Genomic DNA, 49,347 nt, shown 5'->3' with positions numbered 1-49,347 from the left:
TGTTTTGCATCACGAAATAAAAATTCAATTTGGAAGCGAGCTTTGTAATACTGGATAATTTTCATTGCATCTAAATGAACATCCGTTGAAAACAGCAATGCCTTACCCTTTTTTCCATTGACGTCCCAACGCAACATCACCAATTTAATGGGCCGTTTTAACGTTTTGCTGTGGACAATTTCACTATAAACCTCTTCACCATTCTCTAATATTCCATCATGATGAAAACGCAGTAATTCATGATCGAAATTCACCTTTCCATCATATTTTTGAGGCCTCCCTTTACCTCGATAATTACCTTGATACAGCCATTGTAGGTCAGCATCGATTCGCAATTTTCCAACCACATTCAATCCTGACTTCACGACCGGCGAGACAAATTTACTTTTGCTGTAATACGCATCCGCAACCAAGTAATGAATACCTCTCTTTTTCAGTCGCGGCCTTTGTGCAACCGCCTGTTCGGCATACAAATCCACCCGAGATTTACCCTTGTGCTCCAAGGTTTGTTGTGCTTCTAGCGCATAAGCAGTGTTCGATTTTAGATGAACAATACGGTGAGGCCAGTTGTAACGGCGGTATTTTGGCATGGTAGTCTCCTTTGGGTGGAGACAGTAGGTTATTGGTTTGGAAGGTGGGGTTGTAGGAGGTTGTTGGTTTGGCGTTTACGGTGATGTTGCGTTGGGACGTCAATGGAAAAAAGAGTAAGGCATTACTGTTTTCAACGGATATTCGTTTAGATGCAATGAAGATTATCCAGTATTACAAAGCTCGCTTTCAAATTGAATTTTTATTTCATGATGCAAAACAGCATACCGGTTTGGTTGATTGCCAGTCTAGAAAAAAGAAGCAATTCACACTCAGACAAATGCTGCTTTATCGGCATCGAATATCCTCAAGATTGAGAATCGATTGGGTAAAGAAACCAATGAGGAAAGTGTCATTTCAATTGCCAGCTGGAAGCGTAAAAAGTTCAATAACACATGATGGATAGGGTTTTTGATGACTTAGAATTAAGCAGAAATTGTAAAAAAGTGGCAGCGATTTACCAACATTATAGTGAATATGGGGTAATCGCTGCTTAAAAGTGTCTACAGTATTGTTAAGTGAACAGCATTGCGATAAAAATCGCGGCTTTTTAGAAGCAACAAGTCCATCAAGCTACTCAATATCAGCCAATGAATTCAATAAAGCTTCCATATTAGACATATCTTCTCTGGAAGCACTTTGCTTCAGCTGCGCTTGTACCGAGCGTAATTCTTGAGGCGACATATCCTCTGACGAGCCCATTGAAACCGACGCTAACTTAACAATGGCCACATCACCATTAGACAGCTCTAGGCTTTCAATCACCGCTTCATCATTCAAAGGTTTAGGCAGAGAAAACACCTTTGAAACCAGACCTATTGCCAGACCTGGAGTTTGACGAGTCGTGTCTTTACTCTCTTTAAACTCCAATTCTTTTTCTTTAGCCAAGTCAGAAACAGAGGCGCCCTTCTGTAATTCGGCAATCAGCGTTTGTGCTTCAGAGTTTAACTTTTCTAAGGATTTATCCGCTTTAAGTTTCGTCAAAATTTCATCAGACACTTCCTCTAAAGGTTTAACCGCTTCAGGAAAGTGCTCTTTCACACGAACGACCACTGCGGTTCGCTCGTCTAACTCAACAACATCACTGGTGTAACCATTAGCCAACACATCTTCACTAAAAGCCACTTCCACTACCGCTGGATTACGAGCCAACCCTACACCACCTTTACGATCAAAGCGCTCAGACACCCAAAGTTCAACACCCAGTGATTTTGCCACTTCATCTAAGCTTTCTGCGTTATATGAAAGCTCTTTCAAACGCTCCAAATCCTGAATGAAACGCTCTTCCGCTTCACTGTTTTTTAAATCCTGAGCAATACGTAAACGAGCTTCTTCAAAAGTGGGTGGCGTCGTTTCTTCGACTTCCAAGACCTTGATAATATGTGTACCAAATTCCGTTTCTACCGGATCAGATACTTCACCTTCAGCCATCGACGCCACTTGCGCTTCAAATTCATCCGCAAAGGCATCCCCTGTGGTATAACCAAGATCACCACCGTTGTCTTTACTGCCAAAATCATCCGATAAGCTCTTCGCCACTTCCTCAAAGGCTTCGCCATCGGCTAATTTCTGTTGAATCTCGGTGATACGCTGCTCTGCGTTTTCACTATCTGCCTCAACCAGAATATGAGCAACACGTCTACGAGTAGACTGTTCAAACACTTCAACTTCTTGTTCGTATTGCTCTCGAATTTGCTCATCATCAATCTCAATAGATTGAGCAATGGCTTCCGTGCTCAATTCAACGGCCTCGATAACAACAGACTCTTCACGGACAAATTGAGATTGGTTTTCTCCGTAATAGCCTTGGATTTCTGACTCATCCACTTCAATGGATGCTTCTACTTTATCTTTGGTCAGCATGACATATTCAAAATCACGCTTTTGTTTACTCAACTCCGTGACCATTTTTTCTTCTAATGCCGTAACAAAGCCAGATGCCGAAATACCATTAGAAAATTGACCTAACACCACTTCTTCCGCCAGTAATTTTTTATAACTCGCCGGTGTGTAACCCATATTTCGTAAACTTTGAAGGAAAATATTTTGATCGAATTTTCCTTCAACATTAAACTGGCCACTTTGTAAAATAATCTCATCTAAAGCGCTGTTACTCACTCCCATTCCATTGTCCATGGCGGCCTGTTTAAGAAGCGCTTGCTCTACAAGAGACTTTAAAACAGGCTCACGTAAACGCTCGTCGCTAAACATATCAGCTGGAAGGTTTTCACCAAACTGAGCCATTAACTGGCGACGTTGTACTAAAATTGCGCGATCAAGCTCTATTTGTGTAATTTCTTCTCCGTTCACTACCGCTACAGGTTGAGTACTTGGGTTACTCGTAAACAGAGAGTCCACACCAAATAGAACAAACGGTATACAAATCAAACCGACTAAGATGGTAGCAACCGTTCCCTTCAGGTTATCGCGAAAGCTTTGCAGCATGACCTACCCCAATAAAAGTGTTTCGGTAAGATAATGACTTACCCGTATGTTTTAATTTTAATCAATCGTTACAAATTCCAACGCGAATTCTACTCTAATGTGTTTACAGTAGTGAATGAGAAATGCGGAATTTCTTCGCCAGCGTATCGCTTAGATAGAAGAAAGGCGTATCGAGTGACACGCCTTTTTAGATTGACACGTTTTACGGACGGAGATTAGCCGTTCACTGCGTCCTTCAATGCCTTACCTGCTTTAAAGCTTGGAATTTTAGCTGCTGCAATTTCGATTGGGTCTCCAGTTTGAGGGTTGCGGCCTGTTCTTGCCGCACGATCCTTAACGCTAAAGGTACCAAAACCAACCAATACCACCTGATCTCCATCTTTCAGAGCACCTGTAACGGTGTCTACCATTGCGTCAAGCGCTCTTCCCGCTGCTGCCTTTGGAATGTCTGCAGACGCCGCAATGGCTTCGATTAGCTCTGATTTATTCACACTGAACCCCTCATTATTTGATTCGTTTTTTTGAATTACTTTCCTGATCAGCCTTTGGCTTTCTCTATTCCCCGCAGACCAGTAAATACGGGGCCTACAAGCGAATAGAGATTTATACCAACAGTCTGTTGGCGGGTCAAGGAACTGTATATTTAAAACTTTGTATAAAGTGGCCCGCTGGCCAACAAACCATCAAAGTGTTGCATCAGTGATGCTTGGCTTGCTCAATTTTCAACCCCTGACTCGCTGCACGCTCTTCAAGTGCTCGATATTCTTCATCCGATAATGGCTCAGGCATATGCTGCAACGCAATTTCTAATACTTGATCAATCCATTTCACCGGGCGAACATCTAAATCCGCTTTAATATTGTCAGGGATTTCTTTGAGATCCCGTTCGTTATCCGCAGGAATAAGCACTGTTTTAATTCCGCCTCGATGAGCCGCTAAAAGCTTCTCTTTTAATCCACCGATTTTCAGCACTTCCCCACGAAGAGTGATTTCACCGGTCATCGCCACATCTGCCCGAACTGGAATATTTGTAAGAACACTCACTAATGCTGTACACATCGCAATGCCCGCACTAGGCCCATCTTTTGGTGTTGCGCCTTCAGGAACATGAATATGTAAATCGGTCTCTTCAGGGTAGTTTGGAGCAATACCTAATACTTGAGCACGAGAGCGAACTACGGTCATTGCAGCTTGAATAGACTCCTGCATCACATCACCGAGGGAGCCTGTTTTTACCAAGCGCCCTTTGCCTTTAATAGCAGCAGATTCAATGGTCAATAATTCACCACCAACCTGTGTCCAAGCCAACCCGGTCACTTGGCCAATTTGGTTTTCTTCTTCCGCTACACCATAATCAAAACGCTTAACGCCCAAGTACTCTTCCAGCTTCTCGATACCTACAGCTGCACACGTCGACGACTTCTGTTTAACGTGCTCTGTCACGACTTTACGACAAATTTTTGCTATTTCACGATCCAGGCCACGAACACCAGCTTCTCGAGTGTAATAACGAATAATGTCTCGAATGGCTTCTTCGGAGACACTGATTTCGTTAGCCTTCAAGCCATTACGAGATATTTGTTTTGGAATGAGGTAACGAGTAGAAATATTGACTTTTTCATCTTCGGTATAGCCAGGGATGCGAATCACTTCCATCCGGTCCAAAAGAGGACCTGGAATATTCATGGAGTTAGATGTGCAAATGAACATTACATCGGACAAGTCATAATCCACTTCCAAATAATGGTCATTAAAGCTGGTGTTTTGCTCCGGATCCAATACCTCAAGTAAGGCTGAAGCGGGATCGCCACGGTGATCCATACCCATTTTGTCAATTTCATCCAATAAGAACAGTGGGTTTTTCACTCCTGCTTTGGACATTTTCTGGATCAACTTACCCGGCAATGATCCTATGTAAGTGCGTCGATGACCTCGAATTTCAGCTTCATCTCTTACCCCACCCAACGCCATACGAACAAACTTACGATTGGTCGCACGAGCAATGGATTCACCTAATGAGGTTTTACCCACACCTGGAGGTCCAACCAAGCATAACACCGGGCCTTTGATTTTTTTGACGCGCTTTTGTACCGCCAAATACTCCAGAATGCGCTTCTTTACTTCCTCTAGGCCATAATGGTCTTGCTCCAGAATTTCTTCTGCTCGGTTTAACTCATTACGAACCTTACTGCGTTTCTTCCAGGGTACATTCAACATCCACTCCACATAGGAACGAACAACAGAGGCCTCCGCAGACATAGGAGACATCATTTTCAATTTGGCCAATTCCGCTCTGGCTTTCTCCTCCGCCTCTTTGGGCATACCAGATTCGGCAATTTTGCGTTCTAAATCTTCCGGCTCACCTTGCTCGTCACCCATATCCCCCAATTCACGCTGAATTGCCTTCATTTGCTCATTGAGGTAGTACTCGCGCTGGCTTTTCTCCATCTGCTTTTTCACGCGACCACGGATACGTTTTTCCACTTGAAACAAATCAATTTCTGCCTCAATGAGACCGAGAATGTGCTCTAAGCGTTGACGCACATCCACCATTTCTAGAATTTCTTGCTTTTGAGGTAAATCGAGCGACATGTGAGCCACAATGGTATCGGCCAAGCGTCCTGGCTCATCAATACCTGAAAGTGATGTCATTACCTCTGCCGGGACTTTCTTACTGAGGTTAACGTATTGCTCAAACAGCCCCATTGCCGTTCTAACAAGCACCTCAGCCTCTCTCTCAGGGATTTCATCTGGAGCCAACACATTAACGTTAGCCTTGTAGTAGGCACCTTCGTCAGAAATTCCTACAATGTTAGCGCGATCACCACCTTCAACGAGCACCTTGACGGTTCCATCAGGGAGCTTCAAAAGCTGTAAAACCGTAGAAACCGTACCAACATCAAAGAGTTTATCGGGGCCAGGATCATCATCGGCGGCATTTTTTTGTGCTAGCAGCAATACTTGCTTGTCTGCAGCCATTGCTTGCTCTAGAGCTTCAATAGACTTTTCGCGACCAACAAACAGTGGTATTACCATGTGTGGATAAACCACAACATCACGCAAAGGCAACAGTGGCAAGTCAGTTGTAGTGACACTGGAATCTTCGGAAACCATAATTCTTATCTGCCTCTTAACAGTCAGTGCTTGAAAGGCCGCTTAACATCCTGGCAGCCTTATAAGGGCTTACGCCCTGTGGGCTTTATAGAAGAGTGGGGCTAGATTTAAAGAATTACAAGCTAAGCCACTCTTTTTTTCCAATCATGAAAATACAAAAGGCCCATAATGGGCCTTTTGAACAGTTTAGTTCGAAAATCGAATTAGTCTTCAGAACTAGCTTTTTGGGTTTCAGAACTTTCATAAACCAAAAGCGGGTCTGATTCACCTTTGATTACACTCTCATCAACAACCACTTTAGACACATTTTCTGCCGATGGGATTTCATACATCGTATCCAAAAGGACATTCTCCATAATAGAACGTAATCCCCGAGCACCTGTGCGTCTTTCCATTGCTCGCTCTGCCACTGCATCGAGAGCTTCTGGGCGAAAGTCAATCTCTACACCTTCCAGCTCAAATAGCTTACCGTATTGCTTAGTGAGAGCATTTTTGGGTTCCGTCAAGATTTGTACAAGGGCTTCCTTATTTAGCTCTTCCAATGTTGCAATGACAGGTAAGCGACCGACAAACTCTGGAATCAATCCATATTTCACTAGATCTTCCGCCTCTAGCTCTTTTAGGGCCTCACCAAAGTTCTTATCATCATCTTTACTTTTTACTTCCGCACCAAAGCCAATACCGCCCTTCTCAGAACGATCCCGAATCACTTTGTCTAGGCCTGCAAAGGCACCACCACAGATGAACAATATGTTAGAGGTATCTACCTGTAAGAATTCTTGCTGCGGATGTTTTCGGCCCCCTTGAGGAGGAACGGAAGCAACAGTCCCCTCTATCAACTTAAGTAGCGCCTGCTGAACACCTTCGCCGGATACATCACGTGTAATGGACGGATTGTCTGATTTGCGAGAAATTTTATCAATTTCATCAATATAGACGATACCTTGTTGAGCTCGATCCACATCATAATCACACTTCTGCAGAAGCTTTTGAATGATGTTTTCAACATCTTCACCCACATAACCTGCTTCAGTTAATGTTGTTGCATCAGCAATCGTAAAAGGGACATTCAATAGTCGAGCTAGTGTCTCGGCCAGTAATGTCTTACCGCTACCCGTAGGACCCACAAGCAATATGTTACTTTTGCTTAACTCAATATCGTTCTTATCTTTTTTGCCTTCACCAAATCTCAAACGCTTATAGTGGTTATATACCGCTACCGCTAAAACTCGTTTAGCACGTTTTTGACCGATTACATATTGATCAAGGGTTTTAGCAATTTCTTCCGGTGTCGGTAGACGATCACTACTGCCTTCAGTGGTATTTTCTTGTATTTCTTCACGAATAATGTCGTTACACAAATCGACACACTCGTCACAGATAAACACGGAAGGACCCGCAATGAGCTTTCTTACCTCATGCTGACTCTTGCCACAAAAAGAGCAATACAAGAGTTTTCCGTTGTCGTCGGTTTTATCGTTACCGTGATCGGACATTAAACCACTCCATTTCTCAAGCTAGATTGCCATTCTAATATAATCTTATTAAAACGACTTTGTAAAAGGTGAATCAAATCATCATTAAGAATCAAAAGTAAGCGCTTACACTAAACAATAATCGCTAAAAATAATAGTCACTGATTCATCAGATAATGCTGTTTTGCTAAGACCAATTCACCTTCGCTATAGTATCAATTTAAGCTGGCATTGAGCGACGTTCAACAACCTTATCAACCAACCCATATTCTGCCGATTCCGCAGCACTCATAAAGTTGTCTCGCTCTGTATCTTTTTCAATGGTCTCGATACTTTGACCTGTATGTTCGGCCATTAATTCATTCAGCCTCGAGCGAATTTTCAAAATCTCTTGCGCTTGGATATGAATATCAGACGCCTGCCCTTGTGCACCGCCACTGGGTTGATGAATCATAGTACGAGCATTAGGCAAACAATAACGCTTCCCCTTTGCACCTGCGGTAAGTAAAAAGGCACCCATACTGCATGCTTGACCAATACACATTGTGCTGACATCAGGCTTAATAAACTGCATGGTATCGTAAATAGAGAGTCCAGCCGTCACCGAACCACCCGGTGAATTAATATACAAATGGATATCTTTATCCGGGTTTTCTGCTTCCAGAAAGAGAAGTTGGGCAACGACAAGATTCGCCATATGATCCTCGACTTGCCCAACTAGGAAGATAATCCGCTCTTTTAGCAATCTGGAATAAATATCAAAAGATCGCTCACCACGGGCGGTTTGCTCAATAACCATCGGCACTAAACCAGTGGCGTAAATATCACTGGCTCTATTGTTGTTGTGAAATTCGGACATGAGACCTTTGCTTTCCTTACTCGTTTCGTGGATCTTTCAAGATTAACTACGTTAAGTCAGCTTAACTCGACTACATTAGTTATTCCAGTTTCATCGTACCAACAAAAACGCCGCGATAAACGCGGCGTTTTCTTCTACGAAAGCAACAATACTTATTGTTCCTGTTGAGGCTTGATAACATCCTCGTAGGTACTTTGCTCTTCGTTAACGGTCGCTACTGATAATATATGGTCGACAACCTGATCTTCCAACACTACCGACTCAACACTAGCCAATAATTGTTGGTTACTGAAATAATAATCAATGACTTCTGATGGCTCTTGGTAAGTTGAAGCAATTTCTTCCACCATCGACTTAACACGATCTTGATCAACTTTGATGTCTTGTTTTTTCACAATTTCACCAACAATCAAACCAAGGGCCACTCTACGCTTACCTTGCTCTTCGAACATGCTGTCTGGAAGAATGGAACGCAAATCCATTTTTTGAGCACTTTCACCAAATTGTTGCGCCATCTGCGCTCTAAGGCCATCGATCTCAGCATCGATTAATGCCTTTGGCATTTCCACTTCATTAGCATCGACTAGCTTATCCATCACTTGAGTTTTAAGCTTATTCTTTGCCGCATTCTTAAGCTCACGCTCCATGTTGCTCTTTACTTCGGTACGAAAGACTGTTTCGTCATCTGTTTCAATACCAAACTTATTGAACAACTCTTCATTAAGCTCAGGGAGGGTTTGCTCTGAAACCTCTTTAACGGTTACCTCAAACGTCACCGCTGCGCCTTTTAGGTCTTCTGCGTGATAATCATCAGGGAAGGTCAAATCAAGAGATTTTTTATCCCCAGCTTTGGCGCCCTCAAGGCCTGACTCAAAGCCAGGAATCATTTGGCCAGAGCCCAATATCAACTTCTGATCTTCACCTTTACCGCCAGCGAACTCTTCGCCATCTTTGGTGCCAACGAAATCGATGAGCACTTGGTCACCATCATTGGCAGCACGCTCAACAACATCCCAAGTACCTTGCTGCTTACGAAGAATGTCGATCATTTTCTCGACGTCTTCATCACCAACCTCAGCGATCAATTTGGTGATTTCAAAGGCACTCATGTCAGCAACATCCACTTCTGGATACACTTCGAACGTTGCTACATACTCAAAATCTTTGCCTTCGGCCGTCTCAGTAGGCTCGATAGAAGGCTGACCAGCTGGTTTAACGTCTTTTTCTTTTACGGCATCGTAAAAAGAACGATTGATAAGTTCGCCCATTACTTCCTGACGAACACTGGCACCAAAGCGTTGCTTAACAACTTTCAATGGCACTTTACCTTTTCGGAACCCGTTGAGACGCACGGTTTTTGCGGCCTCTTTCAGGCGCTTTTCCACCTCGCCGTCGAACTGTTCAGCGGGGATACCTACGGTTAAACGACGCTCAAGGCCGGAAGTCGCTTCAATTGAGACCTGCATGTTATTCCTCTGAATGACTATTGATGAGAGGCTTTCTCTATATTATTCACTGTTGAATCTATTCCACAGATTCTCTATCGAGTTAGTGGTAATCGACTCTAATTTTCAGCCTCTTAAATACACGAAAAGCTGGACACCCGAAGGGGCCCAGCTTCCTGAAATATGGTGCGGACGGAGAGACTCGAACTCTCACACCTTGCGGCACCAGAACCTAAACCTGGCGTGTATACCAATTTCACCACGTCCGCATACTTTAGGACGGTACAACCTAGCACTTTTAAATGCAAGGGTTGCACCTAACCTGTTGATTAACAACGACTTTCATTTTCAACAGGACTGCCCCTGAAAAAGCGGAGCTGATTCTGCCACAGCTGATATTACGGTTCAACAAAAGATTAAGTAGATTTCCATAAAAACTTAATGTCCGGGCTTCAAATAGCCAATTTATCTTTATTTGAGCCCTTGGATTACTCAAATGTAACCGTGCCAAACCTATATCGCCTGTGACGTGTAATCAAGCCAATGTGCAAGCTAAAGTCGCTCTACTAGCGTCGCAATACCCTGCCCCAGCCCAATACACATGGTGGAAATACCAAATTTGCCGCCCCTTTCAGACATCACCGATAACAAAGTGCCCGTAATTCTCACCCCAGAACAACCGAATGGGTGCCCCAATGCAATGGCACCGCCATATAAGTTAACTTTATCTTCCATGACATCGAGTAAATCTAGATCTTTAAGTACGGGCAATGCTTGACCTGCAAACGCTTCATTCAGCTCAACAAAATCAATATCGGAGATAGACATATCTTGCTGAGCAAGAAGTTTCTTCACAGCGGGCACAGGACCATACCCCATAATGGAAGGGTCTACACCTGCCAAAGTCAGATCACGAATGACCGCTACGGGCTTCAACCCCAGCTTATCAGCCTGCTCTGCTGACATCACCAGCATGACAGACGCCCCATCACTCACCTGAGACGAAGTACCAGCCGTAATTTTCCCACCCTTTGGATTGAAGACCGGACGCAAGCCCGATAACCCCTCGACGGTCGTCTCTGGCCGGATAGTTTGATCTTTATCAATCATCATAGGCGCACCATGCTCATCATGCCCTGGCGTTGGAATAATCTCTTGGCGAAACAAACCCGACTCAGTTGCATTAGCCGCCAATTGGTGGGAGCGACATGCGAATTCATCCATTTGCTCTCGAGTGATGCCATGCAAAGTGGATAAATACTCGGCCGTCAATCCCATTGAACCCGCCGCTTTAGCCACTGACAAGCCCATCAATGGGTTAGGATTTAAACTTTCATTCATATCCACATGACCCATATGTTCTACACCACCAACGACATACACATCACCAATACCAGCACGAATATTCGCCGTTGCCATATGCAAGGCGGACATAGAAGAACCACAAAGTCGGTTCACAGTTTGACCGGGTATCGTATGTGGTAATTGAGCACGTAAAATAATATTTCGAGCTATGTTAAAACCTTGCTCTTCGCGCTGCATTACACAACCCCAGATGACATCATCAATCGATTCAGGGCTCACCACCTCATTTCTTCCCAACAAAGCATTGATGATGTGAGCACTTAGATCGTCCGCTCGCTGATGACGAAAACAACCATTTTTAGAGCGACCCATCGGCGTTCGCCCGTAGTCAATTATCACAGCATCTCTTGGTGATACACTCATTTTTATCTTCTCCAGTTACTCGCCACACTAAGGCTCTAATAGTAAGACTCGTTCTTCTCGGCCTTATCCAACATTCCCGCCGTCGACTGATAAAGAGGGCTCAAGTTTTCGAAAGACGACGCCATCTCGCAAATTTTGTCGACACCCAAGTCATCCATCCAGCGGAACACACCTCCGCGAAATGGAGGGAACCCTAACCCATACAGAAGGGCCATATCCGCCTCAGCCGGGCTGGCGACAATACCCTCCTCTAAACAACGCGCAATTTCCGTTGCCATCGGTAGCATCATGCGCGCAACAATATCGTCTGGGCCAAGTTCTGTGGCAGAAGAAACATGAGGCGCTAGCAGTGATAAAGCTTCCTCACTCACTACTTTCTTTGGTTTTCCACGCTTATCTTTTTGATAATCGTAAAACCCTTTTCCATTTTTCTGCCCTAAGCGTTCGTTTTCGTACATAACATCCATAGCAGCTTTAAAGGTTTTTCCCATACGATCTGGGAAACCTTCCGATAAGACAGTTTCACAATGTACAGCGGTATCCATTCCAATCACGTCCAGCAAATAGGCTGGCCCCATAGGCCACCCCCAATTCTCCATGGCTTTATCAATGGCCTGATAAGACACCCCGTCTCGAACCAACATTGAAAAACCAGCAAAGTAGGGAAACAAAACACGATTAATCAAAAAACCAGGGCAATCATTCACCACAATCGCCTTTTTACCCATGGCCTGTGCACAAGCAACGGTGCGAGCTACTGTGGACTCTGAGGTTTTTGCACCACGTATCACCTCAACCAACGGCATCGCATGTACCGGGTTGAAGAAATGCATACCACAGAAGTTTTCCGGGCGATTCAATGACTCGGCAAGATAATCAATTGAAATGGTAGAGGTATTAGAAGCCACCACACAGCCATCACTGACCCGACTTTCTACATCCGCCAGAACGGCATGCTTCACCTTGGGATTTTCAACAACGGCTTCAATCACGATGTCAGAACCTATCTCAGCATCCAAAGTCAAAGTGGGTGTAATACGATTGAGCACACCCGCCATACCGTCTGCTTTCATCTTTCCACGATTAACTCTCTTAGTCAGCAGCTTGGCCGCTTCACTCATGCCCAAATCCAGTCCAGACTGAGCAATGTCTTTCATTGACACATTCAGCCCCTTCAGCGCCGCCTGGTAGGCAATACCCCCTCCCATAATCCCAGCACCCAAGACCAGCGTGTCGGAAACTGACTGATCAGACTGCTTCGCCATGTCTTTTGCTTTCTTAACGATGTATTGGTCACTCAGAAAAACGCCCACCAGCGCTTGCGCGGCACTTGTTAAGGCCATTTTGGTGAAACCATCGGTTTCCAAAGGCAACGCCTCATCACGACCTAATTTTGCCGAGCGCTCAATAACCTTAATTGCCTCCATGGGGGCGGGATAATGCTTCCCCGCTTGCGCCCCAACAAAACCCTTCGAGGTTTCAAACGCCATCATGGATTCAATATCATTGAAAGACAGAGGCTGAAGCTTTCTCTCCCGACGAGTTTTGTAGTCCAACTCACCGGACATACAACGACGCAACGTGATTAATGCCGACTCTCTTAATGATTCAACCGCGACCACGCCATCCACAACACCGGCCGTCAACGCATCATTCGCCCTGTTATCACTGCCCGAGCAAATCCACTCCACTGCCGTCGGAACACCTGCAATTCGGGGTAAGCGACATGTTCCGCCCCACCCAGGAATCAACCCTAACTTTGTTTCAGGTAAACCAACCCGGGCATCCTCTGCGGCAATACGAAAATCACACGAGAGAGCAAACTCCAACCCACCACCGAGCGCAAACCCAGAGATAGCAACCACCGTAGGCACGGGTAAATCTTCCAAGCGGTTAAAATTATCGAGGTTTTTCTTAAGGTGAGCCTTGATCGCCAGAGCCCCACCCTTGAATACGGATGTGAATTCGGTAATGTCAGCACCGACGATAAAGGCCGACTTGCCACTGGTAACAAGCACACCTTTCAAACCAGGGTGAGCCTCTATCTTAGACAGTGCTGAGCCCAGCTCAGATACCGTTGTATCATCAAATTTATTGACCGATCCCTCGGCATTAAAAAGCAGTTCTACAACACCTGACTCGATTTCTTGAACTTGTAACGCTTTACCCTCAAAAATCATAAAGCCCTCACTTTTGTAATTGTCATTTTTTCTCATAGAGGTAGGCCTAAGCATGCATCACCATTATTCTAAAACAAATTTAAAACAATCGTTTGAATTTAAACAGTCATTGCCCCTGGCTGCAACACTGGCTGCAACAACTGAACACCGGGCAAACACATCCCACTAAAAAACCAAAGCGGGAAATCATTCGCCTGTTACAGAGGTATCCACTGCTCGACTTTGAAGATAATAGCTCAATGCAATAATGCATGGCTCTTCACTCAGATTACGTATGCGATACGGTCTTAGCGCACACAAATAAAACCCATCGCCGGGGCCCATTAACGAAGAGTCGACCCCCACCGTTAATTCGATCGCCCCAGAAAAAACAACGCCAGCGCGATCTTCATCCGCAGTAATCAAGCTACTTCCCGTATCTGACCCAGGTGGCAATGATTGCCACTCCATCGATAAACCTCTATTAGGCTTATCAAACCCCACAAGCTTTGAAATAACCCCTTGAACACCAGAATTTGGCATGGAATTGTGAGGGTAAAAACACCGAGCCTGAGCTTTAAGGTCGAGACTGAAGAAATCAGCCAATGAAATAGGAATGCCATCGAGCACCTTTTTCAAAGACGCCACAGAGGGGCTTATGCGACCTTGCTCCATTTGAGAAATTGCACTATTTGTGACACCTGCACGACGCGCCAATTGACGTTGCGACCAACCCCTCACATCACGGATAAAGCGCAGGCGCTCACCAATATCTTTAGACATACTTTCCTCTTGTCGATTTTCCCAGCGACTCAAACCATAAAACGAACCACTCACGCACACTCAAAAGCGTGAACCCTTTGACAACTCGCGCACTGGCGCCACAAAAAGAGGTGACCGCATGTTCACAACATGGCTAAAATGCCCTAATTACCAGATGTAAGGATTTGCCGGATGCAAAGGATAACTTTTGTTCTATGCGACAACATGCTCGCAACCAGTACAACATTACCCATAGAGATGCTAAGAGCCGCAGAGACGTTTGCTCGGGTGAACTCCCCCCAAAGAGAGTCTTTGCATATTCAAACGGCCGCAGTCTCCCTAGAGCCAGTCACGACCCGTGCGGGCATCAAACTCTACCCTGACAAGACCTTAGATGAAGTCATTGAAACCGACTTAATTTTCTTACCGGCCCTTTGGCGCAACCCCAGGCCCATCATCAAACGCAGCCACACTCTATGCAACTGGCTCAAGCGTGCCTACGAAGATGGATGTACGATTAGCAGTGTTGGAACAGGGGTTTGTTTTTTAGCCGAAGCGGGATTGTTACATGATAAACCCGCCACTACACACTGGCATTATTTTGACCAATTTCAAACAAGCTACCCAAATATACAATTAAAGCGTCAATATTTTATAACGCAAGCCGGTAATTTGTACTGTTCGGCCAGCGTCAATGCCCTTGCGGACTTAACCGTTCATTTCATTCAGAGAATCTATAACCGAACGGTTGCCAACCATGTGGAACGCCATTTCTCCCACGAAATTCGTCAATCCTATGAAAGTACCGGCTATTTCGAAGGAAAAACTAACTCTCACCCAGATGAAGACATCGTACAAGCACAAATCTGGATGCAAGATAATTACGGCAAGGAGATTCGACTCAGCGATGTGGCCGAACGATTTGAAATGAGTGTACGAACCTTTAATCGACGGTTTAAAAACGCCACTGGTAAATCCCCCCTCCAATATTTACAAGAAGTGAGGATGGAAACCGCACGAGATTTGTTGAAAACCAGCAATTTATCCATCAGTGAAATTGCCTATAAAGTAGGCTATTCCGACATGGGCCACTTTACGGGATTATTTAAAAAGCTCATGGCAACAACGCCAAGCGAATACCGCACAACCGTTCGTGCCAAATTATTCAGCGCCGAGCCTTTCTAAAATATTTATTCTAAAACGTTTCGCTTAAAGCACGAAAAAGCCACCTCAAATGGGTGGCTTTTCTAGACAGTGAAACGATAAATTCAAACTGAATTAGTCATACATTCATTCAGCGAACTACGTATTAAGCAGCACTTTCTGACGACTCTTCTCCGACAGAAACCTGTTCTAAATGTGCTTTTCGATCACCAGTGTTAATCGCAATACTGCGTGGTTTCATCGCCTCTGGAATTTCACGGACCAAATCAACGTTTAGAAGGCCGTTTTCCAAAGATGCTCCCACGACGCGGACATGATCTGCAAGCTGAAAGCGGCGCTCGAAATTTCGCGCGGCAATACCTTGATGTAAAAATTGCTTGCCTTCGCTCTGTTCACGCTTTCCAGTGACAGTCAATGTATTTTGAGCGGCTTCTATTTGCAGGTCGCCTTCAGCAAACCCGGCAACCGCCATCGTGATTCGATACTGGTCTTCACCCAGTAATTCAATATTATAAGGAGGGTAACTTGGTTGGCTTTTCTCAGTTGCCGCTAAGCTATCAAGTAAAGACGCCATACGGTCAAAGCCAATGGAAGTGCGGTACAATGGACTAAAATCAAAATTGCGCATAATCATATCCTCTTTTGAGCAATATAGTATTTAGAAATGTTCTATTTGGAACCATTTCCGATGATTCTGATATCCGTCTGCTGCCTTTTACAAAGCCCAACAAACTTCATCATGCAATGAGAGAAAAACCGCTGTTAGTGTTCGATAACCCCTAACTTCATTTTCTCTCCACACTCATAAAGGTATGGGTCAATCTTACAAATTCAACACTTGTTTCTAATATTTTTTGGTCTACTTTTTTGGGGGTCGCATTCACTGACATTTTGAGTGCTCTTTAAGCCATTACTTTGCTCCATCATTGTTTGTCTATTATTGTTTGTCTTCATTACTGCTTACTCTCTTCCTCCTGAGGCTGTTCATTTTGAGCAGAGGGCTTGCCAGCAAAGCTGAGTTGCGATGGGTTAGCAGACACCGTACTTTCGGAGGATGAATCAAGCGCTTGTCTCTGGGCTGAAATGCGCTCCCTTACCATATCCAAAGTACTTAATGCATCAGCCACCACCGCTTTTGCACGCAAGTGTTGCTGGGAGAGCACAGACGCTGCAGCCGTTACTTCGCCATAATGCTGCTCTAACTCAGTCACACGTTGTTGCAAGGGGGGTAGGGCTTTCGTATTGGCTTCCGTGGGTTCTCGCCTCACTTTTACTTTCGCCTGACGATAAGCGTCTTTTGCCTTCAATAACTCTGTTTGAAGGCCTGCACTTTCCAATTGCTTCTGTTCAAGCTCCGCCGCCAAACGCTCAACGCGAGCTTTCATGTCGGGCAAAGAGGCTTCCCTTGCCGTCAATATCGCTTCCAACTCCTGCCGCGCATCAATAGGCTTTTTGCTCGGATCAGCCTGCAATGTTGATGTGCTCAAAGTACATAAAAAAACACAAAAAAGGGGGTTTCGTATTAATGTCCCAAAACGAAAGCGTGCAAAGTACCGTGTGAATGCCATTTTATGTCTCCTAAATTGGGCAAAACCCATACTGCAATGACAAATTGATTCAATGGTAATGACGAGGACAACCAGATAGGATAAAGATTAGTCAAGCCAACCAGCTAGGCGCTAGAGTGACATGCCGCAGTGTCAATAAGCGATGAAAAATTAACCTTAAATTGAACTAAATCACACAAAAACCATGCAGCAATCACCCTATTGATGGCTTAGAAAGCAATAACCATTCGGGACGGCCAATATTGTGCGATTTGCGACAGTATCGACTGTTAACTTCACCAAAGAATTTAAGTTCATTGCATGAATTTGGCGGGCAAATTGCGTATATTTCTGTCAATGACTTGCATGGAGTATGACCCCATTATGCTCAACCGCTTTCCACTTTCCTTTCACAAACCCACTCTTCCAGCGGCGATTAAAAAGCCACGTTTCTCTCCACTGAAGAAACGCCCTAGTCCACTGAAGAAACGCCCTGGAAAAAACGCTCTACCCATAGTGCTTTTTGCCTGTTTACTTTCCTTCAGTCTCGGCACCCTAGGCCAAAGCCTGAAGGCACAATACGAGATAGATCGCCTGATTTTTTCAGCGGAAGACTCAATTCAAGATGGCAGCTTTGGTGATGCTTCCCGATACTTGTCGCAAGCACTCGGGATAGGCGAGCCACTACCGCCGCTCTACTACTACTTACAGGGCCAGATTTATCTTCATAATGGCCAGTCGACAAAAGCCATCTCCGCACTGGAAAGCTATATCAACCGAGCAGGAAGAAGCGCTAAAAACTATGAAAAAACATTACGACAAATTACTCAGTTGCAGCGTAAAAACGATAGCAGTGCCAGAAAAAAACAACGCCAAGGACAAAACATCGCCAATCTAAACTGGTCAGAAGAGAAACCCGCCGTTCAAGATTACAATCATTATCTACAGTCTCTCTATCAAACCGAATCAGAAACCTCCGCCCTGTTACAACACATCAACAATCTGCTTAAGTTTTACGGATACGGAGACCCAGACATCAAAGCCGCCACTCGAATTGAAGGGGCTGTGAGACACAACATTTCGGTGAAACCGCCAGCAACCTTAGTCACAACCACCAAGCACCTGAGTGTAGGAGCAGGAGCTCAGCAAGAGACCACCAGCGATCGATTCTCCGTTTATGGCATCAACCCTTATCTGACCTATCAATGCAGCACACCTCGAGCCAGTTGCGACATCAGCAATCCTGCAACTGGAGAGCACTGGCTGTACATATTGGATAATGAGTCAGCTGCCAGTGAACTGGCCAAAGCAATCTCCGCACTTATCCGCTTACTTCAAAAGTCCGGTTGATCCATACCAAATTCAGTGCGACGATCCACCTAAAAGTAATCTTCGTGGTGGATTACTGCGTAATGATCGCAACAATCACCATCTTATCCTAAAAAATCCCTTAAAATACGGCCCTAGATCTTGGATGAAATACATCAATACCCCTCATTATGACCACTCTTCCCAAGCCAAAGTGGGAGTCCTCATTACCAATCTTGGTACACCGGATGAAGCAACAAAACCTGCATTAAGACGCTACCTAAAAGAGTTTCTTGCAGACCCTCGCGTTGTTGAAGTACCAAGACTCATTTGGTGGATGGTGTTAAATCTCGTCATTCTCAATATTCGCCCCGCCCGTTCTGCCAAAGCGTATCAGACTGTTTGGACAGATGAGGGTTCACCACTCATGATTCATACACAGCATCAGGCTCAAGCACTCAGCGATCATCTAAAGGAACTCGGCCACAATGTGATCGTCAAATACGCCATGCGATACGGCAATCCGAGCATTACGAATACACTCGATGAAATGGCAGCCGAAGGCGTTCAGCGTTTGCTAGTATTACCGCTCTACCCCCAATATTGCGGCGCCACCTCTGCAAGCACCTTTGATGCCATTGCATCAGATTTCACCCAACGACGCTGGATACCCGAGCTACGCTTTGTAACCCATTATCATGACGATGCCGCCTACATCGACGCTTGCGCCGAGAAAATCAAAGCGCACTGGGAAGACCACGGAAAAGCCAACAAGCTATTGTTTTCTTACCACGGCATTCCTAAACGCTACCTCACTAATGGCGACCCATACCACTGTGAATGTTATAAAACCAGTCGCCTCATCGCTGAGCAACTCAACCTAGACGAAGACGAGTACATGACAACCTTTCAGTCTCGATTCGGGCGTGAGGAATGGCTCAAACCCTATACCGATGAAACCTTAAAGTCTTTTCCAAGCGCAGGGGTTCACAGCGTACAAGTGTTTTGCCCTGGCTTTTCAGCCGACTGCCTAGAAACCATCGAAGAAATTGGCGAAGAAAACCGAGAATACTTCATGGAAGCAGGGGGTAAGCGCTACGAATACATAACGGCACTCAATGCAGAAGTGGGCCATATTCATGCACTGAGCCAGCTTATCGAACGTAATTTATCCGGCTGGAATACGAAAACTACCGCAACGGAAAACGCACAACAGCTGACTCAACAACGGGCCAAGGCAATGGGAGCCGCACAATAATGATCCGCGATAACGAGAACAACGCACCCAAGGCACTACTGTTGATGGCCCACGGCAGTCGAGCAGAGGTGGCTAACAATGAATTTCTAGCTACAGTAGAAAAAGTGAAAATCGTGACACCCGGATATGACTATATTGGAGGCATCTTCCTAGAGCTTTCCGCCCCTTTACTTGTGGATGAAAGCGCAAAGCTCTATGAAAAAGGCTTTCGGTCCATCGACTTGTACCCAGTCTTTTTTAACCAAGGGAGGCACGTAAGCAGAGACATTCCCAATCAAATCGAAAAAGCCGTTAAAGCTTGCGATGGATTAACCATACAGCTATTGCCCTATTTTGGCTCCAACGACGAATTGCCAACATTGATCAGCCAGCATATCCAAAACTCAAGCCGACGTTAGTATCAATTTACACTTCCGACTTGAGCTTTTGGTAATTCGACACGATAGAAATCAAAACACGACAGACACCAAATAAACAGACTCTAAATGAAAGGTATGCATCAGAGCAGTTAAAGTACCGCCTCAATGGCCTCTTTTAGAGATTCATCATCGGGGGATGTTTTGCTGGAAAAGCGCTTTACAACGTTACCCTCACGATCCAACACATACTTGAAGAAATTCCATTTTGGTGAACCAACTTTGTCAGACATGGCTTGGAAAAGTGGGTTCGCTTTATTACCACGAACATGGCTTTCTGCCATCATAGGAAAGGTTACACCATAATTGACATAGCAAATCTCCGCCGTTTTCTCGGAGTCTTCATCTTCTTGAAAAAAATCATCACTGGGAAACCCAAGAACCACCAACCCTTTCTCTTTGTACTGCTGATACAACGCCTCCAAACCCTTAAATTGCGGAGTAAAACCACAATGGCTGGCGGTATTCACCACCAATAACGCCTTACCAGGAAAAGCTTCGCAAGGATTTAGCGTTTTGCTTGAACGAAGCGTTTTAAAGTCGTGATCCAGATAAGATGGACATGCGGCCTGAGCCTGACCTGTAAAACACGCCAAACCCAAGACCAAGCCAGAAAAACAGACACCTAAAGAGTATTTACGTTGCATATTGATCCCCAAAACCGTTTTTATTCATGCGTATTGTTAGAACTCGAAATAATCGAAGCCTTTACGCAAAACAGAGGCAACGAGTTTTCTTTACACTCGCTATGTATTCAAACATGAATATTCATTCAAAGGTGAATATTCAACCAAGAGCAAATAGTCAAAAACTAACGCATATCGGAGTATGGATTATCCACCTCAAGATCAATCGCGTGCTCAAATCCCGGCACTTTTATTTTTTCAGGGCTGATCTCAATCTGAGACTCATCGACCATATTTTCACCAAATCGATAAATCACATTCAAATCACCCCGGCTGGCTTTTACATCATAATCTTGTGCCTGCAATTGATACTGCTCACGACGTGACTGATACGACATAAACTGCGCCTTACCATAACGCTGTTCAAGCATACTTTCTGTAATACGAGGGGATAGCACAACCCCCGTTGCATTATTACCCCCAAATCCTTTACTGTTCAAAAAGGCAACATCCAAACCCTGTTCACGACAATCCAAATCTTGCAATGGAAAATGAAGATGCTGTTGATGAACATCTTCAGCAATATGATCAATCGTCTTAATGCCCGGCACAATACCATGCTCAAAAACCCCCAAGCTGGTAGAAAGTTGATCACCGCTAGCGGGGCCCAATGAATGCCCTAAATAGGACTTCACAGCGGCCACAGGCCAATTTTCGATACCAAAGGCTCCCGCAACACGGTCAAAAATTTCCGACTCAGACACACGATTCAGAGGTGTACTGGACCCATGAGCCTGTACAAAGCTTCGGTGTCGAACAATATCCTCACCCAAAATATTTCGGGCAGACGCCACCGCTTTGGCAAAGGTCAGAAAATTCCCCGCACCAGGAGCAGAAATCGATTTTTTAAACCCATCGGCATTCACAAAAACATCGGTCGCGGCCCCATAGATTTGGGCTCCTAACTCCATCGCCAATGCGTCGTCCATTAACACGATGTACTGTGACGACTCTGCAATGGTAAAACCACAATTACCGCTAAAAGGGCGGCTGGCTCGGCGATAATCCGGCTCGCTGACTCCATCAAGCTTGCACAGCGCCTCATCGGTTCCCAGTGCTCCCATGGTAGAGTAACCATCAATGATTTCGCTGGTGATGGGAGCTTCGCTGTTCCCCACCACTACCACTCTTCGACGACCACTGCGTATATCGTCAATACCCACTCGCAAATTGTAGAGGAAGCTAGCACACGCTCCGGCCACACTGCTTGTCATACCAACGTTACCCAGTACGTAAGCATTCACAAAGTCCGCAGGCATGGTATTCAAACCCAAAGCCAACTGCTTCGTACTCACCCGCCCGCCTTGCAACCGAGACTTCAACATGCCACCCAACCCAAGATCATCCAGCTGGCTCATCACCGAGCTGGCATACATGGCGATTGAGTCGGGTGATACCGAAGAAAGCACTTTTTCCCAACTTATTCCCATAGAACGAATCGCATCCGATGCCCCCAATACAGCAAGTTGAAGCCCCCGAGGATGAAAACGAGAGGGATAATGAGCAGATGGATCGAACCCTTCTGGCAACTGCCCTGCTGCCTTCACGGGAAGATCTCGATGCGTTTCTAATAACACTCGATCCAGTGATTGAGTACTCACCAACACTTTCTTATCATCACCGTCTACTGAAGACAAATGCCAATCTTCCGGCACTGGATTCGGGAGCTGGCGCTTTCGCAACGTAAAGGAGAGAGACTCACCGGCTGAGCCAGACAAACGAGCATGGTGTGCTGACAACACACGAGCTGGATCAAAGAAATCTCGCTCACCAATTCGACGCACCAAAGTACCTTGTTGTACTCTCGCGCCAAACAATTTAGATAACTCTGAACGAGAAACTGATCCGCCGTTTGCACACAGGTAATTGCCGTCATCCTGCACAGAAGCCAACGACATCATTACGGCCAAATTGGCGATCTCGGTGTCATACTCTATTGACGACAAGCTCTCAAGAATCATTCTTCGATAAGCATGATGAAATGAACTGCGGCCTGCCGCATTGTACCCACCAAAACCCACAATAAGAGGCAATGGAGTGCCAGTTTGGGAAGACATATCAAATACCTCTGTAACGCTATTGCATCGCTGACCATAGACTAAGCGGTCAGTGTAGGCCCGAGCCAAACTGTGCTAAATCGCTATTACAGACAAAAATAGTGCCTCATTAGCCAAGTTGGCAACAAAGGGCCGACAAATAAAAAAGTATGGCGCATCAGAAAACAAAAATCAGACTGACGAATTAAAATGGCGCTTGATAAGCGGGTACAAGAAAAGACCAAAGGTAGAATGATCAACATTCAAAATAGCGAAAAGAGAAGCAAGGTGCTCGGAAATTAAGAGAGCTAAAGGTTGAAAATATAGAATTGGTACGACCGAGTGGACTCGAACCACCGACCCCCACCATGTCAAGGTGGTGCTCTAACCAACTGAGCTACGGTCGTACAAAAAGAAGTGGTTGCATCTGTGCAACGGGCGCGAACTTTAACAAGTTCACCGAACCATATCAAGCACTAAAACTCGTTCAAAATGAATCGTTTAAGTGGCAAAATAAGGGCAACAAGCGAAGTAGTCGCTGCGCAATGATCTTTTATCGTTTTAACTAGGCATTAAGAATCGATACCCCTCACTGGAATAATCAACATTGACTCCCATCAACCTTCCGCAGCCTAAACGATTCGCCGTTACCGGAGCGACTGGCTTTATCGGCAACGAGCTTTGCGATTACCTTTATGAGCAAGGGGACGAAGTATTGCGGCTAAGTCGTCATGATGCGCCTGGATTAATAAAGGTAGACTACACAAGCCCCCAACTTTTCGAGTATCTTACAACCACTGACACCGTCATTCATCTCGCAGGAGTGGCACATAACCCCAATGCAAGCGGCGCGGATTATTACCATGGCAATGTCACACTCACCCAGAGATTGATCACCGCCTGTTTAAAGGCCAACGTAAAACGAATCGTTTACATCAGCAGCATTAAAGCCATGGGCGAGCAAACCAGAAAAAACCAGCCTTTCACTGAAACCAGCCCATGTCACCCAGAAGATGATTACGGAAAAACCAAACTGGCGGCAGAGCGGCTGATACAACAAACGGGAAAATTAATTGAATGGGTTATTGTTCGACCACCACTGGTGCTGGGTGACAAACCTTCGGGAAACTTAAAAAGCTTAGAGAAATTGATTCAAATGGGCGTTCCACTCCCGCTGGGCAATATTCGAAATCGCCGCTCCATGGTATCAATCAAAGCATTAATCCAGTTACTGGGATGGGCTGCCAAATCTCCTTGTGCAGCACAACAAGTCTTACTACCAACGGATCAACCCACCACCTCCACCACAGAGTTAATTCAATCACTATCCACACACTTAAATACCCATGACCGGCTGTTTAACCTGCCCCAATACCTCCAACTGTGGCTAGGTAATAGTAAAAAGCTCAATGGCATGTTTAGGAAACTTTTCGGAAACCTAGAGATTGACAACACTCGAACACAAACGTTGATCCAAACCTCATCACCCATCGATCACCAACCAACCTAAGTTCATGACTTTTTCTCTGTTTATCTGCATTTCCATTGCCCTTTTCTGCTCGACTCTCCTTTTAACCGGGTGGTATCGCCAAAAAGCGATTCAAACAGGGTTAATCGATAATCCCGATCACCGAAGCTCACACACCGTTCCCACCCCAACGGGCGGAGGCATTATTGCGGCTTTTTTCATTATCACGATATGGATATTAGGCTGGGAATTGAAGATACTGACATCATACGAAACCATCGCTCTCGTACTGCCAGGACTCTTACTCACCATCACAGGACTACTGGACGACAAATTCAATCTCCCAAGGCGGTGGCGACTTCTTGTACAAATTATTGCAGCCATTATCCCAGTCTACTTACTCGCCCCACTTCCACCACTACCACTTTGGGGCGAATGGGCTATCCCACTCACAGGGGTTGGATCAATATTGGTTGTATTAGGGCTAATCTGGCTCACCAACCTCTACAACTTTATGGATGGAATCGACGGAATTGCAGCAGGAGAAGCCATCAGCGTGTTGCTTGGTGCAGGGTTAATTCTCTTTTTAAAAGGCGAGACCAATACAGCATTACTTACCTGGCTTGCCATCTTTCCTGTTGCAGGCTTCTTATACTGGAATTGGCCCCCAGCGAAGCTGTTTATGGGGGATAGTTGCAGTACATTTTTAGGGTTAACGTTCGGTATTCTGGCCTTAATTACGGCCACTCAAGGCAAGATGAGTATTTGGACTTGGGTAATTCTTCTTGGAGCCTTTATTGTGGATGCTACTTGGACATTAGTGACTCGAATTGTGACCGGGCAAGATTGGCGCGCACCGCATCGTAGTCATGTTTATCAGAAATTATCGCCCAGTAAAGCACAGCATAAAAAAACTTCAATTCTATACGCTTCAACCACTACACTTTGGCTTCTACCTATTGGGTTTTATGTCGAAATGACAGAATCAACTCCTTTCTTTTACTTACTTACATTTATTCCATTGACAATAGTGGCCTATAAATTAAGAGCGGGGCAAAACGCGCAGTAAAGCCTGTATTACGGAAGTTACCCATTTTTTCTGTTGGCACGTTACAAGGCCAAGACGATTGCACACTTTTAGCCCTTCGAATTAAGCAAATTGTATAAATAAAGCCAAAGGGGAAAAGAATGAGATAAATACCATCCCCCAAATACTGTTGCTTAAAGACGTTACAGTCAGAGCTCTCTGACAATAGACACCCAAAGCAATCAAACCTTAACTCATATGAGTGCTTTTTGACTTAATTTTAAGTTCAAAAAGATATATTTGGGGTTTCAAGTAGTTTGCCTCCGACAAACCCAGGGCGATTCAATTGCTAGGGAGCCCTGCCATTTAAGGCTGCTTTTTCTTACCTTGTCTTGGCAGCTAGAAAGTAATATATTACGCCGCTCTCGTTTAGGCCCGTATTTTGTATTTCTACATTGATGTTAATGTCTGCCTGTCTACCGAGATTGACTCTAAGGTCTGACTGGTTTGATGTTGTTTGTTTTCGTTGTAGAAAGCTGTTATGGAAGATAAGTTAGAAAAACATAGAGTGATTGAAATGGTCTTAGTCCCACTATTCTCTGTGGCGGTTCGAGTTAACGATTATGGCCATCAAGTTGGGGTCCCTTTAGTATTCAGCCTGCTGCGCCGAAAACCGGTTACGGCCATGTAGAATCCAATGCATTCGTCTTGTCGAAGAACCTTCTCTAGACAAAGCTAGAAAGTAGATTACTTCCGGTAATTTTTATTGGAACTCAGCATAGAGAGCTTCGAATCTGTTCCCGATAACTCCATCGATTACGCCGCGATGGAAAAGACTCGCAATGCTACTGCGCTGGCTTTTGATATCGACTGCTGGCAGGCGCTGGGTCACTTGAAAGAGTCTGACAGTTGCAATAATCGTATTCAGGGTGACACAGTAATGATGATTGATGGTCATAACTGCACCATCAATAGCGAAAATCGGCTGGTGGGTGTTGTCGGTGTCGATAGCCTCGAAATAGTCGATACTTCCTATGCGCTATTGGTTGCTGATAAGCAGCGAACTTAGAGTGTGAAATAGATCGTTTCTTGTCTCAAGGTCCAAGGACATAAGGCTCACAAGCTACATAACACGGTTCATCATCATTGAGGTACTTAACACCATTTTGGAAGAAGGCCTTGGTTTCAAGACTAAACGCATCGAAGTGAAGCCGGGCGCCAGTTTGAGTTTGCAGATGCATCTCCGCAATAGCGAAAATTGGGTGATGGTTAGTGGTACCGCCAAGGTGGTCAATGATGAACAAGTCCTCGTTCTGAATACCAACGAATCCACCTTTATTCCGGCCGAACACAGACACCGTTTAGAAAATGTTGGCACTGAAACTCTTGTGATTATTGAAGTACAAACGGACTGTTACCTTGTTGAGGGCGACATTATTCGCTTTGAAGACATCTATGAGAGGGTTAAATGTTCAGGCTAAGTGGCTCCATGGCTGTTGATTAAGATTAAAATGCCAACTGTTGTTTGTTTTGAATTAATTTATACGCATGCCCCTCACTTTTCCTCCTTGTGGGTTGTTCTGGGTTATTGAGAGTGTTGGGCTATTCAGATATGTTAGGAGAATTAAGTGGAAAACAAGGTTGCCTTAATTACGGGTATTACAGGTCAAGATGGATCCTATCTGGCCGAGTTTTTGTTGGGAAAGGGGTATGAAGTCCACGGTATTAAACGGAGAGCATCGTCATTTAACACCGACCGTATTGATCACATCTACCAAGATCAGCATGAAGAAAACCCCAAGTTTTTCCTTCACTACGGTGACCTGACCGACACCTCAAACCTGACTCGCCTGCTGCAAGAGATTCAGCCAGACGAAGTCTATAATCTGGGGGCACAATCCCATGTAGCAGTTTCATTCGAGTCACCCGAATACACTGCTGATGTGGATGCTATTGGCGCACTCCGCCTCCTCGAGGCCATCCGCTTTCTGGGTTTAGAGAAGAAAACCCGCTTCTATCAGGCTTCTACTTCAGAGCTATACGGTTTGGTGCAAGAAGTTCCGCAAAAAGAATCTACCCCTTTCTATCCTCGTTCGCCATATGCCGTAGCGAAAATGTATGCCTACTGGATCACGGTTAACTACCGAGAGGCCTACGGCATTTATGCCTGTAATGGCATTTTATTTAATCATGAGTCTCCTCGTCGTGGTGAAACCTTTGTAACCCGCAAAATCACCCGTGCCCTGGCCAATATCAGCCAAGGCTTAGAAAACTGCCTGTACCTCGGTAATATGGACGCACTGCGTGACTGGGGCCACGCCAAAGACTATGTGCGCATGCAATGGATGATGCTCCAGCAAGAGCAGCCTGAAGATTTTGTGATTGCTACCGGCAAGCAAATATCGGTGCGTGAATTTGTACGCCTGTCTGCCGCTGAACTGGGTATTGAGCTGGAGTTTTCCGGAGAGGGTGTCAATGAAATTGCCACCATTAAAGCGATCAACGGTGATAATGTGCTAGCCGTAAAAGTTGGAGATGTAATTGCGAAGGTCGATCCACGTTACTTCCGCCCTGCTGAAGTAGAGACCCTTCTGGGAGACCCATCCAAAGCCAAGCAAAAGTTGGGTTGGGAGCCTGAGATTACCGTTGAAGAAATGTGTGCTGAAATGGTCAAAAGTGATCTTCAGTCAGCCAAAGCCCTAGCCCTGTTAAAAGCCCATGGCCATGACGTTGCTGTGGCAGTAGAGAATTAATCGATGGATAAAACAGCAAATATCTATGTGGCCGGCCATAGAGGTATGGTCGGCTCCGCTATCGTCAGAAAACTGCAGACAGATGGTTATCACAAGATCATTACCCGCAGTCATGATGAGCTGGACCTATGCAGACAGGCCGATGTCAGGGCCTTTTTTTCTGCCGAATCGGTAGACTATGTCGTCCTTGCAGCAGCAAAAGTCGGAGGTATCCATGCCAACAACAGTTACCCCGCAGAGTTTATCTACCAGAACCTGATGATGGAGAGCAACGTGATACACGAAGCTTATACATCAGGTGTAAAAAACCTTTTGTTCTTGGGCAGCTCCTGCATCTATCCCAAACTGGCTGATCAGCCCATGATCGAAGCAGCCCTGCTTACCGGTGTACTGGAGCCTACAAACGAACCCTATGCTATTGCCAAGATCGCCGGCATAAAGCTTTGCGAATCCTATAACCGTCAATATGGCACCAATTACCGCAGTGTGATGCCCACAAACCTGTATGGCCCCAACGATAACTTCCACCCGGAAAATTCACATGTCATCCCCGCTATGATGCGCCGCTTCCACGAAGCTAAATTAGCTGGTGATAGTGAAGTGGTAGTGTGGGGCAGCGGTAAACCCATGCGTGAATTCCTGCATGTGGATGATATGGCAGCTGCATCCATTCATGTCATGGAGTTGGATGACGAAAGTTATCAGGCTAATACTGAGCCCATGTTAAGTCATATTAATGTTGGCACTGGCGTGGATTGCACCATACGAGAACTGGCCGAAACCATGAAAAAAGTAGTGGGTTTTGAAGGCGAGCTGGTATTTGATACCACTAGGCCAGATGGTACTCCTCGAAAGCTCATGGATGTCTCGCGCCTGAAAAGCCTTGGCTGGCAAGCAAGTATTAGTCTTGAGGGGGGGCTGGAAGACACCTATCAATGGTTTTTGAACAACCAAAGTGTTGAAGGGTTGCGTTTATGATTCAGTGTTTTAAAGCCTTTGTCGGTAAATTGCTGTGGTGTCAGTCACTAATGTCGTACCATTGTAAGAACAATAAATGAATTTATAAAATAGGTTTTTTAAATTGAATATATTAGATGATTTCATCATGTACTTTCTTTTGTTGGGTTTTGCTGGGAGTTTTTATTTTATATGGTCATTAAAGGCTCAGCTGAATAATAGCATACAACAATTGCAGCGTGAGATTGAGTCCACAGGAGAAGTTTCGAATAAAAAAAGTAAAGAGTTTGAATGTGAGATTGGGGTTATAAGGAAAATTTCAGATGAAAAAAGTAAAGAGTTTGAGTGTGAGGTTGAGGCTTTAAGAGAGATTTTGAATGAAAAAGGTAAAGAGTTTGAATGTGAGATTGAGTCCATAAGAAAAAATTCAGATGAAACGAGTAAAGAGTTTGAATGTGAAATTGAGTCCATAAGAAAAATTTCAGATGAAAAGAGTAAAGAGCTTGAATGTGAGATTGAGTCCATAAGAAAAATTTCAGATGAAAATAGTAAAGAGTTTGAATGTGAAATTGAGTCCATAAGGAAATGTTTGAATGAAAAAAGTAAAGAGTTTGAGTGTGAATTGGCTGTCGGTAGAGTGGCAGATGTTGAGCAACTTTCAATGATGCTGGCAATAACAACGGCGGCTAAATATGATTTAAATCAAGGCTTTCAAATGCTCAATAGAACACTTCATGGTCATTCAGCACTTATTCTTGTCTTGCTGTGTGACATATTAAAAGGAGTTAAAAGAGAGAAAGGTAATGGTTTTCATGTAATAGAGATAGGTTCCACGAGAGAAAAATTTTGGACCCAAGGATCTTCAGGGAGAATATCAGCAGTATGTCGTGCATTTGGCATGACTTTCAAGAGTGTGGATATTGACCCTAAAAATACAGAGAATGTTATTGATATAAAGAAGTTTTACGGGAATTCACTTGAAGCTGAAACGATGGCAGGTGAAAGTTTTTTAGAAGAATACAAAGGGTCTCTTCCGCCATACATATATATTGACGCTTATGATTACGATCACGGAAAGCATTCCAAGGAACGCCAAGAGCGTTATGAAGTATTACAGGGCGGTAAAATTTCCGATGAAGCCTGTTGGAAAATGCATTATGACTGCGCAGTGCAGTTTGTAGAAAAGTGCCCTAATGAGGGCGTTGTTGTGTTCGATGATGTTTTTTATGAAAACAATGAATGGTTAGGCAAGGGCAAAACTGCTGTTCCGTATATGTTAGATAATGGGTTTGAGTTAGAGGCTAGAACAGGGAATACTCTCGTTTTACGAAAAGTGGCACAAGTGACTGCTTGAGTATCTAATTATGAGATTGGCGTTCTATAAACAGCAGGCACTGAACTACTGTCATAAGCAAAAAGAGCAAGGCGGCATATGGTGGTTTTGGTTTTTTGTAATCCCAATATCTTCGCTACTTGCCTATATGCTTTTAGGGTATTTAAAAATCCTACCAGAGCAGGAGGGCATACCAAGACATCTGTATATTATTACCGGCGTAACGTTGTGGTTGTTATTCTCGGACTCAGTGTTGATGCCATATAAAAGTATCAATCAGTATAAAAGTTATTTTACAAGGAGGGAGATACCGCTAGGTGGTTTGCTGACAGCATGGATCCCTGAAAGGCTTATAACGCTAGGTATACAGTTGTTATTTTGTCTTTTTATTGTCCTTGGGGCTTGGCCTATAGAACTTTACTCCTTGCTGATTTTTTCACTTATCACAATAGCAGGCTTCCTGTTTTTTAATGCAGTTGGCTCGCTGTTGGCAGTGTTTGGCTTATTGTTTCCAAGCTTGTCAAAATTAATTGAAACACTGAATCGATTTATGATTTTTATGAGCGCAGCAATCTTCCCTTTGCCAGATGCTGAGGAAGTAGAGCTTTTAAAAATTATTAACCCTTATTATGTATTTCTTGATAATGGCAGGTCAGCCTTGTTTGGCTTTGATGTAAACATGTTGCATGTGGCTGCCTGGTTTGGTCTGGCACTTTTTTTTATGATGTTTCTATATCTCCGTTTACCTAAAATAGAGTCAAGTGTAAGAGAGTTTTTACAATGACAAGGGTTGCACTCAAAGGCGTTACAAAACGGTATCCGGTTAATACTGTTTCTAAAAGAGCAAAGTTAAAAAAGGCTGTGCTAAACGAGTGGTTTGGCATTAAGCGAAAAGAACAAAATGTAAAAAGTCGTGAGGCAATTGCTGGAGTTACATTTAGCTTGTCAAAAGGAGAGTCACTTGCGCTTATAGGAAGGAATGGAGCAGGTAAGTCAACTTTGTTAAAAGTTATCTCGGGTACTCTTTCTCAAGATGAAGGCAAGGTTGATGTCGTAGGTCGCGTTGGCGGTTTGATTGAGCTTGGTGCGGGATTGGATAAAACGAAAACTGGGCGCGCCAATGTAGTTGAACGTGCTGCGGTATTAGGTATTCCTAATGAGAAAGTAGTATTGTTTCAAGAAGAAATAGAACAATTTTCAGAATTGGGTGAGCAGTTTGATGAGCCGGTTTCAACCTATTCAAGTGGAATGAAGGCCCGATTGGGCTTTGCAATATCAGTGACGTTACCATTCGATATTATGATTTGCGATGAGGCATTGAGCGTTGGTGATGCAAAATTTTCTGCCAAGTGCCTTGCTAAGGTGAGTGAGCTAAAGAAAGAGAGGATTTTTTTATTTGTATCTCATTCAATGACTATGGTGCAGCGTTTTTGTGAAAAGGGCATCGTTTTGGATAAAGGCCATGTAGCTTTTATGGGTGTGGCAAGGGATGCTGTCGCCTACTATGAGAATAACATTCTTTATTTAAAGAATAGTGTGCATAGTGAAGAGAAAAAGGGCTCTAGTTCAGAGCAAGATAAGGAAGGAAACCCCAGTTTAGTGCGGAGCAAAGAAAAAAGCTCTAGCTCAGTGCGGCATAAGGGAGACGATAAAGTTGTAAAATCTTTTTTGGATCCCTTAATAGTAAACAATGAAAAAGTTGTAAATTGGGATGTTGGCTTAAAAAAAAGCGGTGGTGGATTGGTTTTTGACTGGGATATAGTCTTTGCAGATGCTTTTTATGATCATAGTCAGTTAAGAATGGGATTTCCTATATTTTCTGATGATGGACAGATGATGTTTAGTTGTACAAAAGAGAGGTTTAAGCCACAAGAAGTATTGGGCAGTGATTTTTCAGGTAAGTTAATAATACCTAGCCATGGATTGCACCCTGGGAATTATTATTGTGTGGTTGCCCTGTATGATGGTATTGAGCCAATATTAAGGCAATTGATTTGCGAATTTAAAGTGGGTTCAGATGGAGTGCCAAAGTTTGGTTTGTATAATGTCGATTCAAAATGGATCTTGAATTGAGTGTGAAAAGTTTATAAGCATCTTTTGAAAATGATAGCTTTTTGGTTTTACTATTTAGAGTGGTTGCGAGGTGTTGGTAAAAATAAAAAGCTAGAATGATTTTAGATTCGTGGTTTTTACGCGTGACTGTTTCTACAATAGATTTGAATTTATATGTGGAGGCGTATAAGGTTTTTAATGGCAATTTACTATTTTCCTCATTTTAATAGTGCTTCTGATTTTAATGATCAGGCCAGCCGTGCAGTTTGGTACTTTGGTTCCCTTAGTGGAGAAGCAATAAATTTTTACAGCGATATTGATGTTCGATATGAGGTTAAGCCTCATTTTTCGCCAGATATTCAAGCTTTGTTTGATTGTATGTATGGTAGTGGTCAGCTGAAAGTAAAACAAGCTGATAAGTTAAATTCAATTCTTTTAGGGGCAGATGATTACGTAATATTGTGGAAAGCTGAAGAAAAGCTTGATGAGTCGGAGCTTGCATGGCTTGCAAAATGTAAAAAAAGTGGTGCAAGGCTCTATGATGTTAATAAAAGCCGTAGAATGGAAGGGTCAATATATATTGAAGTAAGCCGAAATTACTTTAATGCCGATATTGAATTTCTTCCAGAAAATCAGCTTAAATTTGATAGGTTGCTATCCAAATATAGCGATAAAAATAGCGCATTCCTATTCTGTACTGGTCCTTCTATAAGTGAGTATACTAACTACTGCTATGATTCAGGCCTAAAAATAGTCTGCAATAGTGTTATTAATGACGAAGAGTTTATGGCTACAGTAAGGCCTGATATCTTGGTCTTTGCTGATCCAATATTCCATTTTGGTTGCTCAAGCTATACTCATGTGTTTCGTGAGAAGTTAAGAGATTCCGCTGCTAGATACAATTTTGATATTGCAATTCCTATTAAATATTATCCCTTGTTTTGTTATGCAATGCCTGATTTGGCTGATCGGGTTGTTGGTTTGCCATATGCAGAAAGTGATGAATTTAATCTTGATCTTGGAAAAGAGTTTTCATTGAAAACGACCGATAACATATTGACATTTTTGATGTTGCCGCTTGGAACCACTTTGGCAGATACAGTATATGTTATGGGTTGTGACGGAAGGCCGTTAGATGAAGATGATTACTTTTGGTCTCATAATAAAAAGGCTCAGTTTACAGGTGAGATGAAAAGTATTCAAAAGGCGCATCCGTCATTTTTTAAATTGGAATATAATGAGTATTATTTAAGGCATTGTGATAATGTCGAGAGATTTTTTCAGCAGGGTGAAAAAGTTGGCAAGAAGTTTGTTTCGTTAGGCTTTACTCATATTCTAGCACTTAAATCTCGAGAATTTAAATATCGATCTCTTGCCACTAATACAGCAGGTGCATTGTTTGTAAGTATTAACCCTGACTTAAAAGACAAGTTTGGACATTACTATCACTATGATGAAAGGGTCGCTGAGACACTACATGATGATGAAGACCTGCTCATTCTTGCGAATAAAAATTCTGAAGTGGCAGATGAGATATGTCGTGTTGAGCCTCTCTTTAGTAGAAATACATGGGTTTTAAGATGGAATCAAAACCCTGAGCTGATTCATGAATGGTGTAAAGAGCTGGCTACTGCTTTAGATGGCCTGTTTGTGTTAAAGAGAACTAAACATGTATATATGTATATGGGCGCAATTCGATTTTATGAGGGTGTTCTTGCCCTTTTGACGCGCCATAAGGCTGCTAAGGATATTGATTTTAAAATCAACCTATTTTATTCTCATATGGATTTTGCGTCTGATGGCTTTTTGGCTTCAAATAAATTCGAAGAAAGTAAGAGAATGCTTGAGTACTATTCACACTCAAATTTATTCCCAGTAAAACTATATTCAGATTCAGAAAGATTAAAGAGAAATATTGTAGATAATTTTGGCTGCGATCTTGATTTATGGCCAATGATTGGCGTTACTAGCCCGGATTTGATTGAGTCCTTTAAAAATCAGATGTCTGAGGATGAGCTTGGTTCTGAAGAGATTGTAGTTCTTTTTCCCGGGAATGGTCAGATTGCCAAAGGGTTTGATTTTGCCTGTGATTTTATTAGGTCTTACGAGTCTCGACCAGTTTACAAGGGTAAACAGATACGGTTTCTTATTCGTGACCAGTTGAGGGACACTGAAATAAGTAATAATTTACTTGAGAAGAAGCTAAAATCTATACGCGATTTTTCTTGGGTGGATGTTATTGGCGGTCACTTAACAGAGGAGGAATATCTTGCTTTATATAAAAGAGCAGATATTGTTATTTTGCCTTACAGGCAGAGTGCTTTTTATTCTCGGACGTCAGGCTGCCTAATTGATGCATTGAACTTCGAGAAGCCTATTTTGTCCTTCAACAATACATGGCTGGGCGATTGGGTTCAGCGCTTACAAGTTGGAAAGACAGTTGATGAGGGAGATATAGTTGAGCTCAAAAAGGCGTTAATAGAATCTTTGTCAGATGCTTTCACTTACCCTCTCGATTTACAAAAAAAGTTTGGCGCACAGAATTTAACTGATCTGCTTAGATCCGATATAAGCAATGACATCAATTATACACACTCGATTATGTCAGCTAGTTTAAGACGGTTGTTTAATCAGTTTCAGAGTCTTTTTAATTTGGATAAGCCATTAACTGGTTCCTTAAGCATTAAAAGTGAACATGAGAATTCTGTGTTAAGTGAAAATAGGAATGTCGGTTCGATAGCTAGAAATTATGGTCGAATTGAGCGTATAGCGTATCGGCTTGAGGCATACCCTTTTATCTATAAGTGCTCAAGGCATGCATGGCAACTCATGAAAAGATTTCGATAACTGGTTTCTTACGTGGTCCAATTAGCGTGACATGGTGATTCAGATTGAATTTAGAAATATTATTTTATGGTCAAGTTGGCTTTTTTTTTAAAAGCCGAGGTGCGAATTTCCTTATTGATCCCTATTTTTCACACTCAGTCGAAGAAAAAGAGGATCGAAGTATAAAGCGTTTGCTGCCAGTTTTCATCAAACCGGAAAGTTTGACTGATATCGATTTTGTACTTATTACCCATGCACATCGTGACCACTGTGATCCAGATACGTTGCTACCCCTTGCCAAGTCCTCGCCGCAATGCCACTTCTATGGTCCAGCGCCCGTGTTTAAGACTCTTAAAAACGCTGGAATAGATAGTGAGCGACTTCATATCGTAGGCTCAGATTCAATTTGTATTAAAGGTGTAAATATACACCCCGTACCCTCAGCTCATCCATTAGTAAATCCTGATGAGCACGGAGGTTGGTGCGCAACAGGTTATGTTTTTGAGGTTGGGGGGGGGCGTTATTACCATCCCGGTGATACGGCCGTAGCACCCGAGGTGATTGAGGCGGTTAAAGCTACGGGGCCGATCGACGTAGGCATGATCCCTGTTAATGAGATAAACTATTACCGTAACCGCGAAAACATCATTGGTAATATGTCGTTACGCGAGGCCTTCCAATTTGCCGAAGATATTGGCGTGACGACTTTTATACCCACTCACTGGGATATGTTTGCCAAAAACCAGGTTTACAGGGAAGAAATCGAACTACTTTATACTAAAATCACCCCCTCATTTGAATTAAAGATTATGGAAGCAGGAAGTAGCATTGTTAGTTAGTATAGTCATTAGGACTCTCAATGAAGAAAAGCACCTCGATGAGTTGCTTTTTGCGATCAACGCACAGGTCAGTGATATTTTCTCTGTAGAGTCCGTAATTGTAGACTCCGGCTCTACGGATAGGACACTTGAGATTGCTAATGCTCATGGGGCTCGTGTTACTCATATTAAAAAAGAAGAATTCTCTTTCGGACGCTCGCTTAATGTTGGCTGTAATTTTGCTGGAGGTAATATTTTAGTTTTTGTCAGTGGCCACTGTGTGCCAGCTTCTAAACATTGGCTACATGAACTTTGTTTTCCTATCTACGAAAACAAAGTCCAATATACTTATGGCCGTCAAATTGGTCGAGATACAACTAAATACAGCGAGCAACGGGTTTTTGAAAAATATTTTCCTGATCACTGTATGCTGCCACAGGAAGGCTTTTTCTGTAACAACGCTAACTCAGCACTGTTAAGGAAAAGTTGGGAAAAGCACTCTTTTGATGAGGATTTGACTGGCCTTGAAGATATGCAATTGGCGCGAAAGTTGGTTGAATCAGGTGGCTTAGTGGGCTATGTCAGCAAGGCGCCTGTTTACCATATTCATGATGAAAGCTGGGCACAAGTAGAGCGACGATACGAAAGGGAGGCGATTGCTTTGCGCAACATCAAACCCGAAATTCATATGACTTTGGGTGATTTCCTCAGATGTTATATGTCAAGTATGCTGTCTGACTTTGGTGATGCTGTAAAGCAAAAAGTTTTTTTCCGTGAATTTCGGAGTATTGTGATATTTCGCTTTTTGCAATATTGGGGTGGATACAAGGGTAATCATATCCACCGTAAATTATCAAAAGAAGCAAAGCGTAAATACTTTTACCCCAAAGAACGCGTAACAAGAGAGTTAAAAGTAGATAATAATGAGCAAAATCATAGCCTTAATGCCCCTAAAAGCGAATAGTTCACGGGTTCCAGGTAAAAACTTTAAATCTTTACATGGAAAACCATTGTTCAGATGGATGCTTGACAAGTTACTGATCTGTGAAGAAATTGCACAGGTAATTATTAATACCGATGCTCAAAAGGAACTAGAAGAAGCTGGCTTGCCGGATTCCTCTAAATTACTGATACGAGATCGTAAGCAAGAGCTCTGTGGAGATGAGGTCAGCATGAATCTTGTGATCCAGGATGATGTTAATAATTCTGATGCTGATATTTACCTAATGACTCATACTACTAACCCGTTTATCAGTTTGAAAACCCTGCAAGATGCAATTTCCACATTTCGTAGTTCTGATAATGCAGACTCACTGTTTACGGTAAATCGCCACCAAACTCGCTTTTATGATAAAGATTGTGGGGCAATAAACCATGACCCAGATAACCTGATTCCCACTCAGGAGTTGGAGCCGTGGCTTGAAGAGAATTCCTGCATGTATATCTTTTCCAGGGATTCTTTTAATTCTACCAATGCCCGTATCGGATCAGCGCCATTAATGTATGAAACCAATAAACTTGAATCTGTCGATATTGATGAACCCCAGGACTGGCAGCTGGCCGAGGCACTGGCTCCGGTGTTTTCTGCAGAATAATAAAAAAGTAGGTAAATTTAATGAAAGTTTTGGTTACATGCCCACCAATGCTGGGCCTTAGAGAACAATTTTTACCGATTTTTGAACAACATGGTATTGAAGTTGGCATGCCTGATTTTGTGCAAACATTATCTGAGCAAGAGTTGATTGAAATATTGCCCGAGTATGATGGGTGGATAATTGGTGACGACCCTGCCACAGCACAGGTGCTGGAAGCAGGTGCTGCGGGACAATTGAAAGCAGCGGTTAAATGGGGAATCGGTGTCGACAATGTTGATTTTGATGCCTGTAAACGTCTGGGGATTCCGATTACCAATACTCCCAATATGTTTGGTCGAGAGGTTGCGGATATTGCGCTGGGCTATGTTATTGGGTTGGCTAGGGAGACTTTTGCGATAGACCGATCTGTAAGATCAGGGAACTGGTTAAAAGTAAGCGGTATGTCCCTGGCCGGTAAAAAGGTTGGCTTGATAGGATATGGTGATATTGGCAGAAATACGGCCAAACGATTATTGGCGGCTGATATGCACGTGACAGCCTATGACCCATTTTTTGATCAGTCCCAAAACCCCTTTCCTGAAGTGGTGTTTCAAGAATGGCCAAATGCCTTAAGTGATTTGGATTTTATTGTATTTACCTGTGCACTAACTGAAAGCAATTATCATATGTTCTCTAAGGCTCAGATTGATAAGTGCAAAACGGGGGTAAGAGTGGTCAATGTCGCTCGCGGGCCTTTAATCAATGAAGCAGATTTGGTGGAGGCACTAGTCGCTAGGAAGATAAAATCTGCAGCCCTTGATGTCTTCGAAAATGAGCCATTGGATATTAATTCAAAGCTGGCCAAGATGGAGCACTGCATCTTTGGCTCTCATAATTCCTCAAACACTATCGATGCTGTTCATGCAACAAACATTAAAGCAATCGATGAGTTGCTTGGCTTTTTAGGGGTTCAGTAATTTGAAAACGGTACTGATTACAGGCTGCAATGGTGGTATTGGATCATGTATCGCCAGTCATTTCACTGGAAATGGTTATTATGTAATTGGCGTTGATATCCAGGGGGCCGCCAAGTATGAGCTTGGCAGCTACCTGCAGGTCGATTTGGCACAGCTTGTAGATGACGAGTCACAGGCAGAGAATTTCTCTTCCGAGCTTAAAGAGTTAATAAAAAAGAAGGGTTTGGTTCTAAGCGCACTCATTAATAATGCTGCTGTACAGATATTGGGTTCCCTAGAATCATTAAATATTGATGATTTTATGCTTACCCAGAAGGTCAATGTAGCAGCGCCATTGTTGCTAATCAAACTGTTATCTGAGGAGCTGAAAGATAATAATGGCATAGTTTTGAATGTTGGCAGTATTCATGCTGCTCTAACCAAACCAGAATTTATCAGCTATGCTGCCAGCAAATCCGGATTACGTGGCTTAACGCAAGCTTTAGCTGTGGACCTGCAGGGTGAAATCAGGGTTAATTGCATTGAACCTGCGGCAGTAGGCACAGAAATGCTTGTGGAGGGTTTCAAAGGCAAGGGTGATAAATTAGCAGAGCTAAAAGCCTGTCATCCCTCACAAATGATTGCTGAACCATCTGAGATAGCTGAATTAAGCTTCTTTCTGGTTGATAGCTCGATTCGCTTTATTAATGGAAGTTGCATAGGTATAAATGGTGCAATTTCCTCACGCTTACACGATCCTGTATGAAGTTAAATCCATACCGTGTTGCAGCTTCAATTGCTTTAGATCGTTTAACGTGGGACCTCCACCCAATATCGTGGCTGTCTCGACGCAATTTAAAATCTTTAAAAGACAAGAAGAAGGATCAGCGGGCGGTTATACTTTGTAATGGGCCAAGCCTGCTTAAGACAGACTTTTCATTGCTGGAAAATGTCTATACATTTGGCCTAAATAAAATAAATTTATTATTTCAAGATGTGGATTTTAGGCCTAATACCATTGTTGCTGTTAATCCTTATGTAATTAAGCAAAATAAAGCTTTCTACAAAGAAACAAATATTCCATTGTTTTTGGATGCAAAAGCTTCACGTAAAGAGGCTTTATTAGGTATTAGAAACTCCAGTTTTATACACACCTCAGACTTCCCATTTTTTTCTGAGGACTGCTCCATGAGTCTTTATCAAGGTTACACCGTTACTTATGTAGCCATGCAGCTCGCTTATCATATGGGCTTCCAGGAAGTTGCATTGATTGGCTGTGATCATAATTTTGCAACTACTGGCCCTGCCAATGAGTTACGTACAGCTGAAGGTGAGGATAAGTCGCACTTCCACAAAGACTACTTTACCGATGGCCAGCAATGGCAATTACCTGATTTAAGGCAAAGCGAGGCATTTTATGAGTTGGCCGAGAATCACTTTCTTAAGGCTGGACGGCGCCTGGTTAATGCGACTGAAGGTGGGAAACTGGAAGTTCTACCTAGGGTAACACTTGATGAGTTTGTGCAGCATGAAGCCAGCGTATAGCTTTATTTTGCCGGTGCTTAATAATTGCGATGGTTTTACTCAGGCAATACAAAGCATTCTGGCTCAAAGTGACGAGTTGCTGGAAATAATTGTCATTGATGGTGGGTCAGAAGACGGTACTCTCGAGGCAATACAATCATTCAAAGAAAACATCAAGTACCGGGAAAGTGGTAAAGATTCAGGTATTGCTGATGCCTTTAATCGCGGTATAAAAAAAGCTAGCGGTGACGTGATAGGAATTTTAAACAGTGACGATATTCTGGAGACTGATGCGCTCAACAAGCTAAGTCAGGCAATAAATACCAATTCACAAGCCGAAATTTATTGCGGTGCAACTAGATATTTTGATCCTGTAAGGAACACCTCCTACATTCGTAAGCCAAATATAAGTCGTATGAAATGGCGCATGTCAGTATTTCATCCTTCTATGTTTGTCCGTCGTTCTTGTTATGACCGTATAGGTCTCTATGATGAATCCTATACTCATGCGATGGATTCTGAGTGGTGCCATAGGGCTTTGGCTCAGGGTGCCGAGTTTTTTGAAATCCCGGAAGTCATGACAACGATGTCACTTGGCGGTGTGAGCGATGTGGAATATACAATCAGTTTAAGCCAATACCGTGACTCGGTTATAAAGCATGGCTTAGCTACCCCGTTTGCGGCTCATGGTTATTTTCAATTTTATCGCCTAATTAAGGGTTTAATGCGAATGCCGTTTATGCACCCAATAAAGCGAGTTAGAGATCGATTGATATCCGGTTGATCACATCCAGTGTTTGCTTGGCACAGTTCTGCCAAGTCTGTAGAGTTATAGCTTCACCCTCTTTGATCTCAAGGTTTTTAAGTTTTTTTAGGGCGAAGTGAATTGCTTCTGGCGATTCATTTTCTGTATTAATCACTAATGGTGAAAGCACTTGTGTTATTGCACTGTTTTGAGTTGCTATAACTGGTTTTGAATAATGTAAGGCTTCGATAGCCGGTAGCCCAAAGCCTTCGTAGAGTGAAGGCATTAATAGAGCTTCGCAATTTTGGTAAAGATAATGAAGTTCTTCTTCAGTCACATACCCTAATATTTTTACGTTCTCTTCGATGTTAAGTTTTTTAGCTATTTGGCTAATAGATATATTGCCCCAGCCGTCCTTGCCGGCAATGACAATCTGTTTGCTTTTGTCAGTCTCCAGATAGTTTGAAAAAGCTAGTAATAGGTTCTTTAGATTCTTTCTCGGTTCTAGCGTCCCTACAAATAAGAAAAATGGCTGGTTTTCCAGCGATTTGGGTTTGGATGGGGCTGACCGCTCAATAGGGCTTGGCGCTAGAAGTGTGACAGAGATTTTTTGGGGATCTATACCTAACTCGGACATTAGTTCAGCTTTAGTAAATTCAGATACAGCAATAATCTGATTAGACTGTTTTATTGATCGAGGCATTAAAGTTTTCTCAATCCACTTTCTGGCAATGGGCATGGTGTTCGGGTAACGATACCAGGTGATGTCATGAATCGTGACCAGTTTTCGCACCTTATTTGGGAGCATTGACGGAAGGTGGTGCCGAGGTGACCAAAATGTGTCGATCTGGTCTTTGCTTGCCCAATTAGAAAAAGCGAATTGTGACCAAAGTAGATCGGCAAGCTGGCTTCGTACATTGCCTTGCCTAATGTAGACGTTTTCTTTATTCGCAAGAACCGTGGATATAGGACGAGTGGAGTAGAGATACCAAGTATGTTCAGGGGCAAGCTCAACCATGTGGTTTAGAGCATTTTCGGTATATCGGCCTATACCGTCTTTGTGTTCTCGACTAAGTGGTCGGGCATCTATAGCTATTTTCATAATTCCAGATGGGAAGTGTAATAATTGATAGGCTATCGCATTGAGGCATTTTGTTGTTATGCTAGAATTTTAAATATCGAATTAACTAATGATTAAAGTACTCCAAGTATACCGCACTTATTTCCCTGATACTCAAGGTGGATTAGAAGAGGTTATTCGTCAGATTTGCCGTAATACGCGTGAGGAAGGTGTTGAAAACCGTGTGTTTATACTTAGCGAAAATCCTGTACCTAAGGTGATAGGCCGGGAAGAGGCGCAGGTGCATCGTTTTCACCGTACCTTTGAGGTGGCTTCTTGCGGGGTATCAGTCGGGGCGCTGAGTGGCTTTAAGCAGCTGGTGGAGTGGGCTGATGTGGTTCATTACCACTTTCCTTGGCCTTTTGCGGATCTGCTTCATCTATTCAGTCGAGCTTCAAAGCCATCGGTTGTTACATACCATTCAGATGTCGTTCGTCAAAAAACATTGCTTTGGTTTTATCGCCCATTTATGAGGGCATTTCTGAACAAAGTCGATGTTATTGTCCCCACTTCAGAGAACTATTTTTCTAGTAGCCGTGAATTGGGCCGCTATTCGGAAAAGATTGATGTCATCCCTATCGGCTTGGATGAAGATATTTACCCTGAAGTATCGAAGGAAGAACAGCAGGTAGTCCGTGAGCGGGTTGGTGAGGGCTTTTTTCTTTTTGTGGGTGTTCTACGTTATTACAAAGGGCTGCATATCCTTTTGGATGCGCTTCAAAATACGTCCGTACAGTGTGTTATTACTGGAGCGGGCCCAATTGAAATGAAGTTAAAAGAGCAGGCCGTTAGATTGGGGCTCAACAATGTTCAGTTTCTTGGCTACGTCAGTGATAACGAAAAGGTGGCGCTGTATCACCTTTGTCGGGCAGTAGTATTTCCATCTCACCTTCGCTCTGAGGCTTTTGGTGTGACTCTTATTGAGGGGGCAATGTTTGGTAAACCCTTGATTTCCTGTGAAATTGGCACGGGAACTACGTATGTCAATGCTGATGGCGAGACCGGGATTGTCGTTCCACCCGCTAATGCAAAAGCCCTACGAGAGGCAATGTTGCAGCTGGACGAAGATGAGGTGTTGGCCGATAGACTGGGAAAAGCCGCACGAGCTCGTTATGAGAGGCTTTTTACAGGCCGTTTGATGGGTAAGTGCTATGCCCAACTCTATAAAAAGTTGAGGTGTGAATAAATCGCGTAAACAACCTCCAATGTATTCGGTGGGGATTTTCCACAACCTGTTAAAGCGGCGTTTATACACACTCAACATCTCCAACTTTTCAAAATAAGGCTTAAAAAAAGCTTGTCAATTCGTGCAAATAACGACCATATCCAGTTTTCTTATACAATTCCGACAAAGCAATTAAATCCTCACGATTAATCCAACCATTCCTCCATGCTATCTCTTCTGGGCAACAAATGCGTAGACCTTGCCTCTTTTCAAGAGTCGCAACATAATTAGCGGCCTCCAATAGTGAATCATGAGTTCCAGTGTCAAGCCATGCGCTTCCACGCCCTAAATCCTCTAAGGTCAGTAAACCCTGCCGAAGATAAATGTTATTTAAATCTGTAATCTCTAACTCACCTCGAGCAGATGGGCGCAAAGACTTCGCCAATTCAACCACATTTTCATCGTAAAAATATAAGCCCGTAACTGCGTAATTAGACTTAGGTGTATCTGGTTTTTCCTGTATTGATACTACGATTCCATTTTCATCAAATTCAGCAACACCATATCTTTCAGGATCATTTACCCAATATCCAAAAACAGTTGCTCCACACTCTTTTTCAGCAGATCGTTTAAGTTTTTCCGTCAACCCATAACTGTGAAAAATATTATCACCTAAAATCAAGCACGCAGGTGAGCCCGACAAAAAATCTTCAGCTAGAATAAAGGCCTGTGCCAATCCATCCGGACTCGGCTGAACAACATAACTTAAGGATATCCCCCATTGACTGCCATCACCCAGTAATCTCTTAAATTGTTGCTGATCTTCAGGTGTAGAAATAATTAAGATGTCTTGTATACCAGCCATCATCAACGTAGATATCGGGTAATAAATCATCGGCTTATCATAAACTGGCATCAATTGCTTGCTCACACCAAGCGTCAATGGATACAACCTGGTGCCCGAGCCACCCGCCAACACAATTCCCTTACGATTTAATTTCATTATTTCCTCCACCCTGCAAAATCAAAAAAATTGACTTTCATAAGTCAGCCCTTTAAAGGTCAGAAATTTTTATTCGGTTATACCTTCAACCCTATGCGATCACGATTGTATTTATTTTGAGTAACAGCTTCGCACCAATCGTTATTATCTAGGTACCATTCAACTGTCTTTCGAATTCCAGACTCAAATGTTTCTTTTGGAGTCCAGCCCAACTCATTTTTTATTTTAGACGCATCAATTGCATATCTTCTATCATGCCCTGGGCGATCCGCCACGTAGGTAATCTGATCTCTGTAAGAGGCAGTTTTTGGGCGAAGCTCGTCCAATATCTTACAAATCGTCTCAACCACTTCCAAATTTGTTTTTTCGTTGTGTCCACCAACGTTATATACATTCCCCAGCTTCCCTTCAAAAACCACTTTCAGAAGAGCCCGAGCATGATCTTCAACGTAAAGCCAGTCACGGATCTGTTTCCCATCGCCATATATTGGTAGAGATTTACCTTCTAAAGCATTTAAGATTACTAAGGGGATTAATTTTTCAGGAAAGTGATAGGGACCATAATTATTGGAACAGTTAGTTTGAACCGTAGGCAAACCATATGTTTCGTACCAAGCTCTAACAAGGTGATCTGATGATGCCTTTGAAGCACTATAAGGCGAGTTAGGCGCATAGGGGGTGGTTTCTTCAAATAGCCCATCATTGCCCAAAGTACCGTATACTTCATCTGTCGAAATGTGATGAAATCTGAATCCATCCTTTTTTTCCTTAGGCAATGAAATATAATATTTACGAGCAACCTCAAGTAGAATGAACGTCCCTATAATATTTGTTTGCATGAAATCCGCAGGCCCATCGATTGATCTATCAACATGGGACTCAGCCGCAAGATTCATAACAATATCAGGCTCGTAGTCACTAAATACTCGAGTCATAGCATCCTGATCTGCAATATCGGCTCTGATAAAAGAATAATTGCTTGAATTCTCTATTGATAGCAATGACTCTAAATTGCCAGCATAAGTCAACTTATCAACATTGATCACACAATGATCTGTATTATTGATTATTTCACGGACAACTGCGGAACCAATGAAACCAGCCCCCCCCGTAACTAAAATTTTCATCATAACCCCCTAACTTCACCAGAAATATTTAAAACATATTCTTCTAGGATGTTTATTTTTTTATCTGTCCAGTTTACATTTAACAGGTTTCTAATAACGGCCTGTGGAATATTGGTAAACCTTCATAATTAGCAATCGGACAGGTTTAAATCTACAGTAATGATTAAGCCAAAATCATTAACCACAACCCATAAAGTCCGTAACGCAACTAAAGGATCAACGATGTATGCCGTTTTAAAAACTCTAACTGAAGCACCAAGGCATATAAAACGCTCTTTTTCGTTGCTTTATGATTTACTTGCTATTCCTTTTTCACTATATGTCGCAATTTTTTTAAGAATTGGAGAGCTTGTTAATCCTCTCCAGTCTGAGCTCATTGCTGTTACTACGGTAACTACGGTGACAACTATTTATGCCTTTGTACGCATGGGCCTCTATCGCGCCATTCTCAGGTTCATGGCTCACCAAGCTGTTATCACCGTGGTTGTATGTGCTCTAATATCTGCTACAACTCTTGTGGCATGCTCGTATTTTATACAACTTTCTATACAACTACCTAGTGGATCAAGCATATCTCTACCTAGATCAACACCTTTCATCTACTACTTCCTTGTCTTAGTCATATTAGGCAGCCCAAGACTTTTAGTGCGAAGCATGGTACACATAATTTTATCGGACAACTATCCAAGGCGAACCAATCATACCAAAAACTCTGTGATTATCTACGGGGCAGGACACACTGGATATCAGGTAGGAGGCAGCCTTATACAAAGTGGCATGTATCAGGTGGTCGCCTATATTGATGACGATGCCAAACTATCTAACACAACCGTGAGAGGTATAAGCGTCTCACCCCCGTCAGAACTTCCTCAACTTGTAGAGTTATACTCCGTTGATACTGTGCTACTGGCCTTAGGCCAAACAAACAAATCCCAAAGAGCAAGAGTGGTTGAAAAGGTTGGAAATCTAAAAGTGAAAATACAAACGGTGCCAACCTTGGAAGATGTCATTTTTGGGAGTACTCAAATTAGTGACATCAGAGATGTCGAAATTGAAGACTTATTAGGCAGGGATCCCGTCCCCCCTAGAAAAGACCTACTGGACAAATGCGTCCTAAACAAAGCGGTAATGGTGACCGGCGCCGGTGGCTCTATTGGCTCTGAGCTTTGTAGGCAAATATTACCAGAAAAACCACATACATTAGTTCTTTTTGAGCAAAACGAATTCTCTCTGTACGACTTAGAAAGGCAATTATCTCAGCAATTCAACAGCACTCGTATAGTTCCTATTCTGGGATCAACCTTAAACAGACACCAGATTAACGAAACCATACGAACCTTTAAGGTAAACACCATCTATCATGCAGCAGCTTACAAGCATGTACCCATTGTTGAACAAAATATAATCGAAGGTGTGCGTAATAACGTGTTAGGCACCTGGGAGTGCGCTAATGCCGCCATCGAAAATAAGGTAAAACATTTTGTTCTCGTTTCTACCGATAAAGCCGTGAGGCCAACTAATGCAATGGGGGCATCAAAACGCATCGCTGAGCTAATCCTTCAAGGCCTATCACAAAATCAGGATACCACCTTACTGTCTATGGTTCGCTTTGGAAATGTGCTGGGTTCATCTGGTTCAGTCGTACCTTTATTTAAGAAACAAATTCAAGACAGCGGTCCCATCACCGTTACTCATAAGAAAATAACTCGCTTTTTTATGACAATACCCGAAGCCGCCCAACTGGTAATCCAAGCGAGCGCCATGTCTCAAGGTGGAGACGTATTTGTATTAGACATGGGTGAACCCGTAAGCATCTGGGAGCTTGCCGAACGAATGGTGAAACTCTCTGGGCTAACCATCAAAGATGACTCAAATCCAGATGGGGACATAGAGATCCATCAAACCGGCCTACGCCCTGGAGAAAAATTATATGAGGAACTTCTGATTGGGGATGAGGTTCGAGGCACAGATCACCCATTAATCATGAGGGCCAATGAAAAGTCACTGGGCTGGATAGAAACAAAACAACTGATTCAAAATATTTCAGATGCATGCTCACGTTACGATGCGGTGGCAATAAAATCAATCATGTCATCAGCCCCTACAGACTACACCCCTGAAAGAGGGTCACATGACCTCTTACGAACTTCCAATACAAATGTATTGACTTTAGGCGCCACTAATTCCAGAAACAAGACCCACTAAAAATCATTCACTCTCTCCCGCATTTCCTTTCCTGGCTTGAAATGCGGAACAAACTTACCCTCCAAACTTACCGCTTCTCCTGTTTTGGGGTTTCTTCCAACACGAGGGGCCCTGTAATGTAAAGAGAAACTCCCAAAACCACGAACCTCTATTCGCTCTCCAGAAGCCAACATTTTAGACATATGCTCTAGAATCAACTTTACTGACAACTCTACATCTTTATAAGAAAGTTGTTCCTGACGGTCAGCAATTCTTTCAATTAGTTCTGATTTTGTCATTCAACACCTCACCCCTTCTGTTGCCAACTTTATAAGTGTTTGATTTATATACCAATAAGAGACTTTCTTCAATATTAGCTTTTCACAGGCGAAAAAAAACCCCAACTTTAAGGTTGGGGTTTTCATTTTATGGAACAAAGGAAGAGCTAATTACTTTTCCTTACTTTCCATTTGCGCTTTGATCAAATCGCCAAGTGTTGCAGGTGCTGCAGACTCTGTTGATTTGGAAGAATGCTCTTTAATGGCAGCCTTCTCTTCATCTTGATCTTTCGCCTTAACTGAAAGGTTAATGACTCGATTCTTACGATCAACATTGATGATTTTAGCCTCAACTTCATCACCTTCTTTTAGGGCATTACGAGCATCTTCAATCTTCTCACGGCTGATTTCAGAAGCTTTCAACGTACCTTCAACATCCTCTGCCAATACAATAACAGCAGCTTTTGCATCCACTTCTTTTACAGAACCCTTGACAATAGAACCCTTATCGTTTTCAGCAATGAAGCCTGAAAACGGATCCGTCTCTAGCTGCTTAATACCTAAAGAAATACGTTCACGCTCTGGGTCGATAGCAAGGATAACGGTTTCAAGCTCATCACCTTTCTTGTATGCACGAACGGCTTCTTCACCGGCTTCATTCCAAGAAATATCAGACAAGTGAACCAACCCATCAATACCGCCATCCAATCCAATGAAGATACCGAAATCAGTGATCGATTTGATCTTACCAGAGATTTTATCGCCTTTAGCATATTGACGACCGAAGGCATCCCACGGGTTCTCTTGACACTGTTTAATACCGAGAGAAATACGACGACGCTCTTCATCGATATCAAGAACCATTACCTCAACTTCATCACCCAACTGTACAACTTTACTTGGGTGGATATTCTTGTTGGTCCAATCCATTTCAGAAACGTGGACAAGACCTTCAACACCCTCTTCCAACTCAGCGAAACAACCGTAGTCGGTCAAGTTAGTCACAGTAGCCTTAACTTTGGCACCTTCTGGATAACGTTGGGTAATAGACACCCAAGGATCTTCACCCAACTGCTTCAAGCCAAGAGAAACGCGGTTACGCTCACGATCAAACTTCAATACTTTAACGTCGATCTCATCGCCAACATTAACGATTTCACCTGGATGCTTGATACGCTTCCAAGCCATATCAGTGATATGCAGAAGACCATCAACACCGCCCAAGTCAACAAACGCACCATAGTCGGTAAGGTTTTTCACAATACCTTTAACCGCCATACCCTCTTGAAGGTTTGCCAACAACTCTTCGCGCTCTGCAGAGTTTGCTTGCTCCAATACAGCACGACGCGATACAACTACGTTATTACGCTTTTGATCTAGCTTAATAACTTTAAATTCTAAATCCTTACCTTCAAGATGCGCGGTTTCACGAACAGGGCGAACATCT

42 protein-coding genes, 2 tRNA genes and 1 pseudogene (1 of these 45 cut by a window edge) are annotated in these 49,347 nt (G+C 43.3%); 24 read left to right on the top strand and 21 right to left on the bottom strand.

Features of this window, described 5'->3' with window-relative positions:
* A pseudogene (locus LU351_RS12735) lies at window positions 1-590 on the bottom strand (hypothetical protein); the annotation flags it as partial.
* 68 nt (window positions 591-658) lie between these two features.
* Here LU351_RS12735 and LU351_RS12730 point away from each other — a divergent pair.
* Window positions 659-994, top strand: a complete 336-nt coding sequence (locus tag LU351_RS12730) for a transposase (protein ID WP_232594456.1) — start codon at window positions 659-661, stop codon at window positions 992-994.
* A gap of 167 nt (window positions 995-1,161) precedes the next feature.
* Here the strand turns inward: LU351_RS12730 and LU351_RS12725 are convergent, their stop codons facing one another.
* The 10 genes from LU351_RS12725 to LU351_RS12680 form a co-directional block, all read right to left on the bottom strand.
* A complete protein-coding gene (locus tag LU351_RS12725; protein ID WP_232594455.1) occupies window positions 1,162-3,033 on the bottom strand; it encodes a SurA N-terminal domain-containing protein in 1,872 nt (623 codons plus the stop codon).
* 215 nt (window positions 3,034-3,248) lie between these two features.
* Entirely contained in the window at window positions 3,249-3,524 is a 276-nt protein-coding gene (locus LU351_RS12720) for an HU family DNA-binding protein (RefSeq protein WP_232594454.1), read from the bottom strand.
* A gap of 205 nt (window positions 3,525-3,729) precedes the next feature.
* Window positions 3,730-6,147, bottom strand: coding sequence for an endopeptidase La (gene lon / locus LU351_RS12715; RefSeq protein ID WP_232594453.1), 2,418 nt, complete (start codon window positions 6,145-6,147; stop codon window positions 3,730-3,732).
* Window positions 6,148-6,350: 203 nt separating this feature from the next.
* Window positions 6,351-7,643, bottom strand: a complete 1,293-nt coding sequence (gene clpX / locus LU351_RS12710; protein ID WP_232594452.1) for an ATP-dependent Clp protease ATP-binding subunit ClpX — start codon at window positions 7,641-7,643, stop codon at window positions 6,351-6,353.
* Window positions 7,644-7,842: 199 nt separating this feature from the next.
* Entirely contained in the window at window positions 7,843-8,481 is a 639-nt protein-coding gene (clpP, locus tag LU351_RS12705) for an ATP-dependent Clp endopeptidase proteolytic subunit ClpP (RefSeq protein ID WP_269783447.1), read from the bottom strand.
* 152 nt (window positions 8,482-8,633) lie between these two features.
* Window positions 8,634-9,947 carry a trigger factor gene (gene tig, locus LU351_RS12700; protein WP_232594451.1) on the bottom strand — a complete coding sequence of 438 codons (1,314 nt, stop codon included), beginning with the start codon at window positions 9,945-9,947 and terminating at the stop codon, window positions 8,634-8,636.
* Window positions 9,948-10,110: 163 nt separating this feature from the next.
* Window positions 10,111-10,195 (bottom strand) — tRNA-Leu (locus LU351_RS12695).
* Window positions 10,196-10,478: 283 nt separating this feature from the next.
* Complete coding sequence (gene fadA, locus LU351_RS12690; protein WP_232594450.1) at window positions 10,479-11,654, bottom strand: acetyl-CoA C-acyltransferase FadA; 1,176 nt, start codon at window positions 11,652-11,654, stop codon at window positions 10,479-10,481.
* 35 nt (window positions 11,655-11,689) lie between these two features.
* Window positions 11,690-13,834: a fatty acid oxidation complex subunit alpha FadB gene (fadB, locus tag LU351_RS12685; RefSeq protein ID WP_232594460.1), complete on the bottom strand. Its 2,145-nt coding sequence runs from the start codon at window positions 13,832-13,834 to the stop codon at window positions 11,690-11,692.
* Between the two features lie 186 nt (window positions 13,835-14,020).
* Complete coding sequence (locus LU351_RS12680) at window positions 14,021-14,596, bottom strand: helix-turn-helix domain-containing protein (RefSeq protein WP_232594449.1); 576 nt, start codon at window positions 14,594-14,596, stop codon at window positions 14,021-14,023.
* Window positions 14,597-14,767: 171 nt separating this feature from the next.
* Here LU351_RS12680 and LU351_RS12675 point away from each other — a divergent pair, with 171 nt between their 5' ends.
* Entirely contained in the window at window positions 14,768-15,760 is a 993-nt protein-coding gene (locus LU351_RS12675; RefSeq protein WP_232594448.1) for a GlxA family transcriptional regulator, read from the top strand.
* Between the two features lie 124 nt (window positions 15,761-15,884).
* On the opposite strand, the gene LU351_RS12670 is transcribed toward LU351_RS12675, so the two are convergent.
* Together LU351_RS12670 and LU351_RS12665 are read right to left on the bottom strand one after the other, a co-directional pair.
* Window positions 15,885-16,367, bottom strand: a complete 483-nt coding sequence (locus LU351_RS12670; RefSeq protein ID WP_232594447.1) for an Hsp20 family protein — start codon at window positions 16,365-16,367, stop codon at window positions 15,885-15,887.
* Between the two features lie 325 nt (window positions 16,368-16,692).
* Window positions 16,693-17,307, bottom strand: coding sequence for a hypothetical protein (locus LU351_RS12665; protein ID WP_232594446.1), 615 nt, complete (start codon window positions 17,305-17,307; stop codon window positions 16,693-16,695).
* Between the two features lie 318 nt (window positions 17,308-17,625).
* On the opposite strand from LU351_RS12665, the gene LU351_RS12660 reads away from it, so the two are divergent.
* The 3 genes from LU351_RS12660 to LU351_RS12650 all read left to right on the top strand — a co-directional run bounded on the left by LU351_RS12660 (window position 17,626) and on the right by LU351_RS12650 (window position 20,250).
* A complete protein-coding gene (locus tag LU351_RS12660) occupies window positions 17,626-18,636 on the top strand; it encodes a tetratricopeptide repeat protein (protein ID WP_232594445.1) in 1,011 nt (336 codons plus the stop codon).
* 124 nt (window positions 18,637-18,760) lie between these two features.
* Complete coding sequence (gene hemH, locus LU351_RS12655) at window positions 18,761-19,852, top strand: ferrochelatase (RefSeq protein ID WP_232594459.1); 1,092 nt, start codon at window positions 18,761-18,763, stop codon at window positions 19,850-19,852.
* Window positions 19,852-20,250 carry a sirohydrochlorin chelatase gene (locus LU351_RS12650; protein WP_232594444.1) on the top strand — a complete coding sequence of 133 codons (399 nt, stop codon included), beginning with the start codon at window positions 19,852-19,854 and terminating at the stop codon, window positions 20,248-20,250. Before hemH ends, LU351_RS12650 begins: the two co-directional genes overlap by 1 nt.
* 110 nt (window positions 20,251-20,360) lie before the next feature.
* On the opposite strand, the gene LU351_RS12645 is transcribed toward LU351_RS12650, so the two are convergent.
* The 3 genes from LU351_RS12645 to LU351_RS12635 form a co-directional block, all read right to left on the bottom strand.
* Window positions 20,361-20,915: a glutathione peroxidase gene (locus LU351_RS12645; RefSeq protein ID WP_232594443.1), complete on the bottom strand. Its 555-nt coding sequence runs from the start codon at window positions 20,913-20,915 to the stop codon at window positions 20,361-20,363.
* A gap of 164 nt (window positions 20,916-21,079) precedes the next feature.
* Complete coding sequence (locus LU351_RS12640; protein WP_232594442.1) at window positions 21,080-23,011, bottom strand: beta-ketoacyl synthase; 1,932 nt, start codon at window positions 23,009-23,011, stop codon at window positions 21,080-21,082.
* Between the two features lie 309 nt (window positions 23,012-23,320).
* A tRNA-Val gene (locus LU351_RS12635) sits at window positions 23,321-23,397 on the bottom strand.
* A gap of 200 nt (window positions 23,398-23,597) precedes the next feature.
* Here LU351_RS12635 and LU351_RS12630 point away from each other — a divergent pair.
* The 17 genes from LU351_RS12630 (at window position 23,598) to LU351_RS12550 (ending at window position 41,062) form a co-directional block, all read left to right on the top strand.
* Complete coding sequence (locus LU351_RS12630) at window positions 23,598-24,500, top strand: NAD-dependent epimerase/dehydratase family protein (RefSeq protein WP_232594441.1); 903 nt, start codon at window positions 23,598-23,600, stop codon at window positions 24,498-24,500.
* Between the two features lie 4 nt (window positions 24,501-24,504).
* Entirely contained in the window at window positions 24,505-25,527 is a 1,023-nt protein-coding gene (locus LU351_RS12625; RefSeq protein ID WP_232594440.1) for an MraY family glycosyltransferase, read from the top strand.
* A gap of 724 nt (window positions 25,528-26,251) precedes the next feature.
* Entirely contained in the window at window positions 26,252-26,554 is a 303-nt protein-coding gene (locus LU351_RS12620) for a hypothetical protein (RefSeq protein ID WP_232594439.1), read from the top strand.
* Between the two features lie 97 nt (window positions 26,555-26,651).
* Complete coding sequence (locus LU351_RS12615) at window positions 26,652-26,966, top strand: phosphomannose isomerase type II C-terminal cupin domain (RefSeq protein WP_232594438.1); 315 nt, start codon at window positions 26,652-26,654, stop codon at window positions 26,964-26,966.
* 147 nt (window positions 26,967-27,113) lie between these two features.
* Window positions 27,114-28,238 carry a GDP-mannose 4,6-dehydratase gene (gene gmd, locus LU351_RS12610; RefSeq protein ID WP_232594437.1) on the top strand — a complete coding sequence of 375 codons (1,125 nt, stop codon included), beginning with the start codon at window positions 27,114-27,116 and terminating at the stop codon, window positions 28,236-28,238.
* 3 nt (window positions 28,239-28,241) lie between these two features.
* Window positions 28,242-29,216, top strand: coding sequence for a GDP-L-fucose synthase (gene fcl, locus LU351_RS12605; RefSeq protein ID WP_232594436.1), 975 nt, complete (start codon window positions 28,242-28,244; stop codon window positions 29,214-29,216).
* A 103-nt stretch (window positions 29,217-29,319) separates the two neighbouring features.
* Window positions 29,320-30,549: a hypothetical protein gene (locus tag LU351_RS12600; protein WP_232594435.1), complete on the top strand. Its 1,230-nt coding sequence runs from the start codon at window positions 29,320-29,322 to the stop codon at window positions 30,547-30,549.
* A 10-nt stretch (window positions 30,550-30,559) separates the two neighbouring features.
* Window positions 30,560-31,312 carry a hypothetical protein gene (locus LU351_RS12595; protein ID WP_232594434.1) on the top strand — a complete coding sequence of 251 codons (753 nt, stop codon included), beginning with the start codon at window positions 30,560-30,562 and terminating at the stop codon, window positions 31,310-31,312.
* Entirely contained in the window at window positions 31,309-32,601 is a 1,293-nt protein-coding gene (locus LU351_RS12590) for an ABC transporter ATP-binding protein (protein WP_232594432.1), read from the top strand. The genes LU351_RS12595 and LU351_RS12590 overlap by 4 nt, the downstream gene beginning before the upstream one ends.
* A gap of 177 nt (window positions 32,602-32,778) precedes the next feature.
* Window positions 32,779-35,427 carry a glycosyltransferase family protein gene (locus tag LU351_RS12585; RefSeq protein ID WP_232594430.1) on the top strand — a complete coding sequence of 883 codons (2,649 nt, stop codon included), beginning with the start codon at window positions 32,779-32,781 and terminating at the stop codon, window positions 35,425-35,427.
* Window positions 35,428-35,471: 44 nt separating this feature from the next.
* The gene (locus tag LU351_RS12580) at window positions 35,472-36,245 is read left to right on the top strand and encodes an MBL fold metallo-hydrolase (protein ID WP_232594429.1); all 774 of its coding nucleotides are present in this window, start codon (window positions 35,472-35,474) and stop codon (window positions 36,243-36,245) included.
* Window positions 36,235-37,188: a glycosyltransferase family 2 protein gene (locus tag LU351_RS12575; protein ID WP_232594428.1), complete on the top strand. Its 954-nt coding sequence runs from the start codon at window positions 36,235-36,237 to the stop codon at window positions 37,186-37,188. The genes LU351_RS12580 and LU351_RS12575 overlap by 11 nt, the downstream gene beginning before the upstream one ends.
* Window positions 37,148-37,819 carry an acylneuraminate cytidylyltransferase family protein gene (locus tag LU351_RS12570; protein ID WP_232594427.1) on the top strand — a complete coding sequence of 224 codons (672 nt, stop codon included), beginning with the start codon at window positions 37,148-37,150 and terminating at the stop codon, window positions 37,817-37,819. The genes LU351_RS12575 and LU351_RS12570 overlap by 41 nt, the downstream gene beginning before the upstream one ends.
* 20 nt (window positions 37,820-37,839) lie before the next feature.
* Window positions 37,840-38,775: a phosphoglycerate dehydrogenase gene (locus tag LU351_RS12565; RefSeq protein ID WP_232594426.1), complete on the top strand. Its 936-nt coding sequence runs from the start codon at window positions 37,840-37,842 to the stop codon at window positions 38,773-38,775.
* Between the two features lies 1 nt (window position 38,776).
* The gene (locus LU351_RS12560) at window positions 38,777-39,520 is read left to right on the top strand and encodes an SDR family oxidoreductase (protein ID WP_232594425.1); all 744 of its coding nucleotides are present in this window, start codon (window positions 38,777-38,779) and stop codon (window positions 39,518-39,520) included.
* Window positions 39,517-40,299 carry a 6-hydroxymethylpterin diphosphokinase MptE-like protein gene (locus tag LU351_RS12555; protein WP_232594424.1) on the top strand — a complete coding sequence of 261 codons (783 nt, stop codon included), beginning with the start codon at window positions 39,517-39,519 and terminating at the stop codon, window positions 40,297-40,299. Before LU351_RS12560 ends, LU351_RS12555 begins: the two co-directional genes overlap by 4 nt.
* Window positions 40,283-41,062 (top strand): glycosyltransferase family 2 protein, encoded by a 780-nt coding sequence (locus LU351_RS12550; RefSeq protein WP_232594423.1) that lies wholly within the window; start codon window positions 40,283-40,285, stop codon window positions 41,060-41,062. Before LU351_RS12555 ends, LU351_RS12550 begins: the two co-directional genes overlap by 17 nt.
* On the opposite strand, the gene LU351_RS12545 is transcribed toward LU351_RS12550, so the two are convergent.
* The gene (locus tag LU351_RS12545) at window positions 41,037-42,125 is read right to left on the bottom strand and encodes a glycosyltransferase family 4 protein (RefSeq protein ID WP_232594422.1); all 1,089 of its coding nucleotides are present in this window, start codon (window positions 42,123-42,125) and stop codon (window positions 41,037-41,039) included. The two genes, LU351_RS12550 and LU351_RS12545, sit on opposite strands and share 26 nt — an antisense overlap.
* 88 nt (window positions 42,126-42,213) lie before the next feature.
* Here LU351_RS12545 and LU351_RS12540 point away from each other — a divergent pair, with 88 nt between their 5' ends.
* Window positions 42,214-43,329: a glycosyltransferase family 4 protein gene (locus LU351_RS12540; RefSeq protein ID WP_232594421.1), complete on the top strand. Its 1,116-nt coding sequence runs from the start codon at window positions 42,214-42,216 to the stop codon at window positions 43,327-43,329.
* 100 nt (window positions 43,330-43,429) lie between these two features.
* Here LU351_RS12540 and rfbA read toward each other — a convergent pair whose 3' ends face one another.
* The gene (gene rfbA / locus LU351_RS12535) at window positions 43,430-44,311 is read right to left on the bottom strand and encodes a glucose-1-phosphate thymidylyltransferase RfbA (protein ID WP_232594420.1); all 882 of its coding nucleotides are present in this window, start codon (window positions 44,309-44,311) and stop codon (window positions 43,430-43,432) included.
* A gap of 77 nt (window positions 44,312-44,388) precedes the next feature.
* On the bottom strand, window positions 44,389-45,438 hold the full coding sequence (rfbB, locus tag LU351_RS12530) for a dTDP-glucose 4,6-dehydratase (protein WP_332840156.1): 1,050 nt from the start codon (window positions 45,436-45,438) through the stop codon (window positions 44,389-44,391).
* 159 nt (window positions 45,439-45,597) lie between these two features.
* On the opposite strand from rfbB, the gene LU351_RS12525 reads away from it, so the two are divergent.
* Window positions 45,598-47,643 (top strand): polysaccharide biosynthesis protein, encoded by a 2,046-nt coding sequence (locus LU351_RS12525; protein WP_232594418.1) that lies wholly within the window; start codon window positions 45,598-45,600, stop codon window positions 47,641-47,643.
* On the opposite strand, the gene ihfB is transcribed toward LU351_RS12525, so the two are convergent.
* Both ihfB and rpsA read right to left on the bottom strand, forming a co-directional pair.
* Window positions 47,640-47,921, bottom strand: coding sequence for an integration host factor subunit beta (gene ihfB / locus LU351_RS12520; protein ID WP_232594417.1), 282 nt, complete (start codon window positions 47,919-47,921; stop codon window positions 47,640-47,642). The two genes, LU351_RS12525 and ihfB, sit on opposite strands and share 4 nt — an antisense overlap.
* Before the next feature lie 150 nt (window positions 47,922-48,071).
* Window positions 48,072-49,347, bottom strand: partial view of a 30S ribosomal protein S1 gene (rpsA, locus tag LU351_RS12515; protein ID WP_232594416.1) — the 3' portion only. Its footprint extends 407 nt past the window's final position; only the last 1,276 of its 1,683 coding nucleotides appear in the window; the start codon falls outside the window, past its right edge — the gene reads right to left on this strand; its stop codon occupies window positions 48,072-48,074.

It is taken from the genome of Marinibactrum halimedae (assembly GCF_021234875.1).
In the GTDB taxonomy this organism is placed as follows: Bacteria; Pseudomonadota; Gammaproteobacteria; order Pseudomonadales; family Cellvibrionaceae; genus Marinibactrum; species Marinibactrum halimedae.
This window is presented reverse-complemented; position numbering and strand designations above follow the sequence as displayed.

Excerpts from the sequence above, each read along its gene's own strand:
- LU351_RS12725 (WP_232594455.1), bottom strand. The coding sequence starts at position 3,033 with ATGCTGCAAAGCTTTCGCGATAACCTGAAGGGAACGGTTGCTACCATC.
- lon (WP_232594453.1), bottom strand. The coding sequence starts at position 6,147 with ATGGTTTCCGAAGATTCCAGTGTCACTACAACTGACTTGCCACTGTTG.
- clpX (WP_232594452.1), bottom strand. The coding sequence starts at position 7,643 with ATGTCCGATCACGGTAACGATAAAACCGACGACAACGGAAAACTCTTG.
- clpP (WP_269783447.1), bottom strand. The coding sequence starts at position 8,481 with ATGTCCGAATTTCACAACAACAATAGAGCCAGTGATATTTACGCCACT.
- tig (WP_232594451.1), bottom strand. The coding sequence starts at position 9,947 with ATGCAGGTCTCAATTGAAGCGACTTCCGGCCTTGAGCGTCGTTTAACC.
- fadA (WP_232594450.1), bottom strand. The coding sequence starts at position 11,654 with ATGAGTGTATCACCAAGAGATGCTGTGATAATTGACTACGGGCGAACG.
- fadB (WP_232594460.1), bottom strand. The coding sequence starts at position 13,834 with ATGATTTTTGAGGGTAAAGCGTTACAAGTTCAAGAAATCGAGTCAGGT.
- LU351_RS12680 (WP_232594449.1), bottom strand. The coding sequence starts at position 14,596 with ATGTCTAAAGATATTGGTGAGCGCCTGCGCTTTATCCGTGATGTGAGG.
- LU351_RS12675 (WP_232594448.1), top strand. The coding sequence starts at position 14,768 with ATGCAAAGGATAACTTTTGTTCTATGCGACAACATGCTCGCAACCAGT.
- LU351_RS12670 (WP_232594447.1), bottom strand. The coding sequence starts at position 16,367 with ATGCGCAATTTTGATTTTAGTCCATTGTACCGCACTTCCATTGGCTTT.
- LU351_RS12665 (WP_232594446.1), bottom strand. The coding sequence starts at position 17,307 with ATGGCATTCACACGGTACTTTGCACGCTTTCGTTTTGGGACATTAATA.
- hemH (WP_232594459.1), top strand. The coding sequence starts at position 18,761 with ATGAAATACATCAATACCCCTCATTATGACCACTCTTCCCAAGCCAAA.
- LU351_RS12650 (WP_232594444.1), top strand. The coding sequence starts at position 19,852 with ATGATCCGCGATAACGAGAACAACGCACCCAAGGCACTACTGTTGATG.
- LU351_RS12645 (WP_232594443.1), bottom strand. The coding sequence starts at position 20,915 with ATGCAACGTAAATACTCTTTAGGTGTCTGTTTTTCTGGCTTGGTCTTG.
- LU351_RS12640 (WP_232594442.1), bottom strand. The coding sequence starts at position 23,011 with ATGTCTTCCCAAACTGGCACTCCATTGCCTCTTATTGTGGGTTTTGGT.
- LU351_RS12625 (WP_232594440.1), top strand. The coding sequence starts at position 24,505 with ATGACTTTTTCTCTGTTTATCTGCATTTCCATTGCCCTTTTCTGCTCG.
- fcl (WP_232594436.1), top strand. The coding sequence starts at position 28,242 with ATGGATAAAACAGCAAATATCTATGTGGCCGGCCATAGAGGTATGGTC.
- LU351_RS12595 (WP_232594434.1), top strand. The coding sequence starts at position 30,560 with ATGAGATTGGCGTTCTATAAACAGCAGGCACTGAACTACTGTCATAAG.
- LU351_RS12590 (WP_232594432.1), top strand. The coding sequence starts at position 31,309 with ATGACAAGGGTTGCACTCAAAGGCGTTACAAAACGGTATCCGGTTAAT.
- LU351_RS12585 (WP_232594430.1), top strand. The coding sequence starts at position 32,779 with ATGGCAATTTACTATTTTCCTCATTTTAATAGTGCTTCTGATTTTAAT.
- LU351_RS12570 (WP_232594427.1), top strand. The coding sequence starts at position 37,148 with ATGAGCAAAATCATAGCCTTAATGCCCCTAAAAGCGAATAGTTCACGG.
- LU351_RS12565 (WP_232594426.1), top strand. The coding sequence starts at position 37,840 with ATGAAAGTTTTGGTTACATGCCCACCAATGCTGGGCCTTAGAGAACAA.
- LU351_RS12555 (WP_232594424.1), top strand. The coding sequence starts at position 39,517 with ATGAAGTTAAATCCATACCGTGTTGCAGCTTCAATTGCTTTAGATCGT.
- LU351_RS12550 (WP_232594423.1), top strand. The coding sequence starts at position 40,283 with ATGAAGCCAGCGTATAGCTTTATTTTGCCGGTGCTTAATAATTGCGAT.
- LU351_RS12545 (WP_232594422.1), bottom strand. The coding sequence starts at position 42,125 with ATGAAAATAGCTATAGATGCCCGACCACTTAGTCGAGAACACAAAGAC.
- LU351_RS12540 (WP_232594421.1), top strand. The coding sequence starts at position 42,214 with ATGATTAAAGTACTCCAAGTATACCGCACTTATTTCCCTGATACTCAA.
- rfbA (WP_232594420.1), bottom strand. The coding sequence starts at position 44,311 with ATGAAATTAAATCGTAAGGGAATTGTGTTGGCGGGTGGCTCGGGCACC.
- rfbB (WP_332840156.1), bottom strand. The coding sequence starts at position 45,438 with ATGAAAATTTTAGTTACGGGGGGGGCTGGTTTCATTGGTTCCGCAGTT.
- LU351_RS12525 (WP_232594418.1), top strand. The coding sequence starts at position 45,598 with ATGATTAAGCCAAAATCATTAACCACAACCCATAAAGTCCGTAACGCA.
- ihfB (WP_232594417.1), bottom strand. The coding sequence starts at position 47,921 with ATGACAAAATCAGAACTAATTGAAAGAATTGCTGACCGTCAGGAACAA.